Source organism: Streptomyces sp. NPDC046821 (genome assembly GCF_040645335.1).
Taxonomy (GTDB): domain Bacteria; phylum Actinomycetota; class Actinomycetes; order Streptomycetales; family Streptomycetaceae; genus Streptomyces.
This window is the reverse complement of sequence record NZ_JBEYYB010000014.1, coordinates 125,777-183,447: the sequence shown is the minus strand read 5'-3', so window position 1 is coordinate 183,447 and position 57,671 is coordinate 125,777. Positions and strand designations below refer to the sequence as shown.

46 protein-coding genes, 1 tRNA gene and 2 pseudogenes are annotated in these 57,671 nt (G+C 70.9%); 25 read left to right on the top strand and 24 right to left on the bottom strand.

Annotated elements, in window-relative coordinates; genetic code table 11:
* Positions 1-265: 265 nt before the first annotated feature.
* On the top strand, positions 266-1,780 hold the full coding sequence (locus ABZ893_RS28085) for a DEAD/DEAH box helicase (protein WP_361408798.1): 1,515 nt from the start codon (positions 266-268) through the stop codon (positions 1,778-1,780).
* 358 nt (positions 1,781-2,138) lie between these two features.
* Here the strand turns inward: ABZ893_RS28085 and ABZ893_RS28080 are convergent, their stop codons facing one another.
* The 5 genes and pseudogenes from ABZ893_RS28080 to ABZ893_RS28060 form a co-directional block, all read right to left on the bottom strand.
* Positions 2,139-3,062, bottom strand: coding sequence for a tyrosine-protein phosphatase (locus ABZ893_RS28080; protein ID WP_361408795.1), 924 nt, complete (start codon positions 3,060-3,062; stop codon positions 2,139-2,141).
* Positions 3,063-3,090: 28 nt separating this feature from the next.
* Positions 3,091-4,155 (bottom strand): nitronate monooxygenase, encoded by a 1,065-nt coding sequence (locus tag ABZ893_RS28075; RefSeq protein ID WP_361408792.1) that lies wholly within the window; start codon positions 4,153-4,155, stop codon positions 3,091-3,093.
* Positions 4,152-4,913 (bottom strand): CoA-transferase, encoded by a 762-nt coding sequence (locus ABZ893_RS28070; protein ID WP_361409109.1) that lies wholly within the window; start codon positions 4,911-4,913, stop codon positions 4,152-4,154. Before ABZ893_RS28070 ends, ABZ893_RS28075 begins: the two co-directional genes overlap by 4 nt.
* A gap of 42 nt (positions 4,914-4,955) precedes the next feature.
* Positions 4,956-5,795, bottom strand: a pseudogene (locus ABZ893_RS28065) (CoA-transferase); the annotation flags it as partial.
* On the bottom strand, positions 5,792-6,568 hold the full coding sequence (locus ABZ893_RS28060) for an enoyl-CoA hydratase family protein (protein ID WP_361408789.1): 777 nt from the start codon (positions 6,566-6,568) through the stop codon (positions 5,792-5,794). The pseudogene ABZ893_RS28065 and the gene ABZ893_RS28060, both read right to left, overlap by 4 nt.
* 79 nt (positions 6,569-6,647) lie before the next feature.
* Between ABZ893_RS28060 and ABZ893_RS28055 the strand changes: the two genes are divergently transcribed.
* The 8 genes from ABZ893_RS28055 to ABZ893_RS28020 all read left to right on the top strand — a co-directional run bounded on the left by ABZ893_RS28055 (position 6,648) and on the right by ABZ893_RS28020 (position 13,899).
* Positions 6,648-7,403, top strand: a complete 756-nt coding sequence (locus ABZ893_RS28055) for an SDR family oxidoreductase (protein WP_361408786.1) — start codon at positions 6,648-6,650, stop codon at positions 7,401-7,403.
* A 1-nt stretch (position 7,404) separates the two neighbouring features.
* Positions 7,405-8,349, top strand: a complete 945-nt coding sequence (locus ABZ893_RS28050; RefSeq protein ID WP_361408783.1) for an SDR family oxidoreductase — start codon at positions 7,405-7,407, stop codon at positions 8,347-8,349.
* A gap of 364 nt (positions 8,350-8,713) precedes the next feature.
* Positions 8,714-9,496: a 2-keto-4-pentenoate hydratase gene (locus tag ABZ893_RS28045; RefSeq protein ID WP_361408780.1), complete on the top strand. Its 783-nt coding sequence runs from the start codon at positions 8,714-8,716 to the stop codon at positions 9,494-9,496.
* Between the two features lie 115 nt (positions 9,497-9,611).
* The gene (locus ABZ893_RS28040) at positions 9,612-10,511 is read left to right on the top strand and encodes an acetaldehyde dehydrogenase (acetylating) (RefSeq protein ID WP_361408777.1); all 900 of its coding nucleotides are present in this window, start codon (positions 9,612-9,614) and stop codon (positions 10,509-10,511) included.
* Positions 10,508-11,539 carry a 4-hydroxy-2-oxovalerate aldolase gene (gene dmpG, locus ABZ893_RS28035; RefSeq protein WP_361408774.1) on the top strand — a complete coding sequence of 344 codons (1,032 nt, stop codon included), beginning with the start codon at positions 10,508-10,510 and terminating at the stop codon, positions 11,537-11,539. Before ABZ893_RS28040 ends, dmpG begins: the two co-directional genes overlap by 4 nt.
* Positions 11,540-11,556: 17 nt before the next feature.
* Positions 11,557-12,690 (top strand): Rieske 2Fe-2S domain-containing protein, encoded by a 1,134-nt coding sequence (locus ABZ893_RS28030; RefSeq protein ID WP_361408771.1) that lies wholly within the window; start codon positions 11,557-11,559, stop codon positions 12,688-12,690.
* On the top strand, positions 12,690-12,917 hold the full coding sequence (locus ABZ893_RS28025) for a hypothetical protein (protein WP_361408768.1): 228 nt from the start codon (positions 12,690-12,692) through the stop codon (positions 12,915-12,917). The genes ABZ893_RS28030 and ABZ893_RS28025 overlap by 1 nt, the downstream gene beginning before the upstream one ends.
* Positions 12,910-13,899, top strand: a complete 990-nt coding sequence (locus ABZ893_RS28020) for a ferredoxin--NADP reductase (protein WP_361408765.1) — start codon at positions 12,910-12,912, stop codon at positions 13,897-13,899. The genes ABZ893_RS28025 and ABZ893_RS28020 overlap by 8 nt, the downstream gene beginning before the upstream one ends.
* Before the next feature lie 196 nt (positions 13,900-14,095).
* Here the strand turns inward: ABZ893_RS28020 and ABZ893_RS28015 are convergent, their stop codons facing one another.
* The 4 genes from ABZ893_RS28015 to ABZ893_RS28000 form a co-directional block, all read right to left on the bottom strand.
* On the bottom strand, positions 14,096-15,061 hold the full coding sequence (locus ABZ893_RS28015; protein ID WP_361408762.1) for a Dabb family protein: 966 nt from the start codon (positions 15,059-15,061) through the stop codon (positions 14,096-14,098).
* Positions 15,058-15,945: a TIGR03619 family F420-dependent LLM class oxidoreductase gene (locus ABZ893_RS28010; RefSeq protein WP_361408759.1), complete on the bottom strand. Its 888-nt coding sequence runs from the start codon at positions 15,943-15,945 to the stop codon at positions 15,058-15,060. The genes ABZ893_RS28015 and ABZ893_RS28010 overlap by 4 nt, the downstream gene beginning before the upstream one ends.
* Before the next feature lie 36 nt (positions 15,946-15,981).
* Positions 15,982-16,854, bottom strand: coding sequence for an IclR family transcriptional regulator (locus ABZ893_RS28005; RefSeq protein WP_361408756.1), 873 nt, complete (start codon positions 16,852-16,854; stop codon positions 15,982-15,984).
* Positions 16,855-16,994: 140 nt separating this feature from the next.
* Positions 16,995-17,675 carry an HAD family phosphatase gene (locus ABZ893_RS28000; RefSeq protein WP_361408753.1) on the bottom strand — a complete coding sequence of 227 codons (681 nt, stop codon included), beginning with the start codon at positions 17,673-17,675 and terminating at the stop codon, positions 16,995-16,997.
* Positions 17,676-17,907: 232 nt separating this feature from the next.
* Between ABZ893_RS28000 and hsaA the strand changes: the two genes are divergently transcribed.
* The 5 genes from hsaA to ABZ893_RS27975 are packed head-to-tail and all read left to right on the top strand — an operon-like array spanning position 17,908 to position 23,024.
* Entirely contained in the window at positions 17,908-19,092 is a 1,185-nt protein-coding gene (gene hsaA / locus ABZ893_RS27995; RefSeq protein ID WP_361408750.1) for a 3-hydroxy-9,10-secoandrosta-1,3,5(10)-triene-9,17-dione monooxygenase oxygenase subunit, read from the top strand.
* Entirely contained in the window at positions 19,089-19,949 is an 861-nt protein-coding gene (hsaD, locus tag ABZ893_RS27990) for a 4,5:9,10-diseco-3-hydroxy-5,9,17-trioxoandrosta-1(10),2-diene-4-oate hydrolase (protein WP_361408747.1), read from the top strand. Before hsaA ends, hsaD begins: the two co-directional genes overlap by 4 nt.
* 38 nt (positions 19,950-19,987) lie before the next feature.
* Complete coding sequence (locus tag ABZ893_RS27985; protein WP_361408744.1) at positions 19,988-20,884, top strand: VOC family protein; 897 nt, start codon at positions 19,988-19,990, stop codon at positions 20,882-20,884.
* Positions 20,872-21,360, top strand: coding sequence for a flavin reductase family protein (locus ABZ893_RS27980; RefSeq protein ID WP_361408741.1), 489 nt, complete (start codon positions 20,872-20,874; stop codon positions 21,358-21,360). The genes ABZ893_RS27985 and ABZ893_RS27980 overlap by 13 nt, the downstream gene beginning before the upstream one ends.
* Entirely contained in the window at positions 21,357-23,024 is a 1,668-nt protein-coding gene (locus ABZ893_RS27975) for an FAD-dependent oxidoreductase (protein ID WP_361408738.1), read from the top strand. The genes ABZ893_RS27980 and ABZ893_RS27975 overlap by 4 nt, the downstream gene beginning before the upstream one ends.
* Here the strand turns inward: ABZ893_RS27975 and ABZ893_RS27970 are convergent.
* The 3 genes from ABZ893_RS27970 to ABZ893_RS27960 form a co-directional block, all read right to left on the bottom strand.
* Positions 22,984-24,465, bottom strand: a complete 1,482-nt coding sequence (locus tag ABZ893_RS27970; RefSeq protein ID WP_361408735.1) for an ankyrin repeat domain-containing protein — start codon at positions 24,463-24,465, stop codon at positions 22,984-22,986. The two genes, ABZ893_RS27975 and ABZ893_RS27970, sit on opposite strands and share 41 nt — an antisense overlap.
* Positions 24,466-24,513: 48 nt before the next feature.
* Positions 24,514-25,407, bottom strand: a complete 894-nt coding sequence (locus ABZ893_RS27965) for a hypothetical protein (RefSeq protein ID WP_361408732.1) — start codon at positions 25,405-25,407, stop codon at positions 24,514-24,516.
* Between the two features lie 290 nt (positions 25,408-25,697).
* Positions 25,698-27,467, bottom strand: a complete 1,770-nt coding sequence (locus ABZ893_RS27960) for a beta-galactosidase family protein (protein WP_361408729.1) — start codon at positions 27,465-27,467, stop codon at positions 25,698-25,700.
* A gap of 127 nt (positions 27,468-27,594) precedes the next feature.
* Between ABZ893_RS27960 and ABZ893_RS27955 the strand changes: the two genes are divergently transcribed.
* The 5 genes from ABZ893_RS27955 to ABZ893_RS27935 all read left to right on the top strand — a co-directional run bounded on the left by ABZ893_RS27955 (position 27,595) and on the right by ABZ893_RS27935 (position 34,559).
* Positions 27,595-28,506, top strand: coding sequence for an AraC family transcriptional regulator (locus ABZ893_RS27955; RefSeq protein ID WP_361408727.1), 912 nt, complete (start codon positions 27,595-27,597; stop codon positions 28,504-28,506).
* Positions 28,507-28,517: 11 nt separating this feature from the next.
* Entirely contained in the window at positions 28,518-28,871 is a 354-nt protein-coding gene (locus tag ABZ893_RS27950) for a chorismate mutase (protein WP_361408724.1), read from the top strand.
* Positions 28,872-29,013: 142 nt separating this feature from the next.
* Positions 29,014-31,515, top strand: coding sequence for an aminopeptidase N (gene pepN, locus ABZ893_RS27945; protein ID WP_361408721.1), 2,502 nt, complete (start codon positions 29,014-29,016; stop codon positions 31,513-31,515).
* A 222-nt stretch (positions 31,516-31,737) separates the two neighbouring features.
* Positions 31,738-33,129 carry an aminotransferase class V-fold PLP-dependent enzyme gene (locus ABZ893_RS27940; protein WP_361408718.1) on the top strand — a complete coding sequence of 464 codons (1,392 nt, stop codon included), beginning with the start codon at positions 31,738-31,740 and terminating at the stop codon, positions 33,127-33,129.
* Positions 33,126-34,559: a SidA/IucD/PvdA family monooxygenase gene (locus ABZ893_RS27935; RefSeq protein ID WP_361408715.1), complete on the top strand. Its 1,434-nt coding sequence runs from the start codon at positions 33,126-33,128 to the stop codon at positions 34,557-34,559. Before ABZ893_RS27940 ends, ABZ893_RS27935 begins: the two co-directional genes overlap by 4 nt.
* Positions 34,560-34,584: 25 nt before the next feature.
* Here ABZ893_RS27935 and ABZ893_RS27930 read toward each other — a convergent pair whose 3' ends face one another.
* Positions 34,585-36,405, bottom strand: coding sequence for a 5'-nucleotidase C-terminal domain-containing protein (locus ABZ893_RS27930; protein WP_361408712.1), 1,821 nt, complete (start codon positions 36,403-36,405; stop codon positions 34,585-34,587).
* A 181-nt stretch (positions 36,406-36,586) separates the two neighbouring features.
* Here ABZ893_RS27930 and pyk point away from each other — a divergent pair, with 181 nt between their 5' ends.
* On the top strand, positions 36,587-38,026 hold the full coding sequence (gene pyk / locus ABZ893_RS27925; RefSeq protein ID WP_361408709.1) for a pyruvate kinase: 1,440 nt from the start codon (positions 36,587-36,589) through the stop codon (positions 38,024-38,026).
* 10 nt (positions 38,027-38,036) lie between these two features.
* Here pyk and ABZ893_RS27920 read toward each other — a convergent pair whose 3' ends face one another.
* Both ABZ893_RS27920 and ABZ893_RS27915 read right to left on the bottom strand, forming a co-directional pair.
* A complete protein-coding gene (locus tag ABZ893_RS27920) occupies positions 38,037-38,825 on the bottom strand; it encodes a helix-turn-helix domain-containing protein (protein ID WP_361408706.1) in 789 nt (262 codons plus the stop codon).
* A gap of 88 nt (positions 38,826-38,913) precedes the next feature.
* Positions 38,914-38,997, bottom strand: a tRNA-Leu gene (locus ABZ893_RS27915).
* 95 nt (positions 38,998-39,092) lie between these two features.
* Between ABZ893_RS27915 and ABZ893_RS27910 the strand changes: the two genes are divergently transcribed.
* Complete coding sequence (locus ABZ893_RS27910; protein ID WP_361408703.1) at positions 39,093-39,752, top strand: response regulator; 660 nt, start codon at positions 39,093-39,095, stop codon at positions 39,750-39,752.
* 68 nt (positions 39,753-39,820) lie between these two features.
* Here the strand turns inward: ABZ893_RS27910 and ABZ893_RS27905 are convergent, their stop codons facing one another.
* The 7 genes from ABZ893_RS27905 to ABZ893_RS27875 form a co-directional block, all read right to left on the bottom strand.
* Positions 39,821-40,537: an ABC transporter ATP-binding protein gene (locus tag ABZ893_RS27905; RefSeq protein ID WP_361408700.1), complete on the bottom strand. Its 717-nt coding sequence runs from the start codon at positions 40,535-40,537 to the stop codon at positions 39,821-39,823.
* Entirely contained in the window at positions 40,534-41,400 is an 867-nt protein-coding gene (locus ABZ893_RS27900; protein ID WP_361408697.1) for an ABC transporter ATP-binding protein, read from the bottom strand. Before ABZ893_RS27900 ends, ABZ893_RS27905 begins: the two co-directional genes overlap by 4 nt.
* The gene (locus tag ABZ893_RS27895; RefSeq protein WP_361408694.1) at positions 41,397-43,178 is read right to left on the bottom strand and encodes a branched-chain amino acid ABC transporter permease; all 1,782 of its coding nucleotides are present in this window, start codon (positions 43,176-43,178) and stop codon (positions 41,397-41,399) included. The genes ABZ893_RS27900 and ABZ893_RS27895 overlap by 4 nt, the downstream gene beginning before the upstream one ends.
* 5 nt (positions 43,179-43,183) lie before the next feature.
* Positions 43,184-44,113 (bottom strand): branched-chain amino acid ABC transporter permease, encoded by a 930-nt coding sequence (locus ABZ893_RS27890; protein WP_361408691.1) that lies wholly within the window; start codon positions 44,111-44,113, stop codon positions 43,184-43,186.
* A gap of 120 nt (positions 44,114-44,233) precedes the next feature.
* Positions 44,234-45,463 carry a branched-chain amino acid ABC transporter substrate-binding protein gene (locus ABZ893_RS27885; protein WP_361408688.1) on the bottom strand — a complete coding sequence of 410 codons (1,230 nt, stop codon included), beginning with the start codon at positions 45,461-45,463 and terminating at the stop codon, positions 44,234-44,236.
* 466 nt (positions 45,464-45,929) lie between these two features.
* Positions 45,930-46,391, bottom strand: coding sequence for a hotdog fold thioesterase (locus ABZ893_RS27880; RefSeq protein ID WP_361408685.1), 462 nt, complete (start codon positions 46,389-46,391; stop codon positions 45,930-45,932).
* A 58-nt stretch (positions 46,392-46,449) separates the two neighbouring features.
* Positions 46,450-48,729, bottom strand: coding sequence for an FdhF/YdeP family oxidoreductase (locus ABZ893_RS27875; RefSeq protein WP_361408682.1), 2,280 nt, complete (start codon positions 48,727-48,729; stop codon positions 46,450-46,452).
* A gap of 121 nt (positions 48,730-48,850) precedes the next feature.
* Here ABZ893_RS27875 and polA point away from each other — a divergent pair, with 121 nt between their 5' ends.
* Positions 48,851-51,577 (top strand): DNA polymerase I, encoded by a 2,727-nt coding sequence (gene polA, locus ABZ893_RS27870; protein WP_361408679.1) that lies wholly within the window; start codon positions 48,851-48,853, stop codon positions 51,575-51,577.
* A 102-nt stretch (positions 51,578-51,679) separates the two neighbouring features.
* On the opposite strand, the gene ABZ893_RS27865 is transcribed toward polA, so the two are convergent.
* Positions 51,680-52,633, bottom strand: coding sequence for a DUF4184 family protein (locus tag ABZ893_RS27865; RefSeq protein ID WP_361408676.1), 954 nt, complete (start codon positions 52,631-52,633; stop codon positions 51,680-51,682).
* A gap of 226 nt (positions 52,634-52,859) precedes the next feature.
* Here ABZ893_RS27865 and ABZ893_RS27860 point away from each other — a divergent pair, with 226 nt between their 5' ends.
* From ABZ893_RS27860 to ABZ893_RS27850, 3 genes are all read left to right on the top strand, one after another.
* Positions 52,860-54,659: a lytic transglycosylase gene (locus ABZ893_RS27860; protein WP_361408673.1), complete on the top strand. Its 1,800-nt coding sequence runs from the start codon at positions 52,860-52,862 to the stop codon at positions 54,657-54,659.
* Between the two features lie 178 nt (positions 54,660-54,837).
* Positions 54,838-54,972, top strand: a complete 135-nt coding sequence (locus tag ABZ893_RS27855; protein WP_361408670.1) for an SPW_0924 family protein — start codon at positions 54,838-54,840, stop codon at positions 54,970-54,972.
* 19 nt (positions 54,973-54,991) lie between these two features.
* Positions 54,992-55,993, top strand: a complete 1,002-nt coding sequence (locus tag ABZ893_RS27850; RefSeq protein ID WP_361408667.1) for a DUF3068 domain-containing protein — start codon at positions 54,992-54,994, stop codon at positions 55,991-55,993.
* Positions 55,994-56,567: 574 nt separating this feature from the next.
* Here the strand turns inward: ABZ893_RS27850 and ABZ893_RS27845 are convergent.
* Positions 56,568-57,671: pseudogene (locus ABZ893_RS27845) on the bottom strand (ATP-dependent helicase C-terminal domain-containing protein); the annotation flags it as partial.

The window sequence follows — 57,671 nt, the reverse complement described above, 5'->3', positions numbered from 1 at the left end:
GCCTGCGGCCCGCAGACGCGTCGATGGCCCCACCCGGCCGGCGCCTCGCAACGCGTCGATGGCCCCGGCTCCCGGCCGCCCAGGCCCAGGAAGGCATGCCCGCATGGCTAACCCCGCACGTCCGCCCCGCCCCTCCCGCAACCGTTCCGCGTCCGCCTCAGGAAACGCGGGTGCCGGAAACGCCGGAAGGAGCGCCCGAGGCGGAAGGTCCGGCGGAAAGGGCCGCGCCCCCGAGCGCCGGCCCACGCCGCCGCAGGAATTCACGATGCCGGAGAACACGACGCCCGCGCTGCCCGCGGCCGCCACGTTCGCCGAACTCGACATGCCGGCCGGCATCCTGAAGACGCTCGGCGAGCAGGGCGTCGTCGAACCGTTCCCCATCCAGGGCGCCACCCTCCCCAACTCCCTCGCGGGCCGTGACCTCCTCGGCCGGGGCCGCACCGGCTCCGGCAAGACCCTCGCGTTCGGCCTGCCGCTGCTCGCCCGCACCGCCGGGAACAAGGCGGAGCCGCGCACGCCGCTCGCCCTCGTCCTGGTGCCGACGCGCGAACTCGCCCAGCAGGTCACCGACGCCCTCACCCCGTACGCGGGTGCCGTGCGGCTGCGGCTGACCACCGTCGTCGGCGGCATGTCGATCTCCCGCCAGGCGAGCTCCCTGCGCCGTGGCGCCGACGTCGTCGTGGCGACGCCCGGACGCCTCAAGGACCTCATCGAGCGCGGCGACTGCGACCTGTCCGAGGTGCGGATCACCGTCCTCGACGAGGCCGACCAGATGGCCGACATGGGCTTCATGCCGCAGGTCACCGCGCTGCTCAAGCAGGTTGCCCCCGGCGGTCAGACGATGCTGTTCTCGGCGACGCTCGACCGGAACGTGGACCGGCTCGTCAAGCAGTTCCTGACCGACCCGGTCGTCCACTCCGTGGACCCCTCGGCGGGCGCCGTGACCACGATGGAGCACCACGTCCTGCACGTGCTCGACGACACCGACAAGAAGGCCGTCACCGCGCGCATCGCCGCCCGCGAAGGCCGCGTGATCCTCTTCGTCGACACCAAGCGCTCCGCCGACCGGCTCGCCAAGCGGCTTCTTGCCAACGGCGTGCTCGCGGCGCCGCTGCACGGCGGACGCTCGCAGCCGCAGCGCAACCGCACGCTCGAACAGTTCAAGGACGGCCGGGTCACCGCCCTCGTCGCGACGAACGTCGCCGCCCGGGGCATACACGTCGACGACCTCGACCTCGTCGTGAACGTCGACCCGCCCACCGAGCACAAGGACTACCTGCACCGCGGCGGCCGCACGGCCCGCGCCGGCGAGTCCGGCAGCGTCGTCACGCTCGTCCTGCCGGACCAGAAGCGCGACGTCACGCGCCTCATGCGCGACGCGGGCATCCGCCCGCAGACCGCCGAGGTCAAGTCCACCGACGAGGAACTCGTCCGCATCACCGGCGCCCGCGAGCCGTCCGGCGTCGCCGTCGTCATCGAGGTCCCGGAGCCGACGCCTCCGGCTGCCACCGGCACCCGCAGGGCCCGCCGCGGCGGCCGTGGCGGCAGCGGACGCGGCCAGGGCGCCGGCCAGGCCGGACGCACCCAGGGCGGGCGCGCGCAGGCCGGTCGTGGCGAAGGCGGTGGCCAGGGCGGAGGCCGTGGTCAGGCCGTTGCCGGTGGCCGTGGCGGTCGTGGCCAGGGCGGTCCCGGTCAGGGCGGCGCGGGCCAGAGCGCGGGCGGACGCGGCGGGCGTGCGCGCCGGGGTCCGCGCGATGCGGGGCGCGGCGCGGCTGCGTAAGGTCTGCGGCGGCTGAAGCCGAAGCGGTCGTGGCCAGGCCGTCGGGGCGGTCGCTCGCCGGGTGGCGGTGCCTGGAGGGCGTCGCGGGGCAGAGTGTCGGCGGGCGCGGGGGACGTGTTCGCCGGGTGCCACGCGACGCTGAGCGTGGCGCGGCTGCGTAAGGACCGCGGGGCTGAAGGCATAGCGGTCGTGGCCGGCGGGCTCGGAGGGCGTGCGGGCCAAGGTCCGCGTGGCGCCGGGCGCGTAAGCACCGCCCGCACGTCGGCGCCGCACGCACGGCCCGCACCGTCTGAAGTCAAAGGGCGGGGCGGTGGGAAGACTCTTCCCGCCGCCCCGCCCTTTTCGGTGCTCGGACTCGTCAGTCGAGCAGCCGGGTCCGGAGCGCTCCGACAGCGCGGTGGTCGAGGCCGAGGCCCTCAGACACGTAGCGGCCGAGGCTTCCGTAGTCCGTGCGTACCTGGTCGAGCGCGGACTGGAGATACTCCGTGCGGACCTCCTGGAGCGGGATCAGCAGGTCCGGGTTCGCCATCATTCCGGACTGCTTCAGCCCGGCCCGTACCTTGGCGTCGTACGCGGCGCGGAACGTGTTCGACGCCAAGTAGTCGGCCACGGCGTCCCGTTCACCCACCCCGAGCAGGCGCAGCAACAGGTACGTCGTCCAGCCCGTGCGGTCCTTGCCGGACGTGCAGTGGTACAGGAGCGCACCCCCCGCGCCGGGACCCTGTGCGGCGTCGCGCAGCGTGTCCGCGAACCGTGTGCGGTTGTCCGCGTTCGACACGAACTGCTGATACACGGTCCGCATGAACGCGGCGCCCCGGCCACCGCCCAGCAACTCCTCCTGCTTCGCCGGGTCCTTGGAGCCGATCGCCGTCATCATCTGCGCGTACAGACCGTTGTCGGCGACCGGACGGGCCGTGGCGGTCAGCCCGGCCGGGAGGCGGTCCTGGCCGTCGTACTGGAGCTCCACCGGCACGCGGTAGTCGACCACCTGGCCCAGGCCGAGCCCCGCGAGCGTGGTGACGTCCGCGTCGGTGATCTTGCTCAGCGCGTCCGAGCGGTAGACGAGCCCGTGCCGGACGCGCCGGCCGCCGTAGCCCCGGTAGCCACCCACGTCACGGACGTTGACCGCGCCCTGGAGGGGGATCTGGCGGATCGGGGTGTCCCCGAAGGGGCGCCCCCGGGACGCCGCGAGGGCGCCGGGGGCGACCGCGGTCGCGGTCAGGGTGGTGAGCGTGGCGCCGACGAAGGCTCGCCGGGACACGCCGCCTGGTGTGCGTGGCATCGCTGAACTCCCTTGCGGGAAAGCGGGATCACCCTGGGGTTGGCAGGGTGCCGAGCACGTGCCGGGCCTCTTCCATCACACGGGTGACGAGTTCCTCGCAGCTGGGCAGGTCCTCGATCACCCCCGCGACCTGGCCCGACGCCATGATGCCGAGGTCGGTACGGCCCTCGACCATGGAGGCCTTCAGGAGCATGGGGGTGTTCGCGGCCAGCAGGATCTGGCTCCACGACAGGTCCTTGCCGTGCTTCATGGCGAGACCGTCACGGATCATCTGCGGCCAGGACAGCCCCGACAGCTTCCGGAACCCCGCCGCGCGCTTCACCGCCTGGGCGAGCGCGCGCGTACGGCCCGCTTTCTCCAGCGAGTCGACGAGATCCGTACGGAGCATCCGGTGCGGCAGGCCGTCGACCGCTGTCGTCACGGTGACGTCCTTGACCGTCGCCGCAAGATAGCGCGCCTTCACCGCATCCGGAACAGTCGAGTCCGAAGTGAGCAGGAAACGCGTGCCCATGGCGATGCCGGCCGCCCCGTAGGCGAGCGCGGCGACCAGGCCGCGCCCGTCGTGGAAGCCGCCCGCGCCGATCACCGGGATGTCCACCGCGTCGACGACCTGCGGCAGCAGGACCGTCGTCGAGACGTCACCCGTGTGCCCGCCGCCCTCGCCGCCCTGGACGATGACCGCGTCCGCGCCCCACGCGGCGACCTTCTCCGCGTGCCGCCGCGCGCCGATCGACGGGATGACGACGACGCCCGCGTCCTTCAGCTCGGAGATCAGGTCACGGGACGGCGCGAGCGCGAACGACGCGACCTTCACGCCCTCGTCGATGATCACGCGCACCCGGTCCCGCGCGTCGCCCGCGTCCGCGCGCAGATTGACCCCGAAGGGCTGGTCCGTACGGGACTTGACCTCGCGCACAGCCGACTTGAGCTGGTCGAGGGTCATCGTGGCGGAGGCGAGGATGCCGAGCACCCCGGCGTTCGCGGAGGCCGACACGAGGCGGGGTCCCGCGACCCAGCCCATACCGGTCTGCACGATCGGGTGCCGGACACCTACGAGCTTCGTGAACGGTGTCTCGACAAGTGCGTCGCTCATACGGGCTTGACCTCGCGGTCGCGCAGGCCCTTCGGGTCGATGACCTCCCGGATCAGGCGCAGCTCCTCCTCGGTGGGCTCGCGTGTGAACGGCACCTCGCCCCCGTCCGGCAGCGTCAGCTCGAAGCCCGTGGCCGCCAGGACCTCGTCGACCGTGACACCGGGGTGCACGGACACGAGACGCATCGAGCGGTCCGGGGTCTCGAAGTCGAAGACGCCGAGGTTCGACACCACGCGCGGGATGCGGTGGTAGCGCGTCGCCGACGGGCCGGCCGCGGCGGCGCTGTCGTACCCGACACCGCTGATCATGTCGACCTTCTCCACGAACACGCGCGCGGAGTGCTTGGGAACCCAGTAACTCACCGGGTTGTTCAGGGTGTTGACCGGGGCGCCGCGCACGCCGAGGAGCTGGCGGGCCGGGCGCTCCCAGTCGCCGATGCACGAGATGTTCTGGTTGCCGTGCCGGTCGATCTGGCTGGCGCCCATCATGACGTGGCGCTTGCCGCCGGTGACGAACGCGAGGTGCAGACGGTAGGGCAGCCAGCCCTCGGTCTCGCCGTCCAGACGTACGGTCCTCGCCTCGCCGTCCGTGAGGAGCAGGTCGGGGGAGAAGGTGCGCTTGGCGAGGCGGGCACCGACGGACGGGATCATGCCCATCGGGCTGGCCAGGACCTCGCCGTTGTCGCGCCATGCGTCGGCGCAGGCGACCACGCAGTACTCGGCGCGGCTCGGAGAGTCGGCGGGAGCGGCGGGCGCCACGGCCTTGGCGGCCTTCGCGGGGGCGTCGGCCGCCGCGGTGGCCTGCTCGTCGCGCCAGGCGCGGACCGCTTCCTGGTAACCCTTCTCGTCACCGTCCGCCGGCAGGAATCGCTCGGCGAACTCGGCGAACGGCGTGGACGCGTACAGCTTCTGGAAGGCCTCGTCCCGGTCGTAGTCGGGGACGCAGGACGTGAAGTGCGCGCCGTTCGGCGTCTCGACGACACCGGTGACCGCGTGCCGCTTGACGAGGAGGGTCTGCGGGACGGCGTCCCCGAACCCCTCGACGAGCTGCTCGCACGACATGTACGCCTCGTCGGCCGCCTCGCAGAACAGGTCGTCGAAGTACGGGTCGGGGCCCAGGTACTGGCCGTTGCCGTGCCGGTCCGCGCGGTTCATGTGGACCAGCGCGACGTCCAGGCGCAGCGCGGGCATCGCGACGAACGTCTCGCCGTCCGCGTACGGCGAGTTGACCGTCTTCAGAGCCGGGTTGACGCGCATGACGTCGGAGCCGATGCCGGCGCGGACCGGGACGAAGGGGAGCCGGTTCGCCGCGGCGTGCAGGCCCCACATGAACATCGCCTCGTCGACCTCCGTCAGCTCGAAGGCGCCGTTCTGGCGGGCTTCGCGGAAGTGCGGTTCGAGCGGGATGGAGTCGAGCGTCACGAACGGCGTGACCAGCTTGCGGATCTTCCCGGCGGCGGCGAGCAGGCCGACGTCGGGGCCGCCGTACGAGACGACGGTCAGGTCCGTGATGTCACTGCGCAGGATCGCGCGGACGAGGGCCATCGGCTTGCGGCGCGAGCCCCAGCCGCCGATGCCGATCGTCATGCCGCTGCGGAGCCGGCCGACGACCTCCTCGGGAGTCATGGTCTTGTCGGTCACTTGGAGTCCTCCCGGGAAGCGGCGGTGTCCCCGCCGAAGGTGTCGCGGACGCGGTCGGCGACACCGCTGAGGTTCGCCTCGAACGTGAAGCCCTGCTCGAAGCGGTAGCTCCGGCGGACGTCGACGGGGTCGATGCCGTTGATCGCGGCCTTGGCCAGCCGGATCAGATACCCGTCCTTCTGCGCGATCTCGCGGGCCAGCTCGAGCGCGGCGTCGGCCAGCTCGGCGCGCGGCACGACCTTCCAGACCGAGCCGTGCTGGTGCAGCTCCTGCGCCGTCGCCGTGCGCGACGTGTAGTAGAGCGCGCGCATCATGTGCTGCGGCACGAGCCGGGCGAGGTGCGTCGCGGCGCCGAGGGCACCGCGGTCCAGCTCGGGGAGACCGAACGTCGCGTCGTCCGAGGCGACGATCGCGTCCGCGTTCCCCACGAGGCCGATGCCGCCGCCCAGGCAGAAGCCGTTGACCGCGGCGACGACGGGGACCTCGCACTCGTACACGGCCGCGAAGGCCTCGTAGCAGCCGCGGTTCGCGCCGATCAGGGCGCCGTGGCCGCCGGACGCGGTGTCGCGCTGCATCTCCTTGATGTCGACGCCCGCGTTGAACCCTCGGCCCTCGGCGGCCAGGACGACGCAGCGCACGTCGGGGTCGCGGCCGGCGGCGCGCAGCGCGTCGGCCAGGTCGTACCAGCCCTGCACCGGAAGTGCGTTGACCGGAGGGAAGTCCACCGTGACGACGGCGATGCCCTTTTCGGGTGAGGAGGTGGAGACACCCATGGCGTTCAGCTACCTTTCCACCTAACGTTTGTTTGGTAGGAAGGTAGCAGGCGATGAGGACGAGCGGAATGGACCGGGGATGGATCTGAGCGGTGAGAGTCTGAAAGGCAAGGTCGCGGTCGTCACCGGGGGCACCCGCGGAGTGGGCGCCGGGATCGCGGCGAGCTTCGTGCGGGCCGGCGCGGAAGTCGTGATCTGCGCGCGCAGGCCACCGGAAGAGCCCATACCCGGCTGCGAGTTCGTGCCGGTCGACCTGCGGGACGGCCAGGCCGTGCAGAGCTTCTTCGCGGGCCTCGACCGGCTGGACGTACTGGTGAACAATGCGGGCGGCACGCCGTACCGCCTGCTCGGCGAGTCCGACGCCGAGCGGCACGCGCGCGTGGTCGAGCTCAATCTCACCGCGCCGATGACCGCGTCGCTGGCCGCCCGCGAGCACCTTCGGCGCACGCGCGGGTCGATCGTGATGATCGGCAGCGTGAGCGGGACGCGGCCCTCCCCGGGCACGGCGGCGTACGGCGCGGCCAAGGCCGGGCTCGAGAACCTCGCGCGTTCGATGGCGGTGGAATGGGCCCCGGACATCCGGGTGAACACGCTGGTCCTGGGCATGGTCCGCACGGAGCTGTCGGCCCTGCACTACGGCGACGAGGACGGCGTGGCGGCCGTGGCCCGCACGGTGCCGCTCGGCCGGCTCGCCGAGCCCTCGGACATCGGGGAGGCGGCGGTGTTCCTCGCCTCGGACGCGGCCTCGTACATCACCGGGGCGAATCTGCTCGTGCACGGAGGCGGGGAACGACCGGCGTTCCTGGACGCCGCAACTGTCAACAAGGAGTCGTGAGATGACGCAGGGTACGGACAATTCGGCGGGCGCGACCGGCGGCGGGCTGTGCGAGGGCCGGGTCGTGATCGTGACCGGGGCCGGGCGAGGTCTCGGCCGGGCGCACGCGCTGGCGTTCGCCGCCGAGGGCGCGCGCGTCGTGGTCAACGACCTCGGGGTGGGCCTCGACGGAGTCCCGGCGGCGGACAGCCCGGCGGCCCAGGTCGTCGAGGAGATACGGGCGCTGGGCGGCGAGGCGGTCGCCCACGGCGGCGACATCGCGACCTCCGAGGGCGCCGCGTCCCTCGTCGCCACGGCCGTCGACACCTTCGGCCGCCTGGACACGCTGGTCAACAACGCGGGCTTCCTGCGCGACCGGATGCTGGTCAACCTCGACGAGGACGACTGGGACGCGGTCATGCGCGTGCACCTCAAGGGCCACTTCCTGCCCCTGAAGCACGCGGCGGCGCACTGGCGCGCGGAGGCCAAGGCCGGCCGCACGCCGGTCGCCCGCGTGGTGAACACCTCGTCCGGCGCGGGCCTCCTCGGCTCCGTCGGCCAGGGCAACTACAGCGCCGCGAAGGCCGGCATCGTCGGCATGACCCTGGTCGCCGCGGCCGAGATGGGCCGTTACGGCGTCCAGGTCAACGCGATCGCGCCCGCGGCCCGCACCCGCATGACCGAGCAGACCTTCGCCGACACGATGGCCGTTCCCGAGGACGGCTTCGACGCGATGGCCCCGGAGAACGTGTCGCCCATCGTCGTCTGGCTCGGCTCCGCCGCGAGCGACGGCGTGACCGGCCGCGTCTTCGAGGCCGAGGCCGGCCGCATCACGGTCATGGAGGGCTGGCGCCCCGGCCCCACCGCCGACAAGGCAGCCCGCTGGACCCCGACCGAGGCCGGCGAAGCGGCCAGGGAACTCCTCGGCCGCTCGGAGACGCCGGGGGCGGTTTACGGGAGCCAGTAAGGCTCTCGCCTGTTGCGGGGGGGGGATGGGGGAGGAGGCGGAGGCAGGGGTGTCGACGCGCGGCCGGTGGGGGCTGGGCGCGCCCACGCGGCGGAGCCGCAAATGTCACAGCCCCGCGCCCCTTTCAGGCCCGTAGGACTTGCGCCCACGCGGGGTGCAGCCCCCCGCACGCCGCGCGCATCAAGGGGTGAGGGGGTGGCCGCCGGCCACCCCCTCCGCCTTCACCCGCCGCCCGCGTCGGCGTTCGACGCACCTTCCCGCTCAGCGGGAATCCGGGCTCCCTGACCGTCGCGGGCCCGGCCTACGGTCTGCCCACCGCGGTGCGCCGCGGTCCAGCGCACCCCACACCACCCAAGGAGTCCCGATGCTTGACGTACGGAGCCGGCAGGACGCCGCCGCGCTGCTGCGTCGCGCCGAGCTCGGCCGCAGCCCCGTCGCTCCCCTCATCGATGCCTTCGAAGGCATCGGCACCGAGGACGCGTACGAGATCCAGCTGATCAACATCCGGCAGCGGGTCGCCGAGGGAGCCCGGATCAACGGGCACAAGGTGGGCCTCTCGTCGCCGGTGATGCAGCAGATGATGGGCGTCGACGAGCCCGACTACGGGCACCTCCTCGACGACATGGAGCTGCACGAGGACAAGCCCGTCGAGATCGCCCGCTACTGCGCCCCGCGCGTCGAGGTCGAGATCGGCTTCGTGCTCGGCGAGGACCTGCCCGGCGAGGGCTGCACCCCCGCCGACGTACTCGCCGCCACCGAGCGCGTCGTCCCGGCCATCGAGCTGATCGACAGCCGGATCGCCGACTGGAAGATCACGATCGCCGACACGATCGCCGACAACGCGTCGTCCGCCGGCTACGTCATCGGCGAGGGCCGCGCGCCGCGCGACCTCGACCTGAAGGCCATGGTGGCCCGGCTGACCAGCGACGGCGAGGAGATCGCGCAGGGCCGGGGCGACGCCGTCCTCGGCGACCCCGCGATCTCCGTCGCCTGGCTGGCCCGCACCGTCGCCAAGTTCGGCGTGCCGCTGCGCAAGGGGCACGTGATCCTGCCCGGCTCCGTCACCCGCGCCATCGACGTCGAGGCCGGCCGGACGTACATCGCCGACTTCACGGGGCTCGGCGCGGTCTCGCTCTCGTTCACATGAACCGGCACATGACCGCGGACACGACCCCGCACACGACCGCGGACGCGACCCCGCACCTGCCCCCGCACACCACCCCGTCGACTCCGACGATCTTGCTGACTCTGCTGAGGTACGTATGACTGCGAAGAAGGCCACAGCCGCCATCGTCGGCTCCGGGAACATCGGTACCGACCTGCTCTACAAGCTGCAGCGCTCCCCGTTCATCGAGCCCCGCTGGATGATCGGTGTCGACCCGGACAGCGCGGGTCTCGCGCGGGCCCGGGAGATGGGCGTCGAGGCGAGCCACGAGGGCGTCGACGCCCTGCTCGCCGGCAGCGAGCTGCCCGACATCGTCTTCGAGGCGACGAGCGCGTACGTGCACCGGGCCAACGCCCCCCGCTACGCCGAACTCGGCATCCGGGCCATCGACCTGACCCCGGCCGCCGTCGGCCCCGCCGTGGTCCCGCCCGCGAACCTCACCGCGCACCTCGACGCGGCCAACATCAACATGATCACCTGCGGCGGCCAGGCCACCATCCCCATGGTGTACGCCGTCTCGCGCGTCGTCCCCGTCGCCTACGCGGAGATCGTGGCGTCCGTCGCCTCGGTGTCCGCCGGACCCGGCACCCGCGCGAACATCGACGAGTTCACCCGCACGACCTCGCGCGGCATCGAGGAGATCGGCGGCGCCGAGCGCGGCAAGGCGATCATCATCCTCAACCCGGCCGAGCCGCCCGTCATCATGCGTGACACGGTCTTCTGCGCCATCCCCGAGGACGCCGACCGGGACGCCATCACCCTCTCCATCAAGGAGATCGCCGAGTACGTGGCGACGTACGTGCCGGGCTACCGGCTGCGCACGGAACCGCAGTTCGACGACCCGTCCCCGCTGAACGGCGGAATGGCACGCGTCGCGATCTTCCTCGAGGTCGAGGGCGCCGGCGACTTCCTGCCGCCGTACGCCGGAAACCTCGACATCATGACCGCCGCCGCCACCAAGGTCGGCGAGGAGCTCGCGAAGGGAATGCGCGCATGAGCACCAAGCCGTACTCGGACACCCTCGACATCCGCATCACGGACTCCTCGCTGCGCGACGGTTCGCACGCGAAGCGCCACCAGTTCACCGCCGAGGACGTGCGCAGCATCGTCGGCGCGCTCGACGGCGCCGGTGTCCCCGTCATCGAGGTCACGCACGGCGACGGCCTGGGCGGCTCGTCCTTCAACTACGGGTTCTCCAAGACGCCCGAGCAGGAGCTCATCAAGGTCGCCGTCGACACGGCGCAGAACGCGAAGATCGCGTTCCTGATGCTGCCGGGCCTCGGCGTGAAGGACGACATCCGCACCGCGCACGGGAACGGCGCGACCGTCTGCCGCATCGCGACGCACTGCACCGAGGCCGACATCTCCGTCCAGCACTTCGGTCTGGCCCGCGAGATGGGCCTGGAGACCGTCGGCTTCCTGATGATGGCGCACTCCACGACCCCGGAGAACCTGGCCAAGCAGGCCCGCATCATGGCCGACGCGGGCTGCCAGTGCGTCTACGTCGTCGACTCGGCCGGCGCCCTGGTGATGGACGACGTCACCGACCGGGTCTCCGCCCTCGTCGCCGAACTCGGCAACGACGCGCAGGTCGGCTTCCACGGCCACGAGAACCTGGGCCTCGGCGTCGGCAACTCCGTCGCCGCCGTGCGGGCCGGCGCCCTCCAGATCGACGGCTCGACCCGCCGCCTCGGCGCGGGCGCCGGCAACACGCCCGTCGAGGCGTTCGCCGCCGTCTGCCAGAAGATGGGCATCCGCACCGGCATCGACGTCCTGAAGATCATCGACGCCGCCGAGGACGTCGTGCGGCCCGTCATGGACGACGAGTGCCTGCTCGACCGGATGTCCCTCCTCATGGGCCACGCCGGCGTCTACTCCAGCTTCCTCAAGCACGCCTACCGGCAGGCCGAGCGCTACGGCGTCTCCGGCGCGGAGATCCTGCTCACCGCCGGGAAGCGCCGCCTCGTCGGCGGCCAGGAGGACCAGCTCATCGACATCGCCGTCGAACTCGCGGCACGCGACTGAAAGGTGGGGCGAACGACATGACCGCACAGCAAGAGATCCGCGTCATCGATTCGGGCGCGCCCCCCGCCCGTTTCGCGCGCGGCTGGCACTGTATCGGCCTGGCCGCCGACTTCCGCCAGGACGGCCCGCACGAGATCGAGGCGTTCGGCACGAAGCTCGTCGTCTTCCGCGGTGAGGAGGACAACGAACTGCACGTCCTCAACGCCTTCTGCCCCCACATGGGCGGCAACCTCGCGCACGGCACCGTCAAGGGCGACGCCGTCGCGTGCCCCTTCCACGACTGGCGCTGGTCCGGCGACGGCCGCTGCGCGGGCATCCCGTACGCCCGCCGCGTCCCGCCGCGCGCCAGGACCCGCTCCTGGACGACCCTGGAGCGCAACGGCCAGCTCTACGTGTGGCACGACCCGGAGGGCAACCAGCCGCCGGCCGACGTGACCATTCCGGAGATCGAGGGCTTCGGCGGCGAAGAGTGGTCCGACTGGTCCTGGAGCGCCCTGCGCGTCGAGAACTCGAACTGCCGCGAGATCGTCGACAACGTCGTGGACATGGCGCACTTCTACTACGTCCACTACGCGTTCCCGAACTACTTCAAGAACATCTTCGACGGGCACGTCGCCACCCAGTACATGGAGTCGACGCCGCGCGGTGACGTCGAGCTCGGCACCCTCTCCTCGGAGGGCGGACTGCGCTCGGACGCCTCGTACTTCGGGCCCTCCTACATGATCGACAAGCTGTGGAGCGATGTCGGGGGAGGCGTGGAGATGGAGTCCGTCCTCATCAACTGCCACTACCCGATCGACGAGAACAGCTTCATGCTCATGTACGGAGCGATCGTCAAGAAGCTCCCCGGGATGAGCGACGAGCAGGCCGCCGACGCGGCCCGTCTCACCTCCGAGGGCCTCGCGGTCGGCTTCGAGCAGGACGTCGAGATCTGGAAGAACAAGACCCGGATCGACAACCCGCTCCTCACCGAGGAGGACGGCCCGGTCTACCAGCTCCGCCGCTGGTACGAGCAGTTCTACGTCGACGTCGCCGACGTCAAGGACGAGATGGTCCGCCGCTTCGAGTTCGAGATCGACACCGAGCGCGCCAACGCAGCATGGCGCGCCGAGGTCGAGGCGAACCTCGCCGCACGTCAGGCGGCCAAGTGATGCGCCCGGTCGAATGCGGGGCCTGCGGCAACCAGGTCCTGTGCGAGAAGTTCAGCCCCGCCCACACCCAGGTCCAGTGGACCGACGAGGCCGCCGAGGTCTGCCCGACCATCGCGGAGCGCGTCGCCGCCGGCGAGCTGAGCGCCCGTGTCCGCGGCTGCGACCAGCTGCGCGCGGCCATCGACGCGGCCGTCGAGAACGGGACGCTGGAGGTGGCCGATGTCTAGCCTCTTCGTCAAGGTCGCCGACGTCGTGCGGGAGACCGCCGACGCGGTGTCCCTCGTCCTGGACGCCCAACTCCCGTACAAGCCCGGCCAGTTCCTGACCGTGCGCCTCCCGGGCGGCGGGGCCCGCTGCTACTCCCTGGCCAGCTCCCCGCACACCGGTGAGCCGATGAAGGTCACGGTCAAGAAGGTCGCCGGCGGCGTCGGTTCGGGCTGGATCTGCGACCAGGTCAAGGCCGGCGACGAGCTGGAGATCCTCCCGCCGGGCGGCACCTTCACCCCCGCCGACCTGGACGCGGACCTGATCCTCGTCGCGGGCGGCAGCGGCATCACGCCCGTCATCTCGATCGCCAAGTCCGTGCTCAACGCCGGCACCGGCAAGGTGACGCTCCTCTACGCCAACCGCGACGAGTCGTCCGTCATCTTCCGTGACGAACTCTGGGGCCTCGCCGAGGAGTTCGCGGGCCGCTTCAACGTCGTCCACTGGCTGGAGGCGCTCCAGGGTCTGCCCACGGAGAAGCTGCTCGCCTCGGCCCTCGCGCCCTACGCGGACCGTGCCGCCCACCTGTGCGGCCCGGCCCCGCTGATGGACGCGGCGGAGAGTGCCCTGCGCGCGGTCGGCGGCCGGCACATCCACCGCGAGAAGTACTTCTCGCTCTCGGACGACGTGTTCGCGCCGCAGGTTGTGAAGCAGAGCGACGGTGCCCCCACGCACCAGGCCTCCGTCGAACTCGACGGCGAGACCACCGAGTTGGGCTGGTCCGAGGACACCCCGCTGCTCGACGCGATGCTGGCCGCGGGCCTCGACGCACCGTTCTCGTGCCGCGAGGGTGCGTGCAGCGCCTGCTGCTGCCGGGTCGTGTCGGGCGAGGTGAAGATGATCCGTAACGAGGTCCTCGACGACGAGGACGTCGCCGACGGGTACATCCTGGCCTGCCAGGCGGTCCCGCTCAGCGACCGGGTGGAGATCACCTACGCCTCCTGAGGGCGCTTCGGGAGGAAAAGAGTGGCCGGCAACTCCCCTCGGGGAATTGCCGGCCACTTCTTGTGTGAAGGCCGGTGGCCGGTCACTCCCGGAGGGGCCACGGCCACGTGCATGAAGGCCGGCCACTCCCCGAGGGGAATGACCGGCCACCTCCTTACGGCAACTTCCTTACGGCAACTTCCTTACGGCAACTTCCTCACGGCCGGTTCTCGGTGAGGACCGGCCCGTCGGCCCACCGGTACAGATGCGCGAGCCGCGGCTCGACGATCGACCCCGGCACCTCCGAGTCGAACCACCGGTCGACATACGTCCAGTGGAAGGGGTGCTGGAGGTACTCGCCGTTGAGCCCGGCCGCGTCCTCGTACTCCTGCTCCCACACGTGGGTCCAGCGGGACGGGGACAGCTCCTGGTCGACGCGGCTCAGCGACCACGACCTGATCGTGGAGATGTGCCGGGGCATGGCCAGCAGGTCCTCCTCGAAGCGGGTCACGAGGTCCGGGTCGGTGCCGGGCCGCACGGCCAGGAACAGGGTGCGTTTCACGCGGCGCCCTTCCAGCGGTACGTGGTGTGCGGCGAGCGGCGCGAGCGCGACGGCGCCCTCCACCGTGGCGGCCACCTCCGGCGCGGGCTCGTCGGTGAGCAGGTCCCAGGTCGCGCCCTGCCCGCCGATGGAGCCCTGCTCGTCGACACCCCAGCTCACGTCCGTGACAGCGGAGGGGAGCTTCGCGGGGTCGGGGGCGCCGGCGGCATGGACGACCCACCGCACGCCCTTCGCCGTCGACGTGTCCTGCGTACGCCGGACCGGAACGCGGCCGGCGGACTGCTCGCCGGTGTCCGAGACCGGGCGCAGCACGCGCCGGTCCCGCTCCACCGCCACCGCGTCCGTACGCTCCCAGAACTCCGTGATGCGCGGGTCCGCATTGGCCACCGAACGCATCGCGAAGAACGGGATGACGCCCGGCACGGTCCACAGGACCTGCACCTCGACGGTGTCGGGGCCCGAGTGGCCCTGCCAGACGCGGGCCGGGCTCATGTCCCGGCCGCGCGCGGCGGGCAGGTAGTCGGTGCGCCAGCGCGCGAGCCAGGGGTCCGCCTCGTCGACGGGCAGGACCAGCCGGTCCAGGATGTGCACTTCCTGCGGGGTGCTGCCGACGGTGCTCACAGTGCCTCCAGGACGGCCGTACGGAACTGGGTCAGCTGCTCGCGCAGCGCGTCGAGTCCGCGCGGGCCGAGCAGACCGGCGGGGCCGTCGGTGCGCGGGTAGGTGACGATGCGCGTCGCGCCCGCGTCCACGTAACGGCGCACCCAGTCGGGGTCCCACTGTTTCTTGGGGTCGCACGAGCCGGGCCACACGGTGATCTCCACCGCGTCCTCGGCCCGCCCCGCCTCCACGGCGCTCTTGCGCAGCAGCTCGGCGCGCTCCGCGAACTCGTCGGGCCCGATCGTGTAGGGGAACCAGCCGTCCGCGATCCGCCCCGCGCGCCGGACCGCCGGCTCGCTGTTGCCGCCGAGGACGACAGGGACGCGGCCGGACACGGGCCGCGGCAGGCTGTGCAGCTTCTCGAACGAGACGTACTCACCCGCGAACGAGGCGGGGGAGTCGGACCACAGGGCGCGCATCGCGCCCACGCACTCCTCAAGACGCTTGCCGCGCGCCGCGTACGGCACGTTCACGGCCGCGTACTCCTCCTTCTGCCAGCCGATGCCGAGGCCCAGCAGGAGGCGTCCGTCGGAGTGCCGGTCGATCGTCGCGGCGCGCTTGGCGAGGACGGCGGGGCTGTGCAGCGGGGCGACCATCATCGCCGTACCGAAGCGCAGCGACGTCGAGGCGCCCGCCATGAACGCGATCGTCTCCAAGGGGTCGGGCATCGGCACGGCGCCGGACGCGCTCGGCATCCGGCCGCCGTCGGAGTACGGGTAGAGCGGTTCGTAGGAGTCGGCGACGACGACGTGCTCAACGGTCCAGAAGGACTCGACCGACTCCTCCTCCAGGGTGCGTGCGAGGTCGCGCAGGAAGGTGCCAGAAGTGATCAGGCCGTCGGACATGGGTGCCATCAAACCGAGTTCGGGCACGGTCACGTGTCACATCCATTCGCTGGAGCGAAGCCAGCCCATCATGTTGTCCATCGCCTGCTCGGAGACACCGGGCTCACAGCTCGGCGGCGGGGCCGAGCGGCTGGTGCGGCCCGGACCGTGCAGGTCACGCCAGACGGTGCGTGCGCAGGCGAGAAGGGCGGGCGTGAGTCGTTCGAGGTCGCGCTGGGCCGCCAGGCCCTTGCCCGACAGGGAGATCGCGGCGATGGCCCGGCCCGCGCCGCGCAGCGGGGCCGCGACACAGACGACGTCCCGGTGGCTCTCCTCCTGGTCGAAGGCGACGCCCCGGTCCCGGGCCGCGGCGAGCGCGGAGCGCAGCGCCGTCGGATGCGTGAGGGTGCGCTGGGTACGCGGGCGAAGGCCCTGCGCGAGGACCTCCTCGACGGCCTGCGGGTCGCTGAACGCGAGGATCGCCTTGCCGGCCGCCGTGCAGTACGCGGGCATCCGGCCGCCGACCCGCGAGGGCACCGACGTGTCGTGCAGGCCGCCGATCCGCTCCAGGCAGACCACCTCGGCGCCGTCCAGGACGTAGAGGTGGACCAGGTGGCCGGTCGACTCGTGCAGCGCGTGCAGGCGCGGGAGCGCGGCGCGGCGCAGCCGGTTGTGGTGGGAGGCGAGCGCACCGAGTTCGAGCATCCCGATGCCCATGCGGTAGTCGCGGCCCTCCCGGTCGAGCCACCCGAGCCGCACCAGCTGATCGAGGATGCGGTGGGCGGACGAACGGGGGATCCCGGATCGGCGGATGACCTCGGTCAGCGAGAGGCGCGGCTGTGCGCCGTCGAAAGCGCCGAGCACCTTCGCGGCCTTCTCAAGGAGCGAGGGTGCTGCGGCGGTGCCGACGGTCCCAGTCTGCTCGGGCATGGCTTGATCCCCCAGGACACAGGGCGCATCCGCGACATTGCGGGCGCGTGGACGACCTCGCGCCGACCTTCCCACGGGGGGTGGACCCAGGGGAAGAGCCCTGGGCCATGTATTTCGGTTCGGAATACTTAGACGGGGCGTCAGCCCGCCTCGGAAGCTGCCTCCCGCACCATCGAACGCAGCAGTCCCACATCGGCCCGTGTGAGATCCGTCAACACCGTTCGGCCAGGTCCGGGCGCTATCGGCTGCACCGACGGGACCGCGAGCACCACGCAGCCGGCCGCCTCCGCCGACGCCACACCGGTCGGGGTGTCCTCCACCGCCACACATCGCGCCGGGTCAGCCCCAAGGCGCGCGGCCGCCGCCAGATACGGATCGGGCGCCGGCTTCGTACGCGGCGTGTCCTCCGCGCCGAACACCGCGTCGAACCCGTGCCCGTCCAGCGACCCCGCGATCTGCCGCACCACCGCCCGCGGCGAAGCCGACACCAGCGCCGTCGGCACCGACTCCGCACGCAGCGCCGCGAGCAGCGCCAGCGCCCCCGGCCGCGGCACCGCCCCGCCCGCGAGGCTGTCGGAGAAACCCCGGCCCAGCTCGTCCGCGAGCCGGGCGCGCGGGACGCCCAGGGACCCGTACAACAGCTCCGCCGTGTCCTCCACCGAGCGGCCGAGGACCGCCTCGCGGCCCTGCGCGCCCAGCGTCCCGCCGTGCCGCGCCGTCACCTCCTCGACGACGTCGAGCCACAGCTCCTCGGTGTCGACGAGCGTGCCGTCCATGTCGAAAAGCACGGCGTGCAGGGTGCCGGAGAGAGGGAGGTTCACAGCGCTCCAAAGGGTCGGGACGGACATGGCCACCACAACCTACTGACCGACGTGGTCCCCCGGTGGCCCGTCGGTGAACGCCCGGCGACCGGCACGCAGCCGGTCCGCGACGGCCCCGGAGACCGACCCCCGACAGGGTTCCCATTCAGCGGGAACCCCAGGTTCTCGCTCCGCGCGCCGTGGGCGTACGTTCCACACCACTCGAACCCGCACCCTTGAGAGGGGCCTCGGCATGAGCGAATTCCCGGCCACCCCGGCCGCCGTACTCGAAGCGGTCCGCGCCCTCACGCCCGCGCTGCGTGAGCGTGCCGCCGAGGCGGAGAAGCTGCGCAAGGTGCCCGAAACGTCGATCAAGGAGCTGGAGCAGACCGGCTTCTTCCGGCTCCTCCAGCCCCGCTCCTACGGTGGCTACGCCGCCGACCCCGCCTTCTTCTACGAGGCCGTCCGCGAGATCGCCCGCGCCTGCGGCTCCACCGGCTGGGTCGCCTCCGTCGTCGGCGTCCACCCCTGGCACGTCGCGCTGTACGACCCGCGCGCCCAGGAAGAGGTATGGGGCCAGGACCAGTCGACGCGCATCAGCTCCTCGTACGCGCCGACCGGCAAGGTCACCCCCGTCGACGGCGGCTTCCGCATCAGCGGCTCCTGGAGCTTCTCCTCCGGCTGCGACCACGCCGACTGGGTCCTCCTCGGCGGCCTCGTCACCGACGCCGACGGCCGGCCCGTCGACATGCGGACCTTCCTCGTGCCGCGCGCCGAGTACCGCATCGACGACGTGTGGGACACCGTCGGCCTGCGCGGCACCGGCTCCAACAACGTGGTCTGCGAAGACGTCTTCGTGCCCGAGCACCGCGCCCTCAGCTTCGGCCCGGTCACGGCCCTGAACGTGCCCGGCCACGAGATCAACCCGGAGCCGCTCTACCGACTCCCGTACGCCGCGGTCTTCACCACGACCATCTCGACGCCCATCGTCGGCATCGCCGAGGGCGCCTTCGAGGCCTACGTCGAGGCCACCCAGAAGCGCTTCCGCGTCTCCTACGGCCAGCAGGTCGCCGAGGACCCGTTCGCCCAGGTCCGCATCGCCCGCGCCGCGTCCGACATCGACGCCTCCGCCCTCCAGCTCCAGCGCAACATCGCCGAGCTGTACGCCCTCGCCGAGGCCGGCGAGGAACTCCCGATGGGCCTGCGTGCCCGCGCCCGCCGCGACCAGGTCCTCGCCACCGAGCGCTGCGTCGGCGCCGTCGACCTCCTCGTCGAGAACGCGGGCGGCAGCGCCATGCGCACCAGCCCGAACCCGGTGCAGCGCGCCTGGCGTGACGTCCACACCGGCCGCGGCCACGCCGCCAACGACCCCGAGCGGGCCCTCCTCCTCTACGGCCAGAGCGCCCTCGGCCTCGACATCCAGGACACGATGCTGTGAGCACCCTTACGTACGAGAACACGTCGAAGACCGTCAAGGCCGGCGGCCTCAACCTGCACTACCACGAGGCGGGCCCGGACAACCCGGACGCCCCCGTCGTGATCCTGCTGCACGGCGGCGGCCCCGGCGCCAGCGGCTGGTCCAACTTCGGCCGCAACCTCCCGGTGTTCGCGGAGCACTTCCGTACGCTCCTCGTCGACCAGCCCTGCTACGGCGCGTCCGACAAGCCCGAGCTGCCGAAGAACTTCTTCTCCTTCGCGGCCGACGCGGTCGCCGCTCTGATGGACGAACTCGGCATCGAGCGCGCCCACTTCGTCGGCAACTCCCTCGGCGGCGGCACCGCGACCCGCATGGGCCTCGACCACGCCGACAAGGTCGGCAAGCTCCTCCTGATGGGCCCCGGCGGCATCTCCGTCAACCTGTTCGCGCCGGACCCGACCGAGGGCATCAAGAAGCTCTTCGCGTTCAACAGCGCGGCCGAGCCGACCCGCGAGGTGATGCGGGACTTCCTCACCACCCTCGCCTACGACTCGTCGATCGTCACCGACGAGTTCGTCGAGGAGCGCTTCAAGCAGGCCACCGACCCCGAGGCCAAGCTCGGCAACGACCGCATGGCCGCCTCGTTCGCCAAGTGGCCCGCCGACACGATGCTGTGGCGCGACGCCCACCGCATCACCGCGCCCACGCTCCTGACCTGGGGCCGCGAGGACCGCGTCAACCCGCTCGACGGCGCGCTCGTCGCGCTCAAGACCATCCCGAACGCGCGCCTGCACGTCTTCCCGCACTGCGGCCACTGGGCGCAGACCGAGAAGTTCGACGAGTTCAACCGCCTCGCCGTCGACTTCTTCAGTCACTGACCACCGACGTCTCACCGAACCCCGAAAGGCCCGCAGCCATGGACATCCGTTCTCTGGGCTACCTCCGTATCGAGACCGCGAAGCTCGCCGAGTGGCGCACCTACGTCCTCGACATCCTCGGCATGGCCCAGGGCGTCGACTCGACGGACAGCGTTCTCAACGTCCGGATCGACGACCGGATCCGCCGCTTCTCCTTCGTGGCCGGTGAGCAGGACCGCCTCCTGTCGGCCGGCTTCGAGGTCGCGAACGCCAAGGCCCTCGCCGAGGCCGCCGCCGAGCTCGAGGCGGCCGGTGTCGCCGTCAAGCACGCCGACGACGCCACCCTCGCCGAGCGCCGCGTCCAGGGCCTCATCCACTGCGAGGACCCGGCCGGCAACCCCCTGGAGATCTACTGGGGCCAGGCCCAGGACCACACGCCGCTCGCCTCGCCGTACGGCAACCGCTTCGTCACCGGCGACCACCTCGGCCTCGGCCACGTCGTCATGCCCGCCCCGGACATGGACGCCACGGTCGACTTCTACGAGAACCTGCTCGGCTTCCAGCTGCGCGACCGTATGAAGCTGCCGCCCGTCGCCGTCCCGACCGGCAAGCCGGGCGAGGACTTCTACTGGATGAACTTCCTCAGCCCCAACGCCCGTCACCACAGCCTCGGCCTGTACCCGGGCGCCCTGCCGCCCGGCATCGTCCACTTCATGGTCGAGGTCGAGCGCCTGGACGACGTCGGCTTCTGCCTCGACCGCATGAACGCGGCCGGCATCCCGATCGCCTCCACCCTCGGCCGGCACTCGAACGACCACATGGTGTCGTTCTACGCCCAGGCCCCGGGCGGCTTCCAGGTCGAGTACGGCTGGGACGGCCTCATCGTCGACAAGGACACCTGGGTGACGAAGGAGATCACCTCCGACAGCTTCTGGGGTCACCAGTGGAACGGCTGAACCCCGCCGAGTTCCGCGAGGTTCTGGGCCACTTCGCGTCGGGGATCACGGTCGTGGCCGGCCTTGACCCCGACGCGGGGGAACCCGTCGGACTCGCCTGCCAGTCCTTCGCGTCGCTCTCCCTGGAGCCGCCCCTCGTCCTGCTCTGCGTCGGCAAGTCGTCGACGAGCTGGCCGAAGGTGCGCGCCGCCGGACGGTTCGGCGTGTCGATCCTCGCCGACGACCAGCGCGACGTGTGCGCCGCCGTCGGCCGCAAGGGCCCCGACAAGTTCGCGGGCGTCGACTGGGAGCTGTCCGAGAACGGCGCCGTCCGCATCGGCGGCGCCCTCGCCACCATCGACTGCGAGCTGTACGCGGTCCACGAGGGCGGCGACCACTGGATCGTCACCGCCCGCGTCCTCGCCCTGACCGCACGCGAGAGCGGCTCGCCGCTCCTGTACTTCCGCAGTGCCTACGCCACCGGAGAATTCGCATGACCGACGCCGACCTCACGTACGACGTCGTGGTCGTCGGGTCCGGTGCCGCCGGATTCGCGGCCGCCATCACCGCGCGGCTGCGCGGCCTGAGCGCCCTGATCGTCGAGAAGACCGACCACTACGGCGGCTCGACCGCGCTGTCCGGCGGCGCCATCTGGGTGCCGGGCAACTTCCACCTCGACGAGGCCGGGCTCGGCGACACGTACGAGAAGGCCCGCGCCTATCTCGACGCGACCGTCGGCGACCGCGTCCCCGGCGAGCGCAAGGACGCGTACCTGGCCCACGGGCCGCGCATGGTCCGCGAGTTCCACGACCGGACCGCCGTCCGGTTCATGTACACCCCGGGCTACTCCGACTACTTCCCGGAGGCGCTCGGCGGCATGGCCCAGGGCCGCTCCATAGAGCCCGAGGTCTTCGACTTCAAGCAGCTCGGACCGCTCGCCAAGGACATGCGCCGCGCCGGACTGCCCACGTACGGCCTCACCATCACGTCGTACGACTTCCGCTTCCTGAACATGGTCGCGCGCACCTGGAAGGGCAAGCGCACCTCGGTCAAGGTCGGGATGCGGGCCGTCGGGGCCGCGCTGCGCGGGCGCAAGCTGCTCTCGCTCGGCGAGGCGCTGATAGCCCGGATGCGGCTCTCCCTGCAGAAGCTCGGCGGCGACCTGTGGCTGTCCACGCCGCTCACGGGCCTCGTCGTCGAGGACGGCAAGGTCACCGGCGTCCGCGTGCGGCGCGACGGCACCGAGCAGGTCGTCCGCGCCCGCGGCGGCGTCATCCTCGCCTCCGGCGGCTTCTCCCACGACCAGGCACTGCGCGAGAAGTACCTGCCCGCGCCCACCTCCACCGCCTGGACCCACGCCTCCGAGGGACAGGTCGGCGACGCCCTGCGCCTGGGCGAGGAACTGGGCGCCGCCACCGACCTCCTCGACAAGGTGTGGGGAGCCCCCTCCCTGTGCCCGCCCGACGAGAAGCCGTTCTTCCTCGTCGCCGACCGGGGCATCCCCGGCATGGTGATCGTCAACGAGGCGGGGGAGCGGTACGCCAACGAGGCAGCGCCGTACCACGAGTTCGTGGACAGCATGTACGCCGCGGACCGCCCGGAGGCGACCACCGTCCCGTCCTGGCTGATCCTCGACGCCCACTCCAAGGCCCGCTACATCTTCGCCGGCCTCTTCCCGGGCCAGGCGTTCCCCAAGCGCTGGCGCGAGAACGGCTTCCTGAAGCAGGCCGACACCGTCGAGGAACTCGCCAAGCTCATCGGAGCACCCCAACTCGCCGACACCGTACGCAAGTTCAACGGTTTCGCCGAGAAGGGCCACGACGAGGACTTCGGCCGGGGCGACAGCGTCTACGACCGCTACTACGGCGACCCGACGCTGAAGAACCCGAACCTGGCGCCGCTGGAGAAGGGACCCTTCTACGCGCTGCCCGTCCACCCCGGTGACATCGGCACCAAGGGCGGACTCGTCACGGACGCCGACGCCCGGGTCCTGCGCGAGGACGGCACACCCATCGCCGGCCTCTACGCCTCCGGGAACTGCTCCGCCGCCGTCATGGGCGAGACGTACCCGGGCCCCGGCGCGACGATCGGCCCCGCCATGGCGTTCAGCTGGGCCGCCGTCAACGACATCGCGGGAGAGTCCGCTCCAGCCGGTTCCTGACCCGCACATCGGGGACGAACCGCACCGCGTCCCGGGCCGTGTCGTACGCGTACCCGCCCGGCGCCTCCACCGCGAGGAGCCGGGCGAGCGCGTCGACGGCCCGCGGGTCGCGGCGCACCGCCAGACCGCGCGCCGCCTCGGCCGCCGCGTCCGCGACCGGGTCGCCGAGCAGCGCCACAAGGGCTTCCCGCACGTCGGCCGTGTCCGCCGGCGCCCCGGCGAGCCCTGCCGCCGCCCAGTTCCGCACGTCACCGTCCGCGTCGCCCGTCAGCGTGACGAGCGCCCGGACACCCTCCTCGTGCCCCGCCGGTACGAGGCCCGTCAGCGCGAGCGCCACCGACCGGCGCACCCGCACATCCCGATGCCCGGCGTGCCGCACGATCTCCGGCAGCGCGCCCGCATCCCCGAGCTGCCCCAGCGCCACGACAGCCGAACGCAACGCGACCGGGTCACCGGCCGTGCGCGCCAGCGCGCGCAGCAGCGGAACCGACCTGCCCGCATACCGGCCCCTGGGCCCCAACTGGCCCAACACATCGGCCCCGAAGGCCTGCCGCAGCGGCTCACCGCTCGCACACCACGCGGACGCCGAGCCGAACGTCACCTCGTCGCCGCGCCCCCGCAGCACCGCCACCGCCTCCGTCCAGTCGTCGTCGTCCGGATCACCGCGACGCAGCGCACGATCCGCCAACTCGCCTGCCGGCACGGCGATTTCGAGGTCCGCCTCAAGGAGCGTGGCGATCGCCGCATGACCCGTCTGCAGATCATTGCCCGACGTCGGACACCCCGCGTCGTCCAGCAACTCCACGACCACCGTCACCCCGCCGTCCTCCACGAACCGCTGCGTCACCGCCTCACGCCCCGGCTGCTCCAGACCCGCCCGCAGCGCCGCCGCCACATCGACCCCGCACCACGCACGCGCCTCCTCCAATGCCTCGGCCCGCCCCCGCGCACCGTGCTCAAGGAGCGCCCGCACGCATCCCGTCGACCCGCGCCGCGCCGCCGCCACCAGCGGCAGACCGCCCGGACCCGGCAACGACGGATCCGCACCCCCGTCGAGCAGCGCCCGCACCACCTCGGTACGCCCCCGCTGCACCGCCCACGCCATCGCCGTGAACCCGAACTCCTCGCGCAGATCGACCCGCGCGCCCGCCGCGAGCAGCGCCCGTACGACCTCCGTGTGCCCGCCGCACGCGGCCCCGCACAACGGCAGATCCGTGCCCGAGCTCAGCCCGTCCGGGTCGGCTCCGGCCGCGAGCAGCAGCCGCACGATGCCCGGCTCGTCACTCACCGCCGCGACATACAGCGCCGTCCGGCCCTCGTCGTCGGTGCCAGGCCCGTCGGCCGGGGCGCCGGCCCGCAGCGCCCGCACCACCGCGTCCTCGTCACCGCCGTACACCGCCTCGAACAGCCCGGCCGCGGCCGCCTCGACCTTGTCGTCCATACGCCGACCATCGCCCCTCGCCGGGGGAGAAAGCAAAGCGGTTTGTCGCTATGTGTCGCATTCCATGACGGTGTGGCACAGTGCGCACCGCGCCCGCACCCGGCCCCGCACCGGCACCCGGATCCGCTGATGGCAGGTCGGGCAGGGGAACGTCACCCGCAGCGCGTCCCGCCCCTCCGCCGAGAACGAGTACGCACCGCCCGTCGCCCCGCCCGCCCCGTACGCGCGCGCCGCGTGCCGGTCCTTCGCGTACCGCCGCCGCCCCGCCCAGCCCGCCGCCGTCAGCGGCGGCTGCTGCCCGTCCGCCCGCGCCCGCGCAAGGCCCTTCGTATAAGCCGTGTACGCCTGCGGACTCGTGAACCACGTCTCCGGCGCCTCCCCGAACGCGAGCGCCCGCTTCGCCACCACGTACCCGAACTCCTCCGGCGTGAGATAGCCGAGCTTCTGCGACGACGACGCGTCCTCCCGGTACGCGTCAAGGAGCAGCCAGCCCGCGCCCAGATACGCGGTCGCGGTGTCGGTGAGGATCTCGTTGTCCCGCGTGCCGGGGAACTCCAGGCCGAGCCGGTGCAGATACACATGCATGACCTCGTGCGCGAGCGCCGCCCCGATGTCCCGCCGATGATCCCGGAACCGGTCGTTCAGCTCGATGAAGTACTCGGGCCCGGCCGCCAGCTCCACATTCGCCGCGTGCGTCATCTCGCGGAAGCTCACGATCATCCGCGCGTCCGGCAGCCGGTAGTGCCCCACCAGCTCGCGGGCCACCCGCTGCACCCCCAGATGCAGATCGTCCTGATCGCAGAACGCCACGTCCACGGGCGCCACGCTCGTGTCGAAGGCGTGCACCGTGTCGTACGACAGCCGCTTGTAGAGCGCGGTCACCGCCGCCCGCACCGTCGCCAGATGCGGAAAACCGTGCTCCACCGGTCCGCCGTTCGCCACGCCCGCACCCCCTGGGGCCCGCCGGACTCTCCCGCCCGGCCACCGGAATTCCACTGTACGGCGGGACCCGGCACCACCGGCCCGCCGCGATTAGTCCAAGACCTTGCCCACTTTTGTCCATGGGCCCACCCGCCCCGCCCGGCGCATCGTGATCACAGCGCCCCACCACGAGCGCAGCGAGGAACGTGCCGGCCGGCTCCCACGGAGAGCTCCCCGCACCCCGTCGCACAGCAAAGAGGGGCCGGTCCCGCAACCCGGAACCGGCCCCGTACCTTGCCCGGAGGCAGCGCCTACGCCAGCCGCACGCGCGGCTCGCCCGCCCCCTCCGTCTCAAGCACCCACACCTCGTTGCGGCCCTCCCGCAGCACGGGACCCGGGACGTACAGCGACCGCTGCGGGCCCGCCGACCAGTACCGGCCGAGCGCGAACCCGTTCACCCACACGAACCCCCGCGTCCAGCCCGGCAGTTCGAGCTCCGCGTCCCCGGCACCGGCCACCTCGAACACCCCCCGGTACAGACCCGCAGCCCCCTCGGACGCATCCGCCGACGCGTCCTCCGGCAGATCCTGTGACGGGACCGCCCGCACCGCCTCCGCGTCGTCGAACGCGTCGAGCCGCAGAGCCCGCGCCCGCACCCCGTGCAGATACTGCCGCTCGTGCAGCAGCCCGCCCGTGACCCCCTTCGGCTCACCCGTACGCGGCCCGTAGTTGACCCGCCCCAGCGACTCCACCCACAGCTCCACCCGCGCGGGCCCCGCGACCGGCTCCGCGAGCACCGGCTCGTCCTCCGTGAGCACCCCCGCCCGCACCCCGTCCACGTACACCACGGCCCGGTCCCGCAGCCCCGCCGCCCGCAGCGGATACGGCTGACGCGGCCCCGGCACGTCCACGCTGTACCGGACGAGCCCCCGGTCCACGTCCAGCTCCTCGAACGTCGGCGGCACCGCGTACTCACCCTCCGCCGACCCCAGCGCGTCCATCACCACATCCAGCGGCGCGTACGACGTCAGCGCCGCCGACACCGGCGCGGCCAGCGCCGCCGGCCGCTCCGGCACCTCCGGCAGCGGCCCCTGCGCGTACTCGGCCAACACCTCACGGAAACGCCAGAACTTCTCGGTCGGCCGCCCGTGCTCGTCGATCGGCGCGTCATAGTCGTACGACGTCACATCGGGCTCAAGCACACCGTCGTGCAGCACACCCGCACGATTCGCCCCCGCCCAGCCGCCGAAACTCGTCCCGCCGTGCGCCATGTACAAGTTGACCGACGCCCCGCACTCCAGGATCTCCCTCAGCGCCCCCGCCGCATCCTCCGGATCCCGCACGACATGGTCCGCACCCCAGTGATCGAACCACCCGCACCAGAACTCCATACACATCAGCGGACCCTTCGGCCGATGCCGGCGCAACGACTCGAACGCGCCCCGCGCCCCCGACCCGAAGTTCACCGTCGCCAGCACCCCCGGCACCGCACCGCCCGTCAGCATGTGATCGTCCGGACCGTCCGACGTGAACAACGGCACCGACACCCCGAGCCCCCGCAGCCCGTCCGCCAGATGCCGCAGATACACCTGGTCCGAACCGTACGAGCCGTACTCGTTCTCCACCTGCACCATGATCACCGGACCGCCCCGGTCACACTGCCGCTCCACGACCTGCGGGAGCAGCGCCGCGAACCACCGGTCCACCGCCGCCAGGAACGCCGCGTCCCGCGTCCGCACCCGCGACCCCAGCGGCCCCGTCAGCCAGTGCGGAAGCCCCCCGTTCTCCCACTCCGCACAGATGTACGGACCCGGACGCACGATCGCCCACAGCCCCGCCGCCCGCGCCGCGTCCAGGAACCGGCCCAGCGCCGCCACATCCCGCAGCTCACCCGGCCGCGGCTCGTGCAGATTCCACGGGACGTACGTCTCCACACAGTTCAGCCCCATCGCCCGCAGCATCGCGAGCCGGTGACCCCACTGCTCCTCGTGCACCCGGAAGTAGTGCAGCGCCCCCGACAGGACCCGCACCGGCCTCCCGTCCACCTCGAAGTCGTCCTCGCCCACACTGAACCCGGCCATCACGTCCCTCTCGCTTCCGTATTGCCCGCCACGATCACCTCTGGCGGGCGGCACGGTCCATGGACAAAGATCAGCCCTGATTGGACGCAGCGCGGCAACGCCGGCACCCAGGAAGGGGCAGAAGCGGATGTACCACACCTGGATGCGGTATTTCACCCCCAGCCCGGCCCACCACCGCCTCGGCCTCGTCTGCCTCGGCGTCGGCCTCCAGTACGGCCGGCTGCCCACCGTCGGACCCCGCACCCTCGACCACCACGTCGCCGTCGTCATCACCGCCGGACGCGGCTGGTTCCAGGACGCCCAGGGCCGCCGCACCACCGTCACCGGCCCCGCCCTCATCTGGCTCACCCCCGGCCGCCCCCACCACTACGGGCCCGACCCCGACACCGGCTGGGACGAATGCTTCGTCGACTTCACCGGCCCCGCCACCACCACCTACACCGAACTCGGCTACATCGAACCCGACCGGCCCGTCGTCCCCCTCTCCGACGGCGCCCCCGCCCGCGCCACCGTCGGCCGCATCGCCCGCGCCGCCCGCCGAGGCAACCCGCTCCTCGAAGTCGAGACCGCCGCCGGCGTCCACGAACTCCTCGTCGCCCTGCGCCGCGCCCGCGCCGACATGGCCCCCGACGGCGACCCCGTCCTCCAGTCCCTCGCCCGCGACGCCTTCCAGCCCCTGTCCGTCGCCGAACACGCCGCCCGCCACGGCATGACCCCCGCCGAACTGCGCACCGCCGTCCGCCGCGGCGCCGGCTGCAGCCCCAAGGACTACCTCCTCGGCATCCGCCTCGGCCGCGCCAAGGAACTCCTCGCCGCCACCGAACTCCCCGTCGCCGCCGTCGCCCGCCGCGTCGGCTACGACGACCCCGCCTACTTCTCCCGCCTCTTCACCCGCCGCGTCGGCACCGCCCCAGTCCGCTTCCGCGAACAACAGGGCCGCACCGTCCCCGGCGGCTGGTCCAACACCGTCCCCGACCCCGAGGACCCCCCGATGCTGCGCTCCCCGGGCCCCATGATCGACCGCACCCGCGCCACGTAGGGTTTCCTCCCATGACCAACAGCAACGCCCCCGACGCCCGTGCCGCCGTGGACCCCGCCGTCCTCGCCGAACTCGGCCGCCTGCGCGACAGCATCGACAACATCGACGCCGCCGTCGTCCACATGCTCGCCGAACGCTTCAAGTGCACCCAACAGGTAGGCCACCTCAAGGCCGAACACGCCTTGCCTCCGGCGGACCCGAGCCGAGAGTCCCGCCAGATCACGCGCCTGCGCGAACTGGCCGAAAACGCCAAGCTGGATCCAGCCTTCGCGGAAAAACTCCTGAACTTCATCATCAGCGAGGTAATCCGCCACCACGAACAGATCGCAGCGGACAACTCCAGCGCCAAATCCAGCCAGACCTGAAGCCCGCCAGATCAGCCCCTCCGGCGGGCGTAATTCAGCCCCTCCGGCGTTTGAGGAGCGGGGTCCGGGGCGGAGCCCCGAGTGGGAGGCGCAACCTGAGCCGCACTGTCCCAACCCCGGAGGCGTGCGGCAACATGCCCCCATGCCCGTACTGACGCGCGAAGAAGCGCAGATCCGAGCCCGGTTCCTGGAAGTCCAGACGTACACCATCACCCTGGACCTCACCGTCGGAGACGACACCGTCGGAGACGACACCTTCGACTCCACCACCGTCATCGGCTTCACCACCCACGCCGCCGGAGACACCTTCGTCGAGGTCAGCCCCGCGCACCTGCGGTCCGTCACCCTCGACGGCCAGGCCCTCGACCCCGCCGCCCTCGACGGCAACCGGTTCCCGCTCACGGGCCTCACCCCCGGCCCCCACGAACTCCGCGTCGACGCCGCCATGGCCTACTCGCACACCGGCGAAGGCATGCACCGCTTCACCGACCCCGCCGACGGCGAGACGTACGTCTACAGCAACCTCTTCATGAACGACGTACAACGCGCGTTCGCCGCCTTCGACCAGCCCGACCTCAAGGCCGTCTTCGACCTCACCGTCACCGCCCCCGACGGCTGGACCGTCCTCGCCAACGGCACCACCGAACACCTCGGCGACGGCACCTGGCGCGCCGCCACCACCCCCCTCCTGTCCACCTACCTCGTCGCCGTCGCCGCAGGCCCCTGGCACTCCGTCCGCACCGAACACGCCGGACTGCCCTTCGGCATCCACTGCCGCCGCTCGCTGGCCCCCCACCTCGACGCCGACGCCGACGAGATCCTCGACATCACCCGCGCCTGCTACGACCGCTACCACGAGAAGTTCCAGGAGCCCTACCCCTTCGACTCCTACGACCAGGCGTTCGTCCCCGAGTTCAACGCAGGCGCCATGGAGAACCCCGGACTTGTCACCTTCCGCGACGAGTTCGTCTTCCGCTCCGCCGTCACCGACACCGAACGCCAGACCCGCGCCATGGTCATCGCCCACGAGATGGCCCACATGTGGTTCGGCGACCTCGTCACCCTCCAGTGGTGGGACGACATCTGGCTCAACGAGTCCTTCGCCGAGTACATGGGCTACCAGACCCTCACCGAAGCCACCCGCTACAAAGACACCTGGGTCGACTTCGGCGTCGCCCGCAAGGCCTGGGGCTACGACGCCGACCAGCGCCCCTCCACCCACCCCGTCGCCCCCGACGCCGTCCCCGACACCGCCTCCGCCCTCCTCAACTTCGACGGCATCTCCTACGCCAAGGGCGCCTCCGCACTACGACAACTCGTCGCCTGGCTCGGCGAGAAAGACTTCCTCGCCGGCATCAACACCCACTTCGCCCGGCACAAGTTCGCCAACGCCACCCTCGCCGACTTCATCGCCTCCCTCGCCGCCAACACCGAGCGCGACGTCCACGCCTGGGCCGACACCTGGCTGCGCACCACCGGCGTCGACACCCTCACCGCCCGTGTCACCGAACGCGAAGGCGAGTCCGGACTCACGCTCACCCGCGACGGCAGCCGCCCCCACCAGATCACCGTCGGCCTCTACGACCACCAGAACGGCACCCTCGTCCGCCGCGAACTGCGCGACGCCGGCATCCCCGTACACGGCGAACACACCCTCCCCGGCACCCGCCCCGCCCTGATCGTCCCCAACGACCAGGACCTCACCTACGCCAAGATCCGCCTCGACCCCCAGTCCGAGGAAACCGCCCTCCGCGCCATGTCCCGCGTCCCCGACCCGCTCACCCGCGCCGTCCTGTGGAACTGCCTGCGCGACATGGTCCGCGACGGCGAACTCGACCCCGCCACCTACCTCCACGCCGCCCACGCCCACCTCGGCGACGAGGACGAACTCGCCAACGTCCAGGGCGTCCTCGCCTTCGCCAAGACCCAGGCCGCCGACCGCTACACCACCCCCGGCGAACGCCCCGAAGCCCTCGCCCTCCTCACCGGCCTGTGCACCGACCTCATCCACCGCACCCAGGACGGAACCGACCCGGGCCTGCGCCTCGTCGCCGTGCGCACCCTCATCGACAGCGCCACCCACGCCGACACCATCCGCGGCTGGTACGACGAAGGCAGCGTCCCCGGCGGCCCCGAACTCGACCCCGAACTCCGCTGGCGCATCCTCACCCGGCTCTGCGTACTCGGCGCCGTCGACGAAGCCGTCATCGACGCCGAACTCACCCAGGACCCCAGCGCCACCGGCCAGGAAGGCGCCGCCCGCTGCCGCGCCGCCCTCCCCGACCCCGAGGCCAAACGCGCCGCCTGGGACGCCATGTTCACCGGCGACCAGCTCTCCAACTACCTCTTCACCGCCACCGCCCAGGGCTTCTGGCAACCAGAACAGAGCGACCTCCTACGCCCCTACGTCGCCCGCTACTACCCCGACGCCGTGGCCCTCGCCCACCGACGCGGCCCCGCCATCGCCGACGCCGCCGGCCGCTGGGCCTTCCCCGCCTACGCCGTCGACAGCCACAACCTCACCCTCGGCGAGACCTGCCTCACCGACGCCGACCCCATCCCCGCCCTCCGCCGCAAACTCGCCGACCAACTCGACGACCTCGCCCGCGCCTTGAAGATCAGGACGGCCACGGCTACGTCGTAGGGGCCATGAGGAGGTCCGGCGCGCTGCGTGAGACGGGCCTGCCTTGGGGTCCGGCGGGCACTGACCGACGCCCGCCGGACCCCGTACCACCAACCCCGACCCGCCCCACTCAATCCCGTCCCGCAGTACCACTTTCGGGTTCCGATCCTTGTGATCGCCGGGCACGCCACCGCCACCGCGTACAGGCTGGAGGCCCCGCCCACGTACCCGGAGGTCACCGCCATGAGCAGCCCGCCGCCCCTCGCCGGAGGCACCCAAGGCCCCGACGCCCTGCGGCCGTTGCTCGACACCGTCCTCGACGCCCTCGCCGACGGCGCCACCGCCCGCGGCGGCCCCCTCCCCACCGGCGGCCCCCGCGCCGTCGCCACCCGCCTGCGCGAACTCGCCGGCGACCCCCTCCCCGAACACGGCACCGGCCCCGACACCGCCCTGCGCACCCTCGTCCACGCCCTCGCCGAAGGCGCCGCCGACCCCGCCGACCCCCTGTGCGCGGCCCACCTCCACTGCCCGCCCCTCGCCGTCGCCACCGCCGCCGACCTCGCCGCGTCCGCCCTCAACCCCTCCATGGACTCCTGGGACCAGGCCCCCGCCGCCTCCGTCCTCGAAGCCCTCGTCACCGACGCGCTCGCCCAAGAGGTCTACAGCCACGACGAGGACCACACCCCCGCCGCCCTCGTCACCACCGGCGGCACCGAGGCCAACCAGCTCGCCCTCCTCCTCGCCCGCGAAGCCCACGCGGCCGGCGGCCCCGTCCAGCTCATCGCCGGCGCCAACGCCCACCACTCCCTGCCCCGCGCCGCCTGGCTCCTCGGCCTCCCCGAACCCGTCACCGTGCCCGCCCCCACCGGCACCCTCGACCCCGCGGCACTCGACGAAGCCCTCACCGACCTCCCCGGACCCAAACTCGTCGCCGCCACCGCAGGCACCACCGACGCCGGCCTCATCGACCCCCTCGACGACATCGCCGACCTCTGCGACCGGCACGGCGCCCGCCTCCACATCGACGCCGCCTACGGAGCCGGACTCCTCTTCAGCCCCACCCGCCGCCACCAGCTCACCGGCCTCCACCGCGCCGCCACCGTCACCCTCGACCTGCACAAACTCGGCTGGCAACCCGTCGCCGCCGGACTCATCGCCGTACGCGACACCACCGACGTAGACGCCCTCACCCACCAGGCCGACTACCTCAACGCCGACGACGACACCGAAGCAGGCCTGCCCGACCTCCTCGGCCGCTCCCTGCGCACCACCCGGCGCCCCGACATCCTCAAGATCGCCGTCACCCTCAAAGCCCTCGGCCGCACCGGACTCGGCACCCTCGTCGACCAAGTCTGCGACCAGGCAAGGGAGTTCGCCGAAACTCTCGACGCCCACCCCGGCTTCGACCTCTACGACACCCCCGCCCTCAGCACCGTGCTCTTCCGCCCCCACGGCGCCACCGACGAACACCTCGCGCACATCCGCCGCACCCTCCTCACCCAGGGCCGCGCCGTCCTCGGCCGCGCCCGCATGGACGGCCGGCTCTGGCTCAAAGCCACCCTGCTCAACCCGCACACCCAGCCGGGCGACCTGGCCCAGCTGCTGAAACTGGTGGAAGGAAACACCCCCCGATGACCGCCGCCACGCCACACACCCCCGCCCCCCGGCCCGACGCACCCCACGACCTCGTCGGCATCGGCATCGGCCCCTTCAACCTCTCCCTCGCCGCCCTCGCCCACCCCCTCACCGAACTCCACACCGCCTTCTACGAACAACGCCCCGCCTTCCACTGGCACCCCGGCCTCCTCATCGACGGCGCGACCCTCCAAGTCCCCTTCCTCGCCGACCTGGTGACCATGGCCGACCCGTCCAGCCCCTGGTCCTTCCTCAGCTACCTCAAGTCCCGCGACCGCCTCTTCCCCTTCTACTTCGCCGAGCGCTTCCACATCCAGCGCGCCGAATACGACGCCTACTGCCGCTGGGTCAGCGAGAACCTCCCCGGACTCCACTTCGGCCACCAGGTCGACGCCGTCCGCTGGAACCCCGAACGCCGCCTCTTCGAAGTCGACTTCACCCAGCTCGACACCGACGGCGAAGCCGAAGCCCTCGGCCGCACCTACACCAAGAACGTCGTCCTCGGCGTCGGCACCGCCCCCTACATCCCCGAACCCCTCCGCCCCCTCGCCGAAGCCCCCACCGTCCCCGTCATCCACTCCGCCGACTACCTCGCCCACCGCGAAAGACTCCTCGCCGCCGACCACATCACCGTCATCGGATCAGGCCAGTCCGGCGCCGAGATCTTCCTCGACCTCCTCCGCAGCCGCCCCCACGGCCGCGAAAAACTCCACTGGCTCGCCCGCACCGAAGCCTTCGCCCCCATGGAGTACTCCAAGCTCGGCCTCGAACACTTCACCCCCGACTACACCCGCTACTTCCACGCCCTCCCCGAAGCCGTACGCGACGGACTCGTCCCCGCCCAATGGCAGCTCCACAAAGGCATCGACGGCGAGACCATCGCCGCCATCCACGACGAGCTCTACCAGCGCACCCTCCACGGCGGCTGGCCCGACGCCACCCTCACCCCCGGCGTCGCCGTCCGCACCGCAGGCCGCGTCGCCGCCACCAAGGTCGAACTCCACCTCGAACACAGCCTCCAGAACACCCGCTCCCGCCTCACCACCGACGCCGTCGTCCTCGCCACCGGCTACCGCGAACGGCCCCTCGACGAAATGCTCGCCGGCCTCGACCCCTACCTGCGCCGCGACAGCTCCGAACGCCCCCGCATCAACGAACAGTTCCGCCTCGTCCTCGACCCCTCCGTCACCGGCGCCGGCAGCAACGTCTACGTCCAGAACGCCGAACGCCACACCCACGGAGTCGGCGCCCCCGACCTCGGCCTCGCCGCCTGGCGCAGCGCCACCATCCTCAACTCCCTCACAGGCAAGGACCCTTACCCCCAGCCGAAGCGCACCGCCTTCACCACCTTCGGCCTCACCACGACAGAAAGCCGCACCCACCGGTCACAGACCGGAGAGCGCGGCAACCTGATCCAGCTCAAGAACTGACAGCGTCAGCACATGGGCGCGCCGTCTAGAACACCGGCGTACCGTCCCGCGTCAGCCGCCAGTCCACCGAAGCGAACTCCGCCGGGTCCAGGGTGCCCTTCGCGGTCACCCACTCGGCGATCCGCGTACGGATCTCCGTCGACTCCGACCACAACTCCTGCGCCGACGCCACGAACGGGAACGCCCCACCCCCGTTCGCCCGATAGTTGTTCACCGCGAACACGAACCTCTGCGCATCATCCAGCGGCGCACCCTTGAACTCCAGATTCTTGATCCGCGAACCGGCCGGCTGAGCCACGTCGATGTCATACGTAAGCCCCGACACATAGTCGTAGTTGTAATCCGGCCGGTTGTTCGCGTTCGTCAGCTTGTCCACATCCACCGGCGCACCGGCCGCCGTCTGCACGAAATACTCCGCCGAGAACTCCAGGTACGCCCGCACCTGCGCCCCCGTCATCAACTTCGCGACCAGCGTGTTGTCGTACACATACAGCCCCGACAGATCCCGGATCGTCACCGCACCCGCCGGAATCGACGACGTACGCGAGAACGGCGACGCCTGCGACAACACCGGCAGCGACGCGTACTCCGTCGACGCCAGCGCCTTCGTCACCACATCCGCCTGCACCGTGCTGATCAGATCGATGATCGGCGCGTCCTTGTACCGCGCGTCGACCGTCGTCAGCTCCACCGTCGCCGTACCCACCACCTGATTCACGTACTTCACCACCGCGTCGTGCTCGTCCCGCAGCAGCTTCGTGATCTCCGGATCATCCGCCACCGCATTCGAGTTACGCAGCGACGCCTTCACCGACTCGACCCGCCACGCCCCCTTCGACCACACCAGATCGACGTCGAACAACGTCAGCCGCTCCGCCCAGCACAACGGCTCCGACAACACGACCGGCTTCCCCGTCGCCTCGTTCACCACCACCTGCTCAGCGATCTCCACATGCGCGTGCCCCACCAGAATCGCGTCGATCCCCGGCACCTGCCGCGCCACATTCGCCGCCGCGTTCTCCACGTACGGCACCTGATCGCCGTACGACGACGTACCCGAAGCACCCGAATGCGCCGACACGATCACCACGTCCGCACCCATCGACCGCAGCTTCGGCACCCACTTCGCCGCCTGCTCCTCAAGCCCCGGGAACTTCAGCACACCCTGCACGAACGCCTTGTCCCAGATCGCGATCCCCGGGTTCGTCAGCCCCAGCACCGCCACCGTCACATCCTTGCCGTGCGGCGTGCGCAACCGCTTCATGAAATACGGCGGGAACGCCGGCTTCTCCGTCTTCGCGTCCACCGCGTTCGCCCCGAGCAACGGGAAATCGCACTGCGACTCGAACTTCCGCAGCGTCTCGATCCCGTAGTTGAACTCGTGATTCCCCAGCGCCACCGCGTCATAGCCGATCGCGTTCATCGCCTGCGCCATCGGATGCACCGGACCACCCTTCGCGGTGATCGGATCCACCTTCGCGAAGTAATACGTCAACGGAGTGCCCTGAATCGTGTCACCCGCGTCGATCAGCAGAGTGTTCCCCCGGCCCCTCTCCGCACGCACCTGCTCCACCAGCGTCGAGACCCGCGCAAGCCCCGTCGCGTTGCCCGCCGAGTCCTGGTACTCGCCGTCCTTGAAGTAGTCCCAGTTGAAGACATGACCATGCAGGTCCGTCGTCCCCATGACCGTGAACGAGTACCGCTTCTGCGACTGCACCCCAGCTACCTCCTGCGCCTGCGCGGCCTGCGCGGCCTGCGCGTCCGGCGCGGACACCGCCCCGCCCATCGCCACGACCGCACCCGTCGCGGCGGACCTACCCAGAAACTTACGACGGTTCAACGGCATGTGAGTTCCCCTCGGAGCACCACTGGGCGACAGTTGTAACGCGCGTAGATTCTTGCTCGGAATGCTCATCGGAGCAACCCTCTGCACAATTCAACAGTTGTCAATAACCCTTCACCCAAAGGTGGTTGGGAAGTCACCACCAACCAATTCCCTACCCACCGGTAAGGCCTACGCTCGAACCATGCGCCGAGCAAAGATCGTCTGCACCCTGGGCCCCGCGACAGACTCGTACGACCAGATCAAGGCACTGGTCGAAGCCGGAATGGACGTAGCGCGCTTCAACCTCAGCCACGGCACCTACGCCGACCACGAGGAGCGCTACCAGCACGTCCGCAAGGCATCCGACGAAACCGGACGCAGCGTCGGCATCCTCGCCGACCTTCAAGGCCCGAAGATCAGACTCGGACGCTTCAGCGAAGGCCCCGTACTCCTTGAACGCGGCGACGAATTCACCATCACCGTCGAACCCGGAACCCTCGGCGACCGCCACACCTGCGGCACCACCTACGACGGCCTCAACACCGACGTCACCACCGGCGAACTCATCCTCGTCGACGACGGAAAAGTCACCCTCGAAGTCACCCAGGTCGACGGACCCCGCATCCACACCACCGTCGTCGAAGGCGGCATGGTCTCCGACCACAAAGGCCTCAACCTCCCCGGCGTCGCCGTCTCCGTCCCCGCACTCAGCGACAAGGACCAGGAAGACCTCCGCTGGGCCCTGCGCACCGGCGCCGACGTCATCGCCCTCTCCTTCGTCCGCAGCGGACGCGACATCGAAGACGTCCACCGCATCATGGACGAAGAAGGCCGCCGCCTCCCCGTCATCGCCAAAATCGAAAAACCCCAAGCCGTCGACCACATCGACGACATCGTCGCCGCATTCGACGGAATCATGGTCGCCCGCGGCGACCTCGGCGTCGAAATGCCCCTGGAACAAGTCCCCATCGTCCAGAAGCGCGCCATCAAACTCGCCAAACGCAACGCCAAGCCGGTCATCGTCGCCACCCAGATGCTCGACTCGATGATCGACAACTCCCGCCCCACCAGGGCCGAAGCCAGCGACGTCGCCAACGCCGTCATCGACGGCACCGACGCCGTCATGCTCTCCGGCGAAACCAGCGTCGGCAAATACCCCGTCGAAACCGTCCGCACCATGAGCCGCATCGTCGAAGCCGCCGAGGAAGATATCCTCGCGAAGGGGCTTCCGCCCCTCACCGAACGCAACAAGCCCCGCACCCAGGGCGGCGCCGTCGCCCGCGCCGCCGCCGAAATGGGCGACTTCCTCGGCGCCAAATTCCTCGTCGCCTTCACCCAGTCCGGCGACACCGTCCGCCGCCTCTCCCGCTACCGCTCACCCATCCCCCTCCTCGCCTTCACCCCCGAACCGGCCACCCGCTCTCAGCTCAACCTCACCTGGGGAGTGGAAACCTTCCTCGGCCCCCACGTCGACTCCACCGACGCGATGGTCGACCAGGTCGACGACCAACTCCTCAAGATCGGCCGCTGCCGGAAGGGCGACATCGTCGTCATCACGGCCGGCTCCCCGCCGGGCGTTCCCGGCTCGACGAACCTGGTCAGGGTCCACCACATCGGGGAGGACGACAGCCCGAAGAATTAGTGGGAGGTGGTCAGTACTTGGGGCCTACGTGGGCGTCCATCAGAGCGGTGGACGCTCGGCGGGCGACGGATATGTTGAAAGGGTCGCTGCCTCGGGCGAGGGTGGTCCACTCGACGCCGACAAGGTCGAGGGCATAGGTGAACAGCCCGCGGATGTCGTCGGACTTGTTGGAGAAGAAGTACCGGGGGTACTCGTAGCGCTTGCGCACTCCCTGGACGAGGCGGGTGGTCCAGTTCGTGATGCGGCACCCGTCGGAGTGGATCAGGCCCCGGATGAACTCCCAGGGGTGTGCGTCGACTATTTCCTTCTGCCAGGGAGCGAGCACGATCTTGCGGTCGTGTTTCTTGCCGGGTCCGTGCTGAGGAAAAAGGCAGACGAGGTGCTTCGAGTAGACCTTCACGTTCTGGCATCCGATGCGCTGTACCCGGCAGGTTCGATTGTCGGGGAACACCGCACGCATAGCTGCCTCGGTCTCGTCGGCGATACCGGGCCAGGCGTCCGCGCAGGTGATCATGAGGTTCGGTACCCGGTGGCCGGAGTAGTGGCTCACATGTCCATCGCCCAGGTACTGGCCGAGCAGATAGGAGTAGGCGGTTTCATCGAGTGCTCGGCCATCGCAGCGCGGGCACGACGGATCGTGGGAGCCGGGACACTCTCCGCGTTTGGAGCGGTCTATGTGAAGCCAGTACGAGACTGTGCCCGCTGGCACGCCCAGCGCGCGGGCCACGTCTGCGTTTTTGGCGCCGCCTCGGAGGAGGGTCAGTGCCTTCTGCCGCACTTCTAAGCCGTGAAAGTTCATGTGGCTACTCTGCGTAGCGTGCAGCTTCTGCGAGTAGCAAAAAGCGGATGTTCACGAGAATGTGGACATCCGCTTTCTGGCCAATATGTGCCGGGTACGGGATTCGAACCCGTATGTCCTTTCGGACAGATGTGTTTGAGACATCCGCGTAAGCCGATTCCGCCAACCCGGCTGGTTGACCCGACAGGAGTGTACCGGTTCACTGCACGACGTCGCAGCTAGGTAGGCTCTTGGCAGCAGTACCCCTGCCCTGAACTAGGAGCTATCGTGACCGCCCCCGAGTCGCCCCAGCCCGTAGACGCGCCTGACGACGACAAGTCGCACGTCCCGCCGCTGACGACCCGTGTCGTCATCGCCGAGGACGAGGCCCTGATCCGTCTCGACCTCAAAGAGATGCTCGAGGAAGAGGGCTACAGCGTCGTCGGCGAGGCCGGTGATGGTGAGCGGGCCATCGAGCTGGCCCGTGAGCACAAGCCCGATCTGGTGATCCTCGATGTGAAGATGCCGAAGATGGACGGCATCTCCGCGGCGGAGAAGATCGCTGAGGAGTCGATCGCTCCGGTGCTGATGCTGACGGCGTTCTCGCAGCGCGACCTCGTGGAGCGGGCGCGGGACGCGGGTGCGATGGCGTATCTCGTGAAGCCGTTCAGCAAGAGCGATGTCGTGCCGGCGATCGAGATGGCGGTGTCGCGGTTCCAGGAGCTGCGGACGCTGGAGCACGAGGTCGCGGACCTCACGCAGCGTCTTGAGACGCGGAAGCTGGTGGACCGGGCGAAGTCGATTCTGCAGACGCAGTATGGGCTGACGGAGCCGGCGGCGTTCCGGTGGATTCAGAAGACGTCGATGGACCGTCGGCTTTCGATGCAGCAGGTCGCGGAGGCGGTCATCGAGGACGCCGAGGAGAAGAAGGCGGCGAAGGGGGAGTAACGCCCCAACATCGCTTATGGCTGAGGCCCGTACCCCATCAGGGGTACGGGCCTCAGTCGTACGCAACCTCAGTCTTCGCCGAGGTACGCCTTGCGGACGGATTCGTCGTGGAGGAGGTCCTGGCCGGTGCCGGAGAGGACGATGGAGCCGACTTCCATGACGTGGCCCTGGTCGGCGAGGGAGAGCGCGGCCTGGGCGTTCTGTTCGACCAGGAGGATGGTCGTGCCCTGGGACTTGAGCTCGGCGATCGTCGACATGATCTTCTGCATCATGATCGGCGAGAGGCCCATGGAGGGTTCGTCGAGCATGAGCAGTTTGGGCTGGGACATGAGGGCGCGGCCCATGGCGAGCATCTGCTGTTCGCCGCCGGAGAGGGTGCCCGCGGCTTGCTTGCGTCGTTCGCCGAGGATCGGGAACAGGTCGTAGGCGCGCTGCATGTCTTTTTCGATGCCCGCGGTGTCCTTCCGGAGGAAGGCGCCGAGTTGGAGGTTTTCGGCGATGGAGAGGCGGGGGAAGATGCGTCGGCCTTCGGGGGAGTGGGCGAGTCCGAGGGAGACGATCTTGTGGGCGGGGACGGTGTTGAGGTCCTGGCCGGCGAAGGTGATCTTGCCGCTCAGGGGTTTGAGGAGGCCGGAGAGGGTGCGCAGGGTGGTGGTCTTGCCGGCGCCGTTGGTGCCGATGAGGGTGACGACCTGGCCTTCTTCGACCTTGAAGGAGATGCCTTTGACGGCTTCGATCTTGCCGTAGGCGACTTTGAGGTCTTCGACCTCCAGGAGTGTGGTCACTGGTCGTCTCCTTCGGCGGCGGCGGCCTGTTCGGCGGCCTGGACTTCTTCGAGGGCGGTGTCTTCGGGTGCGCCTTCGAAGGGGGTGCCGAGGTAGGCGGCGATGACGCGTTCGTCGCCCTGGACGACGTCGCTGGTGCCTTCGACGAGCTTCTCGCCCTGGACGAGGACGGAGACGCGGTCGCAGAGGTTGAAGATGAAGCGCATGTCGTGCTCGATGACGAGGACGGCGATGCCCTTGTCGCGGATGGCGAAGACGAGTTCTTCGGTGGCCCTGGTTTCCTGCGGGTTCATGCCGGCGGTGGGCTCGTCGAGGAGGAGGAGTCCGGGGTCGCTGGCGAGGGCGCGGGCGATTTCGAGCTTGCGCTGTTCTCCGTAGGGGAGGTTGCGGGCGAGGTGGTCGCGCTTTTTGGCGAGGCCGGTGAACTCGAGGAGTTCCATGGCGCGTTCCTCGGAGGCTTTTTCGGCTTTTTTGAAGCCGGGGCCGCGCAGGAGGGCGGACCAGAGGCCTTCTTTGGTGCGGGTGTGGCGGCCGACGAGGACGTTTTCCAGGACGGTCATGTTGGCGAAGAGGCGGATGTTCTGGAAGGTGCGGGCGATGCCGGCCTGGGTGACGAGGTGGGGCCGGGGCGGCAGGACGGTGCCTTTGTAGGAGACCTTGCCTTCGGTGGGGACGTAGAGGCCGGTGAGGCAGTTGAAGAAGGTGGTTTTTCCGGCGCCGTTGGGGCCGATGAGGCCGACGATCTCGCCTTCGCCGACGGTGAGGCTGACGTCTCGTACGGCGGTGAGGCCGCCGAAGCGCATGGTGACGCCGCTGGCTTCGAGGACGGTTCGGGTGGTCGTGGTGGTGGTCATGCTGGTCACGCCCCCGCCTTGGTGACGGCCGGTTCTCCGGGTGTGCGTTGTTCCGGCACGTCGAGTTGGTCCGTCTCGTGGAATTCGAGTTGCTTGCGGCGGTCGGCGATGAGGCCTTCGGGGCGGAAGCGCATGAGGAGGATGAGCGCGATGCCGAAGAGGAGGAGCTGGTATTCGCCGATGAACTGGAGCTTGGCGGGGATGAGGTAGAGCAGTGCGGCGCCGACGAGGGGTCCGCTGACGGTGCCCATGCCGCCGAGGATGACGGCGGCGAGGAGGAACGCGGAGTTGGGCGGTGCGTTCTCCACGAACTTGTACTGGTCGGGGGTGACCGAGTACTGGACGTGGGCCTGGACGGTGCCTGCCATGCCGGCGAGGGAGGCGCCGAGGGCGAAGGCGAGCAGCTTGAGGCGGAAGGTGTTGATGCCCATGGCCTGTGCTGCGGTCTCGTCTTCGCGGATGGCGACCCAGGCGCGGCCGATGCGGGAGGTGCCGGCGCGGCGGAAGACGGTGACGACGATGATCGTGAAGACGAGCATCAGGAGGTAGTAGTTGGCGAAGCGGCCGAGGTCGACGCCGAGGACGTTGTGGGTCTGGCCGAGGTCGAACCCGAAGATGTTGAGGTCGGGGATGTTGGGGATGCCGTTGGGTCCGTTGGTGACGTCGGGTCCGGAGTCGCCGTCGAGGTTGTTCATGGTGATGCGGAAGATCTCACCGAAGCCCAGGGTGACGATGGCGAGGTAGTCGCCGCGCAGCCGGAGGGTGGGGGCGCCGATGACGATGCCGAAGACGAGGGAGGCGCCGGCGCCGGTGAGGACGGCGGCCCAGAACGGGAAGTGGACGCCGATGGTGGAGTCGGGGGAGCCGGACACGAGGGCGGCCGCGTAGGCGCCGACGCCGAGGAAGGCGACGTAGCCGAGGTCGAGGAGTCCGGCGAGGCCGACGACGACGTTGAGGCCGAGGGCGACGGTGGCGAAGACCAGGATGTTGGCGGCGACGTTGGTGTACGTGTCGTTGGTCTGGGTGAAGGGGAACGCGGCGGCGGCGACGAAGGCCGCGGTGAGCGCGACGGTGCGGTGTTTGGCGGTGAGCGTGGTCAGGCGGGCGGGCAGGCCGGTTTTGGCGATGCCGATGCCGCCGAAGATGACCAGGATCAGGAAGCCGGTGAAGAGTTCGCCGTATTCGGTGTCGATGCCGTACGTGAAGACGTAGAGGGCGATGCCGAAGGCGACGGCGATGACGATGATCTCGGCCCAGGCCGGGAGGGTGATGGTGGCCGGGCGGGTGGTGGGTGCCTTGAGGGCGGTGCGCAGGCGGGCCCAGATGCCGGTGGCGTCGGGGTCGGTGACGTCTGCGGGGATGCCGAGGGCGAAGAGGGCGGTGAGGAGTGCGGCGACCCCTGCGATCCAGCCTCCGGGTTCGAGGTTGACGGCGCCGCCGAGGGTGACGCTGATGGCGCCGAGTGTGTAGGCGGTGGTGCCGAGGGTGCCGAGGGCGAAGAGCAGGGTGGGTGCGGTCTTGCCGCCGGGGGTGAGCCAGCGCAGGCCGCGGATGCCGAGGCCGGAGAGGGTGAGGAGCAGGGTGATGGCGGCGCCGGTGAGGGTGAGGACCTGGAGGCCGCCGGGGTAGCCGGTGACGGTGAGGTCGCCGGGGAAGTCGGCGGTCCAGGTCCAGGCGAGGAAGGTGCTCGCGAGGGTGGCGAGGGCGCCGACGGCGGTGCCGTACCGGGCGGCCTGTGCGGGCAGGGGGAGGGCGCCGCGGGTGGGTGCGGTGGTGGTGTCGGTCATGGTGATCACGCCCTGTCCGCGACGCGCTCGCCGAGCAGGCCCTGGGGGCGCAGCAGGAGCACGAGGATGAGGAGTGCGAAGGCCCAGACGTCCTTCCAGGCACCGCCGCCGAGGAGTTCCATGCCGGGGATGTCCTGGATGTAGGCGGTGGCGAGGGCTTCGGCGAGGCCGAGGGCGAGGCCGCCGATCATGGCGCCGTAGATGTTGCCGATGCCGCCGAGGACGGCGGCGGTGAAGGCTTTGAGGCCGGCGATGAAGCCCATCTTGAAGCCGACCTGGCCGTACTTGAGGCCGTAGGCCATGGCGGCGACGGCGGCGAAGGCGCCGCCGATGGCGAATGCGGTGACGACGATCCGGTCGGTGTTGATGCCCATGAGCTTGGCGGTGTCCGGGTCCTGCGAGGTGGCCTGCATGGCGCGTCCGGTGCGGGTCTTCGCGACGAAGTAGGCGAGGAAGGCCATGCACACGGGGGCGGCGATGATGAGGAAGAGGTCGCCGCGCTGGACGGTGAAGGCCCCGAGGTCGATCGGTCCGCCGGAGAACTGGGGGAACGTGCGGTCCGCCTTGGCGTCGGGGTAGAAGGCCCAGACGACTTGCTGGAGCGCGATGGACAGGCCGATCGCGGTGATGAGCGGGGCGAGTCGTGGCGCGTTTCTGAGCGGGCGGTAGGCGAACCGTTCGGCGCCGACGGCGACGAGGACGGAGCAGGCGATGCCCATGATGAGCATGAGGGGCAGCGCGAGGGCGAGGGACGTGCCGCCGGGGAGCCAGAGCCACATGGTGAGGGCGCCGAAGCCGCCGATCATGTAGATCTCGCCGTGGGCGAAGTTGATGAGCTGGATGATGCCGTAGACCATGGTGTAGCCGACGGCTATGAGGCCGTACAGGGCTCCGAGTATCAGGCCGTTGACCAGCTGCTGCGGCAGATCGTGCACCGCTGGGCCTCCGAGGTTGTCGTCAAGTGCGTGGGCGCGGAGGGCTGTTGGCCTTCCGGCGCCGTGGGCTGGCTGGTGCGGGTGGGGCCCCGCGGTGGGTGACGGCGGGGCCCCGGGGGGTCAGTTCTCCAGCTCTCCGGTCTTGACCGGGACGTGCGTGCCGTTCTTGACCTGGTACACGGTCAGGGTGCGGTTGGTGGTGTCGCCGTACTCGTCGAAGGAGACCTGGCCGGTGACGCCGTCGAAGGAGACCTTCTGGGTGGCTTCGGTGATCTTGGCGCGGGCGTCGGCGGGCAGCTTGCCGTTGTTGTCGTTCACGACGGCCTTGACGGCCTCGATGATGGCCCAGGTGGCGTCGTAGGTGAGGGCGCCGTAGGTCTCGTAGGGCTCCTTGTAGCCGCCGGCCTTGTAGGAGGCGATGAACTTCTTGGCGGTGTCGAGCTTCTCCGGCGGGGCGCCGACGGAGGTGGCGAAGTCGCCTTCGGCGTTCTTGCCGGCGAGCTTGACGTAGTCGGCGCTCTGGAGGGCGTCGCCGCCGATGACGGGGATCTTGGCTCCGGCGTCCTTGATCTGCTTGGAGAGCGGGGCGCCGGCCGGGTATTCGCCGCCGTAGTAGACGAAGTCGGCCTTGGAGTTCTTGATCTTCGTGGCGATGGCGCCGAAGTCGCGGTCGTCGGGGTTGATGTGGTCGGTCGCGATGACCTTGCCGCCGAGCTTGGTGAACTCCTGGCGGAAGGTGCGGGCGAGGCCGGCGCCGTAGGTCTTCTTGTCGTCGACGGAGTAGACCGTCTTGAGTTTGAGGGTGTTGTACGCGTACTGGGCGGCGTACGGGCCCTGGAGGGCGTCGGTGGTGGCGGTGCGGAAGTACGTCTTGAACTGACGTTCCTTCTTCGTCGCGTACTTGGCGCCCTGGGTGAGCTCGGGGGCGGTGTTCGCCGGGGAGATCTGGACCAGGTTGGCCGAGGCGAAGGTCTTCTGCATCGACTGGGCGACGCTGGAGTTCAGCGGGCCGACGACGCCGAGGACGTCCTTCTGGCCGACGAGGGAGGTCGCGTTCTGGCCGCCGGTGGAGGGGTTGGCGACGTCGTCGAGCGGCTTGACCTGGAAGGTGACGCCCGGGACTTCCTTGTTCTTGTTGGCCGTCTTGGCGGCGAGGTCGGCGGAGTTCTTGATGCCGAGGCCGATGGCGGACAGGTCGCCGCTGAGCGGGGCGTCGACGCCGATGACCACGGTGGTGGTCTTACCGGAGGCGCCGCCCTTGTTGCCTTCGTCGCGCGAACCGCAGGCGGTGAGCGTGAGTGCTCCGGTGGTGAGCACGGACGTGAGTATGAGCAGAGAACGGTGTCGCACGATCATTCCTCTCCCTGGCGCGGGCTCCGGTGTCGGAGGCCGTGTGTCTCGCCGGGCCGTACGGGTTGGTACAGGGCCGTGCAGATGACGCGCCCGGCGGCGCGGTGACTGGCCGTGACTATAAGCGCAGGTGATGGCGGTGTGGAGGAGGGATACTCAGGCTGTGACGCTCTTGTTATGCCTTGGGTAAAGCTCGGGGGCGGAGCGGGGTCTTCCGGGGCATGGTGGAGGGTTCTTCGCAGCCGAATAGTGAGAACGCCCAGTTCCGGTAAGGAACTTGGGCGGATCTTGCTACTGACATCGGCGGCCGTCGGTACGGCCGGGCACGGCGCGGCGCGGGCCGGGTGCGGCGGGTAATCCTTTTATGGCGCGGAGGTAACGCTGTGTTACTTCTGGTCGCCAGCTCGGGGTGGGGAGTTCGGGGAGGCGCACGCGCGAGAGGCGAGCGCCTCCCCGGCTCGGACTCCTAGGCGGCCGGCAAGTCCCGCAGGAGGCACGTGAGTCGGGCCGTGCAGACCCGCTTGTCCTGCTCGTCGGTGATCACGATCTCGTACGTGGCCGTGGAGCGCCCGCGGTGTACGGGGGTGGCGACGCCGGTGACGAGGCCGGAGCGGGCGCCGCGGTGGTGTGTGCAGTTGAGGTCGACGCCGACGGCCAGCTTGGTGCTCCCGCCGTGCAGCATCGAGCCGATGGAGCCCAGGGTCTCGGCGAGGACCGCGGAGGCGCCGCCGTGCAGCAGGCCGTAGGGCTGGGTGTTGCCCTCGACCGGCATGGTGCCCACGATGCGCTCGGCCGAGGCCTCCTTGATCTCGATGCCCATACGGGTGCCGAGGTGTCCCGCCGAGAACATGGCGGGCAGGTCCACGCCGAGCGCGGCGTACTCGTCGATGACCTCTTGCGGGAACTTCACGTGGCGCTGCTCGCCCATGGGGTCCGGCTCCGTTCGTCGTACCTGCTGCGATGTGACGCGTCGGCTGAGCGAACGCTCAGTCGGTCGCCGATTGTTCCAGGCGGACCACGACGGACTTGCTCGCGGGTGTGTTGCTGATGTCCGCCGTCGCGTCGAGCGGAATCAGCACATTGGTCTCCGGGTAGTACGCCGCCGCACAGCCCCGGGCCGTCGGATAGTGGACGACACGGAAGCCGGGCGCGCGCCGCTCCACACCGTCGCTCCACTCGCCGACCAGGTCGACGTAACTCCCGTCGGCCAGGCCGAGGTTGTGCGCGTCGGAGGGGCTGACGAGGACGACGCGGCGGCCGTTTCTGATGCCGCGGTAGCGGTCGTCGAGGCCGTAGATCGTGGTGTTGTACTGGTCGTGCGAGCGCAGGGTCTGCAACAGGAGCCCCCCGTCGGGGAGTTGGGGGAACTCGACGGGTGCCGCCGTGAAGTTCGCCTTGCCGGTGGCCGTCGGGAAGCGCCGCTCGTCGCGCGGGGCGTGCGGCAGCGCGAAGCCTCCGGGGTGCTCCACGCGCGCGTTGAAGTCCTCGAAACCGGGGACGACGCGCGCGATACGGTCACGGACCGTGGCGTAGTCCTTCTCGAACTCCTCCCACGGTGTCCGCGACGCCTCGCCGAGGACACGGCGCGCGAGCCGGGCCACGATCGCCGGCTCCGACAGGAGGTGCCTGCTCGCGGGATCGAGCCGGCCGCGCGAGGCGTGCACCATGCCCATGGAGTCCTCGACCGTCACGAACTGCTCGCCACTGCCCTGGAGATCCCGTTCCGTGCGGCCGAGCGTAGGCAGGATCAGGGCCCGCGCACCCGTGACCGCGTGTGAGCGGTTGAGCTTCGTCGACACATGGACCGTCAGCGCGGCCCGGCGCATCGCGGCCTCTGTGACCTCGGTGTCGGGCGACGCCGAGACGAAGTTCCCGCCCATCGCGAAGAACACCTTCGCCTCGCCGTCGCGCAGCGCCCGGATGGCCCGTACGACGTCGAAGCCGTGCGCGCGTGGCGGCGCGAAGCCGAACTCCCGCTCCAGGGCGTCGAGGAACGCGGGTTCGGGCCGCTCGAAGACGCCCATGGTGCGGTCGCCCTGCACGTTCGAATGGCCGCGCACCGGGCAGACGCCGGCGCCGGGGCGGCCGATGTTCCCGCGCAGCAGCAGGAAGTTGACCACTTCGCGGATCGTCGGCACGGAGTGCTTGTGCTGGGTCAGGCCCATCGCCCAGCACACCACCGTGCGCTCCGAGGCGAGCACCAGCGCGAGGGCTTCCTCGATCTCGGCGCGCTCCAGACCGGTCGCGGCAAGGGTCGTGTCCCACTCGGCGGCACGTGCAGCTTCGGCGAACTCCTCGTAGCCATGGGTGTGTTCGCGTACGAAGGTGTCGTCGACGGCGCCTTCCGTCTCCAGGATCAGCTTGTTCAGGAGGCGGAAGAGGGCCTGGTCGCCACCGAGGCGGATCTGCAGGAACAGGTCCGTCAGGGCGGCGCCCTTGACCATGCCCTGCAGGGTCTGCGGGTTCTTGAAGCATTCGAGCCCCGCCTCGGGGAGCGGATTGACCGTGATGATCTTCGCGCCGTTCGCCTTCGCCTTCTCCAGGGCGGACAACATGCGCGGATGGTTCGTGCCCGGGTTCTGACCGGCCACGATGATCAGGTCCGACATGTACAGGTCATCGAGCGAGACGCTGCCCTTGCCGACGCCGATCGTCTCGGTGAGCGCGGAACCCGACGACTCATGGCACATGTTCGAGCAGTCGGGCAGGTTGTTCGTGCCGAACTCGCGGGCGAACAGCTGGTACAGGAACGCCGCCTCGTTGCTCGTACGCCCCGACGTGTAGAACACCGCCTCGTCGGGGGAGGACAGCGCGGCCAGCTCCTCGGCCACGATGTCGAAGGCGCGCTCCCAGGACACCGGCTCGTAGCGCCCGGCGCCCTCCGCGAGATACATGGGGTGCGTGAGGCGGCCCTGCTGGCCCAGCCAGTACCCGGAACGCGTCGCCAGGTCCGCGACCGGGTGCGCGGCGAAGAACTCCGGCGTGACCCGGCGCAGCGTGGCCTCCTCGGCGACCGCCTTCGCGCCGTTCTCGCAGAACTCCGCCGTGTGCCGGTGATCGGGCTCGGGCCACGCGCACCCGGGACAGTCGAAGCCGTCCTTCTGATTGACGCGGAGCAGCGTCAGCGCCGCGCGCCGCACCCCCATCTGCCGCTGCGCGATCTTCAGGGAGTGGGCGACGGCGGGCAGTCCGGCCGCCGCGTGCTGCGGCGCGGCGACCTGCGGAGCGTCCTGGACCGGATCACCCGTGGGCGGCTTCGTGGCCATCGTCCGATCCCCTTGCGTGCAGGTGTGACGTACGTCTCGAATCCTGCCACGCGCCACCGACAGCGGCCGCGCGAGCCCGGCGAGAGCGGGACTGTCGGTGGGGCGTGGCAGGATCGGGGGCGTGGCAGAGACAGCAGCGAAGAAGACCGAGAAGACGACCAACGGCAGCAGGCCGCGGCTGATGCTCATGGATGGGCATTCGCTGGCGTACCGCGCGTTCTTCGCGCTGCCCGCGGAGAACTTCACGACCGCGACCGGCCAGCCGACGAACGCGATCTACGGCTTCGCGTCGATGCTCGCGAACACGCTGCGCGACGAGGCGCCCACGCACTTCGCGGTGGCGTTCGACGTGTCGCGCAAGACGTGGCGCTCCCAGGAGTTCCCCGAGTACAAGGCGAACAGGTCGAAGACGCCGGACGAGTTCAAGGGCCAGGTCGAGCTGATCGGCGAGCTTCTCGACGCGATGCACGCGCCGCGCTTCGCGGTCGACGGCTTCGAGGCGGACGACATCATCGCCACGCTCGCCACCCAGGCCGAAGCGGCCGGCTTCGACGTCCTCGTCGTCACCGGCGACCGGGACTCCTTCCAGCTCGTCACCGACCACGTCACCGTGCTCTACCCCACGAAGGGCGTCTCCGAGCTGACCCGCTTCACGCCGGGCAAGGTCGAGGAGAAGTACGGGCTCACCCCGGCCCAGTACCCCGACTTCGCGGCCCTGCGCGGCGACCCGTCGGACAACCTGCCGGGCATCCCCGGCGTCGGCGAGAAGACCGCCGCGAAGTGGATCAACCAGTTCGGCTCGTTCGCCGACCTCGTGGAGCGCGCCGAGGAGGTCAAGGGCAAGGCCGGGCAGAATTTCCGCGACCACATCGAGGCCGTCAAGCTCAACCGCCGCCTGACCGAGATGGTCCGCGACGTCGAGCTGCCCAAGACCGTCGCCGACCTGGAGCGCGCCGCGTACGACCGCACGGCCGTCGCCATGGTCCTCGACACCCTGGAGATCCGGAACCCGTCGCTGCGTGAGCGGCTCCTCGCCGTCGACCCGGGCGCCGAGCAGGCCGAGGAGACGCCGGCCGAGCCGGGCGTCGAGGTCGACGGGACGGTGCTCGCCGCGGGTGAGGTCGCCCCCTGGCTCGCCGATCACGGTGACGCGGCCCTCGGTCTCGCCACGGTCGACTCCTGGGCGCTCGGTACGGGATCGGTCACGGAGGTGGCCCTCGCGGGCGCCGGGGGAGCGGCCGCCTGGTTCGACCCCACCCAGCTCGACGAGGCCGACGAGAACGCGTTCGCGGCCTGGCTCGCCGACGCCGCCAAGCCCAAGGTCCTGCACAACGCCAAGGGCGTCATGCGGGTCTTCGCCGAGCACGGCTGGACCGTGGACGGCATCACCATGGACACGGCGCTCGCCGCGTACCTGGTCAAGCCCGGCCGCCGCTCCTTCGCGCTCGACGCGCTGTCCCTGGAGTACCTGGGCCGTGAGCTCGCCCCGGCCGCCGCATCCGGTCAGCTCGCCTTCGGTACGGAGGACGACGAGCAGGCCGAGGCGAACGCCCTCATGGTGCAGGCCCGCGCCATCCTCGACCTGGGCGAGGCCTTCACCGGCAAGCTCCAGGAAGTAGGGGCCGCCGACCTCCTCAAGGACGTCGAGCTGCCCACGTCCACGCTCCTCGCGCGCATGGAGCGGCACGGCATCTCCGCCGACCGCACCCACCTCGAAGCCATGGAGCAGATGTTCGGCGGGGCTGTCCAGCAGGCCGTGAAGGAGGCGCACGCCTCCGTCGGCCACGAGTTCAACCTCGGCTCCCCGAAGCAGCTCCAGGAAGTCTTCTTCGGCGAGCTCGACCTGCCCAAGACCAAGAAGACGAAGACCGGTTACACGACGGACGCGGACGCGCTGGCCTGGCTCGCCACGCAGACCGACCACGAACTCCCCGTGATCATGCTCCGCCACCGCGAGCAGGCGAAGCTGCGCGTCACCGTCGAGGGCCTGATCAAGACGATCGCCGCCGACGGCCGCATCCACACGACGTTCAACCAGACCGTCGCCGCCACCGGCCGCCTCTCCTCCACCGACCCGAACCTGCAGAACATCCCGGTCCGCACCGACGAGGGCCGCGCCATCCGCCGCGGCTTCGTCGTCGGCGAGGGCTTCGAGTCGCTGATGACGGCGGACTACAGCCAGATCGAACTCCGCGTGATGGCCCACCTGTCCGAGGACGAGGGGCTCCTGGAGGCCTTCAACTCCGGCGAGGACCTGCACAACACCGTCGCCTCCCAGGTCTTCGGAGTCGAGCGCTCCGCCGTCGACGCAGAGATGCGCCGCAAGATCAAGGCCATGTCGTACGGACTCGCCTACGGCCTCTCCGCGTTCGGTCTCTCCGGGCAGCTGAACATCGAACCGGCCGAGGCGCGCGTCCTGATGGACACGTACTTCGAGCGGTTCGGCGGCGTACGCGACTACCTGCGCCGCGTCGTCGACGAGGCACGCGCCACCGGCTACACCGAGACGATGCTGGGCCGCCGCCGGTACCTGCCGGACCTCAACAGCGACAACCGGCAGCGCCGCGAGATGGCCGAGCGCATGGCGCTCAACGCCCCCATCCAGGGCACGGCCGCCGACATCGTCAAGATCGCCATGCTGAACGTGGACAAGGCGCTCACGGACGCCAAGCTCAAGTCCAGGCTGCTGCTCCAGGTCCACGACGAAATCGTCCTGGAGATCGCCCCGGGCGAGGCGGCCGCCGCGGAGGAGCTGGTCCGGCGCGAGATGGCCGGCGCCGTCCACCTGCGGGCTCCGCTGGACGTGTCGGTGGGCGTGGGCACGGACTGGGAGTCCGCGGCGCACTAGCCTCCGGCGGACTTTTGTGAGGGGCGCGGCCTGTCGGGCTGCGCCCCTTCACGTTTACGGGGGTGTGGGGGGACGTCCACGTTTACGGGGGTGTGGGGGACGTCAGCGAGACCCGGACCGGCTAGGTTCCGCCGGAGGCTGCGCCTCCTCCGCACCGGCCGGGCCCCGACGCCCCCTGACCAGCAGCGCGTACATCGTGAGCCCGAGGACCAGGCCCGCGCCCGCGCCGAAGCACAGCGTCGGGATGATCTCCCACGGCTTGGCGATCGCTCCCCAGTACGCCCACCAGCGCACCGTCCGTACGACCCCCGCGACCGCCGCGCACCCGCCGATCACGAGAGCGGCCAGCCACCGCTCGCTCGCGGAGAGCTGAGGCAGCGCAGCACTGGCCTCGTCAGCCGTAGCCGCCGGAACCCGCCGCACCGCCGACACCACGAACAGCGCGATCACGACGAGCGCCACCGCCGAACCCCCGTACTGCGCATACCAGTAGAGGGGCGAACCGGCGATCTTCTCGCCGAGGACCGGGAACACGCGCATCCCCCACCGGTCGAGATGCGTGAACGCGTCCCAGACCACATGCGTCAACGCCCCCACGGCGGCGGACACGTACCACCACCACACACGCCACCCCACGGAGACCGCCGACTCCGGCACCCCCGACACCGGCCCCCGCGCCGCACGATCCCGCCCCGCACGATCCCGCCCCCGCGCCCCGGGAACCGGCCCCCGCCCCGCACCAACCGGCCCCCGCGCCACCGCCAGCACCCGCCCCCGTACCCGCCCCGGCAGCAGCGCGATCACCGGTTCGCGCAGCAGGCGCCACAGCCCCACCAGCGCCGCCGTGATCACCACGTCCGCCGTGAAGACGCCGGGGAAAGAGTGGGTGACGTCCCCGAATTCCATCGCCCCGGGAACCGCGCTCGCCGCGAAGTACGTGATGTCCGGCGCGAACGACCCCGCGACGAGCAGCGACGGGACGAGGCGGCCACGCCCCGAGCCGTCGCGGCGGACAAAAGGCAGCACGGCTGCGGCATGACTGATCGTGAACGGCAAGAGGTCCCCCTCGGACAGGTCTTAGTCCGGCGCCGTTCAGTATGAACGGCGCGGATCCGGTGGTGACCGCCGTAGATCCGGTGACGCGCACGTGGCCAACCGGCGAATATCGGGCGCGAACAGGTGTCTGCGCGCCGGAAGTTGTCGTAGTGTCGCCTGGGTTGCTTCACGCTGGGGAGCGTTGGACGGACCCGGTATCGGTCGGCGATGGGGAGGGGCTCACGGGATGCGGGCGCTATTCGGAAAGCGGTTGCGCAGGGGAGCGATGACGACCGCGGTCGCGGCCGCCGCCGTGGCGGCACTCTCCGCGTCCCAGGCACCCGGCCTCACCGACACGCAGAACGGCCGGCAGTCCACGGCCGACGCGACGCCCCCGAGCGGCGGCACGGCGACCGGTGACTCCCCTTATTACACCGATCTGCCGGAGCTCAACAGCCCCACCGTGCCCCCGGGCGCGGGCAACGGCGGCCCGCTGGGCCCCGGCGGCACCGGCACCGGCACGGGCGCCCGCGAGGCCGGGATCCCCGCCACCGTCCTCGACGCGTACAAGCGGGCCGAGAAGGAGCTCGCCGCCTCCAAGCCGGGCTGCAACCTTCCCTGGCAGCTCCTCGCCGCGATCGGCAAGGTCGAGTCCGGCCAGGCCAGCGGCGGCAACGTCGACGCGAACGGCACGACGCTCAGTCGGATCACCGGCCCGCCCCTCGACGGCAACGGCTTCGCGAAGATCACCGACACCGATCACGGCGCGTACGACGGAGACACGGTGCACGACCGGGCCGTCGGCCCCATGCAGTTCATCCCGTCGACCTGGGCATGGGCGGGCCGCGACGGAAACGGCGACGGCAAGAAGGACCCCAACAACATCTACGACGCCGCCCTCGCCGCAGGTCACTACCTGTGCCGCGGTGACCGCGACCTCTCGCAGTCGAGCGATCTGCGCTCGGCGATCCTGAGCTACAACCAGTCGCAGGAGTACCTCAACACGGTCCTGTCGTGGCTGGAGTTCTACCGCAGGGGCACCCACGAGGTCCCGGACGGCACCGGCGTCCAGCCCGGCGGCCGCAGCGACGGCGCGCCCGACCCGAAGCCGAACCCGGGCCGCCCGAGCGTCCCCGGGACCAAGCACCCGTCCCCGCCCGGCGCGCACAAGCCGTCGAAGCCGTCCAAGCCGGCGAACCCGTCCGCGCCGTCGGATCCGTCGGCCCCGTCCGTGCCGTGGAAGCCCGGCGACCCCGGCACCGGCCCCGCGCAGCCCGGCGGCAGCGACCCGTCGAGCCCCTCCCCGACGCCCACCCCGCCCACGCCCGCCGAGTCCGTCGCGCATCTCGCGGACGCCGGTACGGGCACCCTCACCGCCACCGCCGGTGACTCCTTCGCCGAGCGCGTCGCCGTCCGCGCGGAGGACGCCGCCGGCAAGGGCGTCGCCAAGGTCCAGGTGGAACTCACCGTCGTGGGCGACACGGACGCGCAGTTCAGCGGCGGTTTCAAGGCCGTCACCGTCGTCACCGACAGCACGGGCAAGGCCACCGCGCCGCCGCTCCAGGCCGGCGAGCACACCGGCACGTTCACGGTCCGCGCCACCGTCGTCGGCGGGAGTGCGCCGAGCCTCGACCACAAGGCCACCGTCACCGCACGCCAGGCCGACACCCTCGCGCGCACCAGCGACAAGGAACTGAGCTGCCAGGCCGGCGGCGAGTTCGCCGACCCGGTCACCGTCAAGGCCACGTACAAGGGCGCCGCCGCCGACGGGGTCGCCGCCACGGCCACGCTGATCAAGTCCAAGGACGACGCGAGCGAGAACGACAAGGGCCCCTACTTCAAGGACGCCGACGGCAAGCCGGTCCGCACCCTCAAGGACCTCAAGACCGACGCCGACGGCCTGCTCCAGCTCCCGAAGCTCTACGCGGACGACACCACCGGCACGTTCTTGCTCCGCATCGAGACCACGGGCGGCGCGACCCTCACCGTCGAACTGAAGGTGACCGCCGCGACCGCCTCCGCGAGCCCGTCGCCCTCCGCGACGTAACCGCGCGTAACCGCAGGACACACGCCGCCCCTCGGCCTCACCGGCCGAGGGGCGGCGTCGTGTTGTGCAACGTGTTCTCATCTCGGCCCGCCGTTGCTACGGTGCCCCAGCCCTGACGCCCTGTCAGTTCCGGCGGCCTTCGCCGCGCTGACGGGACCAGACCCGCCGGGAGGCCACCATGCGTGCCCTGATCGCCGCCGCGACCGGTCTTGCCGTGGCGCTCGCCCTCGTCCTCACCATCACGGCCGTCGGCTCCCCGCCGGGCGAGACCTCGTCGAAACCGCTGCTGACCACCGTCCCCAAACACCCCTGACCCGCCGAGGAGGCTGTCGATGCGCCGCAAGGCCAGCCTGATCCTGCTCGCCCTCGCCGTGTTCTGCACGACGATGTCCCCGCTGATGCGCTGGTACGCCTTCCCGCGCCTCGCGAAGATCCCGGCCGGCCAGTACCAGACCGCCGTCCTGGAGGCGAAGAACCCGACCCTCCTCGACTACGGCACGATGCAGGCGAAGAAGGTCTCGAAGGTCTCGATCGTCCAGACACTCAAGGGCAACGTCGAGGCCTCCAACGAGGTCGAGAAGACCGCCGGCCGCGACGTCGTCGTCTGGGACTCCCTCTCCTACGTCGTCGGCCCCGACGGCAAGATGGTCTCCCAGGTCCCCGAGCGCTACGTCTTCGACGCCCACAGCCAGGCCCCCGTCCACACCACCGGCAAGTACGCCGAGACCGTCGACGGCGACCCGGTCAAGCGCGAGGGCATCGAGTTCAAGTGGCCCTTCCTGACCGAGAAGCGGGACTACGAGTACTACGACGCGCAGGCCCGCGTCACCCGGCCCATCCACTACAAGGGCACCCAGACGTTCCGCGGGGTGAAGGTCTACTACTTCGAACAGACCATCCCGTGGATGAAGGTCCCGCTCCCCAAGACGATGCCGGTCAAGGGCATCACCCCGGAGTCCGTCGCCAAGACCGGCACCACCCGCTGGTACACGACGGTCCGCAAGTTCTGGGTCGAGCCCGTCACCGGCGCCCCCGTCTACGGCGAGGAGATCCAGCACAACGAACTCCGCGGCGGCACGCTCCTCGGCGGGCGCGACCGGGTCACGGTCTTCCAGGGCCACGTGAAGATGCGCGAGGACTACATCAAGTCGACGGTCGCCCTCGTCAAGGCCAACCGCGGCCTGGTCGTCCTCCTCACCTCGACCCTCCCGTGGGGCTTCCTCATCGCGGGCGCACTCCTGCTCGCACTCTCCCTGTGGCTGGAGGCCCGCAGCCGCCGGCCCGGCGAACCGGAAGCAGCCCCGACGCACGAACCGGAACCGGTCACTGCGTGAGCTTGGGCTGGGGGGTGAGCCGGGGTGATGGGTGACCCGGGCCGACCGTGCCGGCGGCTGACCGTGCCGAGGGGTGAGCCGCGCCGGGGGGCTGGCGGTGCCGAGGGGGGGGTGGGCCGGGCTGAGAGGTGACCGCGCCGGGGTGAGCCTGGTCAATTGGTGAGCCCGTGCCGTGGGGCTGGCGGTGCCGAGGGCCGGGTCGGGCTGAGGGCTGACCGCGCCGGCGGCCGACCGTGTCGGCGGCTGACCGCGCCGGGGGGTGAGCGGCGTCGGAGGGGGAGTCGTACCCCGGGGAAGGGGGAGCCGGGCTGGAGCCTGAGCCCCGCCAGGCCCCGAGCCTGGCCAGCCCTGAGCCTGGCCAGCCCCTAAGTCGCGTGGGCGCTCGCGCCCGGCTAGCCCCTGAGCCTGGCCGGCCCTGAGCCTGGCCGGCCCTGAGCCCCGCTAGCCCCTAAGCCGCGTGGGCGCTCGCGCCCGGCTAGCCCCTGAGCCCGGCCACCTCCTGAGTCGCGTCGGCCCCTGAACCCGGCCAGCCCGGAGCCGCGCCGGCGTCGGAGCCCGCCAGCCTCCTCGCCCCCTAGCCCCTGAGCCGCGCGCTCGTGTGCCTTGTCGGGACCGCCCCGGCCGGATCCTCCGGCCACGGATGCTTCGGGTACCGGCCGCGCAGCTCGGCTCGCACGGCCCGGTACCCCTCGCGCCAGAACGACGCCAGATCCGCTGTCACCGCCGCGGGCCGCCCCGCCGGTGACAGCAGATGCACGAGCACCGGCACGCCGGCCAGGCGCGGCGACTCGTGCAGCCCGAACATCTCCTGCAACTTCACGGCGAGCACAGGCTGTTCGGGATTCGCATAGTCGATACGGATCCGGGATCCGCTCGGCACCTCGAACCGCTCGGGCGCCAGCTCGTCGAGCCGCGCAGCGTCTCCGCTCGCCCACGGAAGCAGCCGTCGCAGCGCCTGACCGGCGTCGATCCGGCCCAGGTCGGCCCGGCGCCGCGCCTTGCCGAGCTCGGGCTCCAGCCACTCGTCCACGCACGCGTGCAGCGCGTCATCGGATACGTCGGGCCAGGGCGCGCCGAGCGTCCGGTGCAGGAACGCGAGCCGCTCCCGTAGCTCCCCGGCCTCCCGCGACCACCGCAGCAGCCCGAACCCCTCGCGCCGGAGCCCCTCCTTCAGTGCCTCGCGCACCAGGTCGGGGGAGGCCTGCTTCAGGGGGCGCACGGCGAGTTCGATCGCGCCGAGGCGCGTGACGTGCCGCGCCACCAACTCCCCGTCGGCCCAGGCCACTTCATCGCCCTCGCTACGCAGCGGCGCGGCGGCCCGCAGCGCGATCTCCTCGTCGACGACGGCGGCGAGCCGCACACGCGCGTGCCCGGCCCCAACCGGCCGATCGGCAACCGCGACGGCAACCCACGGCGCCCCCCGCAGCCCGGACCCGTCCCCGAGCGAGGCCCGCGTCCCGGACACCATCAAATACTCACCGTCCCGCCCGCGCCCGACCCGCTCCGGAAACGCAAGCGCAACGACGACCCCCGCGACCCGGTCTTCGGTCAGGTCCCTGAGGCCCGGCTCCCTGAGGCCTGGCTCCCTGAGGCCTGGCTCCCTGAGGCCTGGCTCCCTGAGGCCTGGCTCCCTGAGGCCTGGCTCCCTGAGGCCTGGCTCCCTGAGGCCTGGCTCCCT

Bases quoted from the DNA above. Each gene is read 5' to 3' on its own strand.
- ABZ893_RS27950 (WP_361408724.1), top strand. From the start codon at position 28,518: ATGACCAACAGCAACGCCCCCGACGCCCGTGCCGCCGTGGACCCCGCC.
- ABZ893_RS27880 (WP_361408685.1), bottom strand. From the start codon at position 46,391: ATGGGCGAGCAGCGCCACGTGAAGTTCCCGCAAGAGGTCATCGACGAG.
- ABZ893_RS27860 (WP_361408673.1), top strand. From the start codon at position 52,860: ATGCGGGCGCTATTCGGAAAGCGGTTGCGCAGGGGAGCGATGACGACC.
- ABZ893_RS27930 (WP_361408712.1), bottom strand. From the start codon at position 36,405: ATGCCGTTGAACCGTCGTAAGTTTCTGGGTAGGTCCGCCGCGACGGGT.
- ABZ893_RS27850 (WP_361408667.1), top strand. From the start codon at position 54,992: ATGCGCCGCAAGGCCAGCCTGATCCTGCTCGCCCTCGCCGTGTTCTGC.
- ABZ893_RS28045 (WP_361408780.1), top strand. From the start codon at position 8,714: ATGCTTGACGTACGGAGCCGGCAGGACGCCGCCGCGCTGCTGCGTCGC.
- ABZ893_RS27895 (WP_361408694.1), bottom strand. From the start codon at position 43,178: ATGACCGACACCACCACCGCACCCACCCGCGGCGCCCTCCCCCTGCCC.
- hsaA (WP_361408750.1), top strand. From the start codon at position 17,908: ATGAGCGAATTCCCGGCCACCCCGGCCGCCGTACTCGAAGCGGTCCGC.
- ABZ893_RS27920 (WP_361408706.1), bottom strand. From the start codon at position 38,825: ATGAACTTTCACGGCTTAGAAGTGCGGCAGAAGGCACTGACCCTCCTC.
- dmpG (WP_361408774.1), top strand. From the start codon at position 10,508: ATGAGCACCAAGCCGTACTCGGACACCCTCGACATCCGCATCACGGAC.
- ABZ893_RS27960 (WP_361408729.1), bottom strand. From the start codon at position 27,467: ATGGCCGGGTTCAGTGTGGGCGAGGACGACTTCGAGGTGGACGGGAGG.
- ABZ893_RS28050 (WP_361408783.1), top strand. From the start codon at position 7,405: ATGACGCAGGGTACGGACAATTCGGCGGGCGCGACCGGCGGCGGGCTG.
- ABZ893_RS27875 (WP_361408682.1), bottom strand. From the start codon at position 48,729: ATGGCCACGAAGCCGCCCACGGGTGATCCGGTCCAGGACGCTCCGCAG.
- ABZ893_RS27955 (WP_361408727.1), top strand. From the start codon at position 27,595: ATGTACCACACCTGGATGCGGTATTTCACCCCCAGCCCGGCCCACCAC.
- ABZ893_RS27940 (WP_361408718.1), top strand. From the start codon at position 31,738: ATGAGCAGCCCGCCGCCCCTCGCCGGAGGCACCCAAGGCCCCGACGCC.
- ABZ893_RS28030 (WP_361408771.1), top strand. From the start codon at position 11,557: ATGACCGCACAGCAAGAGATCCGCGTCATCGATTCGGGCGCGCCCCCC.
- ABZ893_RS28075 (WP_361408792.1), bottom strand. From the start codon at position 4,155: ATGAGCGACGCACTTGTCGAGACACCGTTCACGAAGCTCGTAGGTGTC.
- pepN (WP_361408721.1), top strand. From the start codon at position 29,014: ATGCCCGTACTGACGCGCGAAGAAGCGCAGATCCGAGCCCGGTTCCTG.
- ABZ893_RS28040 (WP_361408777.1), top strand. From the start codon at position 9,612: ATGACTGCGAAGAAGGCCACAGCCGCCATCGTCGGCTCCGGGAACATC.
- ABZ893_RS28060 (WP_361408789.1), bottom strand. From the start codon at position 6,568: ATGGGTGTCTCCACCTCCTCACCCGAAAAGGGCATCGCCGTCGTCACG.
- pyk (WP_361408709.1), top strand. From the start codon at position 36,587: ATGCGCCGAGCAAAGATCGTCTGCACCCTGGGCCCCGCGACAGACTCG.
- ABZ893_RS27975 (WP_361408738.1), top strand. From the start codon at position 21,357: ATGACCGACGCCGACCTCACGTACGACGTCGTGGTCGTCGGGTCCGGT.
- ABZ893_RS27985 (WP_361408744.1), top strand. From the start codon at position 19,988: ATGGACATCCGTTCTCTGGGCTACCTCCGTATCGAGACCGCGAAGCTC.
- ABZ893_RS28010 (WP_361408759.1), bottom strand. From the start codon at position 15,945: ATGTCCGACGGCCTGATCACTTCTGGCACCTTCCTGCGCGACCTCGCA.
- ABZ893_RS28080 (WP_361408795.1), bottom strand. From the start codon at position 3,062: ATGCCACGCACACCAGGCGGCGTGTCCCGGCGAGCCTTCGTCGGCGCC.
- ABZ893_RS28085 (WP_361408798.1), top strand. From the start codon at position 266: ATGCCGGAGAACACGACGCCCGCGCTGCCCGCGGCCGCCACGTTCGCC.
- ABZ893_RS28005 (WP_361408756.1), bottom strand. From the start codon at position 16,854: ATGCCCGAGCAGACTGGGACCGTCGGCACCGCCGCAGCACCCTCGCTC.
- ABZ893_RS27855 (WP_361408670.1), top strand. From the start codon at position 54,838: ATGCGTGCCCTGATCGCCGCCGCGACCGGTCTTGCCGTGGCGCTCGCC.
- ABZ893_RS28055 (WP_361408786.1), top strand. From the start codon at position 6,648: ATGGATCTGAGCGGTGAGAGTCTGAAAGGCAAGGTCGCGGTCGTCACC.
- ABZ893_RS27935 (WP_361408715.1), top strand. From the start codon at position 33,126: ATGACCGCCGCCACGCCACACACCCCCGCCCCCCGGCCCGACGCACCC.
- ABZ893_RS28020 (WP_361408765.1), top strand. From the start codon at position 12,910: ATGTCTAGCCTCTTCGTCAAGGTCGCCGACGTCGTGCGGGAGACCGCC.
- ABZ893_RS28025 (WP_361408768.1), top strand. From the start codon at position 12,690: ATGCGCCCGGTCGAATGCGGGGCCTGCGGCAACCAGGTCCTGTGCGAG.
- ABZ893_RS27970 (WP_361408735.1), bottom strand. From the start codon at position 24,465: ATGGACGACAAGGTCGAGGCGGCCGCGGCCGGGCTGTTCGAGGCGGTG.